This window comes from Pontitalea aquivivens (assembly GCF_046507575.1).
Classification (GTDB): Bacteria; Pseudomonadota; Alphaproteobacteria; order Rhodobacterales; family Rhodobacteraceae; genus Pontitalea; species Pontitalea aquivivens.
Map to the genome: position 1 here is coordinate 557,789 of NZ_JBKFEY010000001.1, position 54,620 is coordinate 612,408.

Consider the following 54,620-nt stretch of genomic DNA (forward strand, 5'->3'; position numbering starts at 1 on the left):
CCCTGGGCCGCCTGGCGGGCCGCGGGGCGTGCCGCCTATGAGACGGGCTTTGATCTGCCCGATCAGCCCTCGCCCGTGGATATGGGCAAGGTCTGCGCCCATCTGCGGCAGGTCCTGCCCGGGGATGTGATCCTGACCAATGGCGCGGGCAATTTCACCGTCTGGCCCAACAAGTTCTTCCGGTTCGGGCCGAAGGCGCGGCTGCTGGCGCCGCAGGCGGGGGCGATGGGTTATGGCCTGTGTGCGGCCATCGCGGCCAAGGTGGCCGAGCCCGGCCGCACCGTGGTCTGTTTCGCGGGTGATGGCGATTTCCAGATGAACTGCACCGAACTTGCCACCGCCTTGCAGGCCGGTGCGCAGCCGATCGTTCTGATCCTGAACAACGGCATCTACGGTACGATCCGTGCGCATCAGGAACGCAACTATCCCGCCCGCGTATCCGGCACGACGATGGCGCAGAACCCCGATTTCGTGATGCTGGCACGGGCCTACGGCTTTCACGCCGAGCGGGTCGAGACCACCGGCGCCTTCGCCGCCGCCTTTGACCGGGCGCTGGCGTCACCGACCGGCGCGGTGCTGGATCTGGTGATCGCGCCCGAGGCGATCACCCCGCGCCAGACCCTGAGCCATATGCGTGAAACCGCGCTGAAAAGGGGCTGATCCGGGATCACCGAGCGGGGAAAGGCAGTGCGTTTTGCCATGTCTTCCCTTGCCGGGGGCATCCCGGGCCCGGCCATCGCCGCAGATCCCTGATTGATTGGCAAATCAATGATCTTGCCAAAAGTTTTGGCGGTAATCGTCAGCGGTCAAGCTTTGGGTGATGGCCATGCCCGGAACGGTCGATCAGGTTATGCCCTGAAAACCGGTGGCTGCACGCCGCGGTCGTCGCGATCTTGCAGGTGACACGTTTCAAGGCGGATATTGGTGAACGTTCTGGCAAAATCCCGACCGCGGCTGAGTGAAAACCCGCCGAAGAGGTCATGTGTGGATGCCTTGACCCAGGCGACGGCTTTCGCGTTGCCATTTTTGTTCTCCGTCGCAAAAGTGCCGAATTTCGTCATGGTTGCGACCCTCTCGTCCTTGAGGATATGGGCGTAAGGGTCTTGGCTGGGTTGCAGGTCGGCTCAGGCCGCGCGGCTTGACGCGAATATCGCCACATCCGGCCCGGTCACTTCAGGGTTTTCCAGTTTGAAGATCGCGACGGCGTCGGCAAGGATTTCGGCTTCGCCCTGCAGCGCACGGGCAGCGGCGTTGGCTTGTTGAAAAATGGCTGCATTGCGCTGTGTCGTGCGGTCGAGTTCATTGGTGGCGTTGGAGATTTCGGCAATTCCGGTGGCGGTTTCGGTTGCAGCTGTCACGATTTCGCGGATCTTGTGGGCAACATCCTCGACCCCGGCGACGATTCCCTTCAGCGCGGTGCCGGAATCATGCACAAGGGCGACGCCGCGTTGCACATTGCCCCTTGATGTGTCGATGAGGGCCGAGATTTCGCGGGCTGCCTCGGATGAACGCTGCGCCAGCAACCGCACCTCGCTTGCGACGACAGCGAAGCCGCGACCGGCTTCGCCGGCGCGCGCGGCCTCGACGCCCGCGTTCAGCGCCAGCAGGTTGGTCTGGAACGCGATTTCGTCGATGACCTGCAAGATCCCGCCGATGGAATCGGACGAGGCCTTGATCTCATCCATCGCGTGGACCGCTTTGCTGACCACATCCCGACCCGTGATCGCCTCGGTTGCGATCCGTTCGACCGCGATGCGGGCAATTTCTGCCGAGGTGGCGGCGGATTTGACAGAGGCGGACATCTCTTCGATGGCTGAAGCGGTTTCTTCCAGCATCGCTGCATTGGTTTCGCTGCGCTGCGCCAGATCGTCAGCGGCCCCCGAGATTTCGCGGGCCGAACTGTCGACCGTGGTGGAGGAAAGTGAAATATTGCCCAGAATCCGCGACAGGGTGTCCGTGGTCGCGTTCATCCGCGTGCCGATTTCGGCAAAGACCCCCTGAAAATGATCGGGCATGCGATGTGTCAGATCGCCCTGCGCAAGATGATCAAGCGCGGTGCGCACAGCGCCAAGTCCGTCGTTTGCGGCCTCGCCGATCCGGTTCATGCCGTCGCAGAGATCGGCGAAGATGCCGGTCTTGTCGTCAATCCGAAGCTGGCGCGAAAAATCGCCCGCCGCGCAGGCCTCGACGACCGCCGCGATTTCTTCGGCGGCGCGGCGTTCGCGGTCACGTTGCGCCCCGGCCTCGCGGGCGGCTTCCGACAGGCGTTCGGCTTCGGCGGCGCGGCGTTCGGCCTCGGCGCGGGCCTGGGCCTCCAGCACCGTCGCCTGGCTGGCGATTTCCTGTGATTGCTGTTCGGCGCGGCGGGTTTCCTCGGCCAGCGCCTCGGCCTGGCGCAGGAAGACATCCATCGCGCTGCCCAGGTCAGCAATTTCGCGCGCGGCCCGGGGCGCGGCACGCCGTGCGGGTGTTTCCCCGCGTGACACGGCCAGCAGGGCCTGCGTGATGTCCTTCAATGGACGCATCTGGCCGCGCAGCCAGACCAGCATTGCCACAAGCAGGATCAGCGCCGTCCCGGTCATGGCCGCCAGCGCGGTGCGGATCGCGGCGGACCTGGCGGCATTCTGATCGGTGAAATCTGTCAGCAGTATCAGTTGGATATCGCGGTTTGTCGCGCCTGGGCCAAGGGGGGTGCCCGTTGCGACAAAGGATCGGCCACCAGCCTGGATCACCGCCGAAGGTTCGGCCCCGATGACGGACAGGGGTCGTGCCTTCCGGGCCAGGTCTTCGGGGGTCGGGCCTGGGGCGGACGGCTGGGCTGCAGTGGTTTGCGTGCCGTCGGCATCCATCACGGGCTGGGCCGCGGCGATCAGCTGGACCGCGCCCGTGGCATCGACCGAGGTCAGCAGGGCGGTGCCGGCAATCGCACCGGCAATCTCGGGCAGGGTGGCGGCCACATCCAGCGACAGCAGCGCCACGCCGATCCGTTCGCGACCGTTCAGCAGCGGAAAGGCATAGGCGGCGGCATAGGTTTCGGCCTCGATCAGGGCAATATCGAAGGACCGCTGTCCGCTGGACAGAACCTTCTGCACCGGCACCGGCACCGGCACAGGATCCGGGGGGACGGGGCTGTCCGAGGCGGGGAAGGCCACCGCAAGCTGGCCCGCCACATCATAGATGCGAAGGCCAGACACCTCGCCCGAAGCCGCGATGCGGTTGAAGGTCGAGGCCAACAAGTCCGCCGCGGTCCTGGTATCGCCGCGCGCCAGCGCCGCGATGGTTTCCTGATCGCGGGCGAGGGTCAGGCCATGGGTGGCCAGTGTCCTTTCGCCGCGCCGGATCACGGCCAGCGCCGCAGCGCCAAGGCTTGCCCCGTTCTGACGCAGCAAGGCGCCTTCGACCCGGTTCAGGATCAATGTCCCGCTGCCGCCGAATCCTGCCAGAAGCAGGATCGCAAGAAGACAGACCCCGATGACTATCCGGTTCGAAAGCGTCATGGCCACGTCCTTTCTGGTCAGGTTTTCGTGCGTCCGATCATTCGATCGGGAAACCGGCGGCTTCCCAGGCGGGGTAGCCATCGCGCAAATAGTTGACGGCGCTGTAGCCCCAGCCGACGGCAAGCGTGCTGGCCTCGGACGAACGCAGGCAGGAATGGCCGTTGCAATAGATGACGACAGGGTCGGTCTTGCCCACGACGGCGCCAAGGCTTTCCCCGGTGAAGTTGCTGGGGGCCGTGTTGCCGGGGTGGTCCAGGTGCACGGCCCCCGGGATGCGTCCCGCGGCGAAGTCGGATGCCTTGCGCACGTCGATGAAGGCTACGCCCTGTTCGAACAGCGCGAAGGCCTCTTGGGCCGTGACGGTGGTGGCCCCGGGAACGACCGTGGGCGATTCCGCGGCCAGCGCGGCCAGCGGGACCAGCGTCAGGCCGATTGCGGTGGCGAGGGAGGGGAAAAGGCGTGTCATGATACTCTCCAAAAATGGCGGGGTGCGGGGCGGGTGCAAAGACCCGCCGCCATGCCCGGGGCGCCAGACTGGATCAAGACCGCTTAAGGGATGGTGAAGGGACGCCGATGGCTTTGGCGTTTTCCGACTTGCGGTTAACGCAGCCTTTATGCGGCCCGTGCCGGTGGCTGGCGCGCCGATCATCGCGGTCGCGCGCGCGCCCGGACCTTATGGCAGGGGAGTGGTGGGGTATCGGCCCCGCGGCGCCAATTGCCCTGCGAGAGGGCCGGTCAGGGCTTGTCCCTGTCGGCGGCGTCGGCGGCGGGTTGGTCCGCGCAGGCCCGGGCCCCGGCAGCCGCCTTCATCCGGGCCAGCAGCTCGGATTTGCGGGACTGATCGCCAAAGGGGTTCCTGGTGCTGCCCTTGGCATTGTGTTCGGCATGGCGCGGCGCATCCTTGCGCTGTTTCGGCGAGCCTGATTTCCCGTAATCCATGGTGATCCCTCTGCCGATATCGTCGGGGCTGGTCTAGCGCGCCCAGACGCCCGGCACAAGTGCGCTGCGTCGGGGGGGCGCCCGGGGATAACTGCCGGGGGCGGTCAGGCCTTCTTCACGAATTCGGTCAGGATGACGATGCGCTGGCCTTCGACCCGGCCTTCGATCTGGCCCGCGTTGTCAGGGACCGGCGCGATGTTGCGCACCGCGGTGCCGCGCTTGGCGGTAAAGCCGGCGCCCTTGACCGGAAGATCCTTGATCAGCGTCACTGTGTCGCCCTGTTGCAGCACCGCGCCGTTGCAATCGCGGTGGACCACCGCAGGGGCATCGGTGATGGCGGCCTCGGCCCAGGCCTGCAGGTCCGGGTCCAGATAGGCCATGTCCAGCAGGTCGCGCGCCCAGGGCGCACCCGGCAGTGCCTTCAAAAGCCGCCAGGCCAGCACCTTGACGGCGGGATCCTCGGACCAGATCGCATCGTTCAGGCAGCGCCAGTGGGGCGTATCCTCGGGGCCGGATTCGGCGCCGGCGCGGCAGGTTGCGCAAAGCTGGACCGAATCGGTGCGCGGCGCCACCGCGACGGGGCTTGCGTCCTTGGCATGGCACAGGCTGCAGGTGGGCATGGCAGGGTCCTTTCCGCTTGGGTCGGGTCCAGCGGTTACACCCCGGCGGGGGTCTTGTCCACGCCGCGGGTAAGGCGCGCGCAAATGCGGTGGCGCGCGGATCGGGGTGCGCATAAGCTGGCGTGCAGGTACCCGATCAGCGAGTTTGAAAGTATGGTAAAATCTTCAACCAAATCCGCCACGAAATCCGCGCCCAGGACCACCGCGGCGCGCAAGGCGGCATCCGCACCCCAGCCGGCCGCCGAACCCATCCCCGAATCCATCCCCGCCACCACGGTCGCTGACAAGCCGGCTGCCCCGGTGCTGCGCAAGAAGGATTTTCTGGACCGCGTGATCGCCGAAAGCGGCGCGCGCAAGCCCGATGCCCGCAGCATTGCCGAGGCCACGCTGAAGGTTCTGGGCGAGGCGCTGGCGCGCGGCGAAGCCCTGTCGTTGCCGCCGCTGGGCAAGCTGCGCGTCAGCCGCAGCACGCCCGACGCCGGTGGCGCGCGGATCGTTGTCAAACTGCGCCGTGGCGTCCCCGCGACAGACCTGGCCGAGGTTCCGGCGGGCCGTTCCGAAAAGGCGCAGATTTCTCTGCCGGGGGGGCTTGCAGAGGGCGATGACTGAGTCTAAAAGCCACGCCACCGGGCGATTAGCTCAGCGGTAGAGCGCTTCGTTCACATCGAAGATGTCAGCGGTTCAAATCCGTTATCGCCCACCATCATTTCCGAAAAGCGCGCCAGATCGGCGCGCTTTTCCATTTTCGCGGCGGTTTCAGGGGCTTGCGTGTCACCCGTGACCTGGGCTAGAACGCGGCGTACAGGGTGATTAGCTCAGTTGGTAGAGCGCCTCGTTTACACCGAGGATGTCGGGAGTTCGAGTCTCTCATCACCCACCACCCCTTCAACGCACCGTCCCAAATACCCACCGCCCCAAAACCCCGTCGGGAACGGTGTGATCCCGGCCCCGCAGTCCGGTCAGGGCACCGTGGGACCAAGGGTGGCGGGACCATGGGTGGCGGTCCAGGCGCGGGCCTGCGCGGCATCGTGTTTGGCCAGGATGCGCAGCCAGCCGTTCACCGCCTGGCGCGGCTGTGCGTCGCCATCCCGTGCCAGTTGTGCGCACCAGCCCAGGATCCGGTCGCGGATGGCCAGATCCGCAGGCTTGGGGTGGTTCAGCCGGGCCCAGGGCAGGGTCATGTCCAGCGCGGCGCGGCGTGTCAGCGGGGTGGGGTGGTCCAGCCACGCCGCGACCTGATCCAGCCGGGCGGGATCCGCCACCAGCCGCCGCGCGCCCGCGCGCGCGGCGTGATCGGCAAGCACGGGGTCGTCAAGGCCGGGGACCCAATCCGCGATCAGGGCCCAGGCGGCATCGTCAGGGCGCATCCGGGCCTGGGTCAGCAGCTTGGCCGCGGCAATCGCCGCCTCGTGCACGCCCGTTTCCCACAGGGCGTGCGCCAGGGCCACCCGGCCCGGCACGTCCAGCGCCGCGCGCCATTGGCCGACCAGCGCGTCAAGCTGCGGCGCGGGCACATTCAGCCGGCGGCGCGTGCCCGGGGATCGGGCCGGGGCCGCCGCCGGACCGGCCAGCGCCATCAGCGCATCCAGCGCCTCGGGCCCGGTCATTCGACCGTCACCGATTTGGCCAGGTTGCGCGGCTGATCCACGTCGGTGCCCTTGGCGACCGCGGTGTGATAGGCCAGCAGCTGGGCGGGCAGGGCATACAGGATCGGGGCGAAGGGTTCGGCCACCTCGGGCATCTTCAGCTGCGCCCAGGTGCCCTCGGCCGCCGCCCGCAGGCCGCGCGCATCGGAAACCAGCAGCACCTGGCCGTGGCGGGCCATCACCTCTTGCATGTTGGACACGGTCTTGTCGAACAGCCGGTCATGGGGCGCAAAGACCACCACCGGAACCGATCGGTCGATCAGCGCGATCGGCCCGTGTTTCAGTTCGCCCGATGCATAACCTTCGGCGTGTATATAGCTGATTTCCTTTAGTTTCAGCGCACCTTCCAGCGCCAGGGGATACAGCGGCCCGCGGCCCAGGAACAGCACATCCTGCGCCTCGGCCAGCCGTTCGGCCAGGGCCGCTGTGTCATCGGATGTGGCAAGTGCGGTGTTCATCAGCCCCGGCAGCGCGCGCAGGGTTGCCAGGTGATCGGCCAGGGCCGCATCGTCGATCCGGCCCCGGTCGCGCCCGGCCTTCAGCGCCAGCAGTGCCAGCACCAGCAGCTGGCAGGTGAAGGCCTTGGTCGATGCCACGCCCACCTCGACCCCGGCCAGGATCGGCAGCACCACCCCCGCCTCGCGCGCGATCGAGGATGTGGGGACGTTGACCACCGCCAGCGTCTTTTCCACCCGCCCCGTGCAATAGCGCAGCGCCGCCAGCGTATCGGCGGTTTCGCCCGACTGGCTGACAAAGACCGCCCAGCTTTTCGCCGGGATCGGCGGCTCGCGATAGCGGAATTCGGACGCCACGTCGATTTCGCAGGGCAGGCCGGCCAGGCTTTCGAACCAGTATTTCGCAACCGCGCAGGCGTAATGGGCGGTGCCGCAGGCCACCAGCGTCAGCCGGTCCAGCCCGGAAAAATCCAGCCCCTCGGGCAGGTTCAGGCCTTCGCCGGTGACGTAATGGCGCAGCGCATCGCCCAGTACGGCGGGCTGTTCGGCGATTTCCTTGGCCATGAAATGCTTGTAGCCGGCCTTTTCCACCTGGGCCTGACCGGCCTCGATGCGCACCATCTCGCGGTTGGCACGGCGGCCCTCGGCGTCAAGGATCTCGGCGCCGCGGCGGGTGATGAAGGCATGGTCGCCCTCTTCCAGGTAGGTGATCGTATCGGTCATCGGCGCCAGCGCGATCGCGTCCGAGCCCACGAACATCTCGCCCTGGCCGTGGCCGATCGCCAGCGGGCTGCCCTTGCGCGCGGCGATCATCAGGTCATCCTCGCCCTCGAACAGCCACAGCAGGGCAAAGGCGCCTTCCAGCCGTTTCAGCGTGGCCACCGCCGCCTCACGCGGGGCAAAGCCCAGATCCATGTACATCCGCGTCAGCAGCGCCACGGTTTCGGTGTCGGTTTCCGATTCCGGGGTCAGCCCGGCGCTGGCCAGTTCCGCGCGCAGATCGCGGAAATTTTCAATGATGCCGTTGTGAACCACCGCCACCGGGCCCGACCGGTGCGGATGGGCATTGTCGGTGGTGGCCGCGCCATGGGTGGCCCAGCGGGTGTGCCCGATCCCCGCCTTGCCCGCCAGCGGGTCATGCACCAGCAGGTCCGACAGGTTCACCAGCTTGCCCACCGCGCGCCGCCGGTCCAGCCGGCCGGCGTTCACCGTGGCGATGCCCGCGCTGTCATAGCCGCGATATTCCAGCCGCTTCAGGGCCTCGACCAGAAGGGGGGCGGCTTCATGGCTGCCCAGAACGCCGACAATACCGCACATGGGTTCAATCCTTTTTCGCGCTGCGCCGCGCCTTTTCAGCCCGCAGCTTTTCAAAGAGTTTTCCGGCAAGGCCGGGTTTGACAAGCTGTTTTGCCCGCCCCAGCGCGACGGCGCCCGCGGGCACGTCCTGGGTGATGACCGATCCCGATCCGGTCAGCGCGCCATCGCCCACCGTGACGGGGGCCACCAGCATCGTGTCGGACCCGATGAAGGCATTGGCGCCGATCGTGGTGCGGTGCTTCATCACCCCGTCGTAATTGCAGGTGATCGTGCCTGCGCCGATATTCGTGGCTTCGCCCACATCGGCATCGCCCAGATAGGTCAGGTGACCGACCTTGACGCCCTCGGCCAGCAGGCTGTTCTTGATCTCGACGAAATTGCCGACATGCACATCTTCGGACAGTTCCGCGCCGGGGCGCAGCCGGGCAAAGGGGCCGACGGTGGCCCCGCGCGAGATATGGCAGCCCTCCAGATGGCAGAAGGCCAGGATTTCGGCGCCGCTTTCGATGGTGACGCCGGGGCCAAAGACCACATTCGGCCCGATCACCGCATCGCGCCCGATGAAGGTGTCGAGCGCGAAGAAGACGGTGTCGGGGGCGGTCAGGGTGACGCCGTTGTCCATTGCCTCGGCGCGCATGCGGGCCTGAAACATCGCCTCGGCGCGGGACAGTTCGGCGCGGGTGTTGATGCCCAGCGTCTCGGACTCGGGGCAGGTGACGACGCTGGCCGACAGGCCCTGCGCGCGCGCCGCGGCGACGATGTCGGTCAGGTAGTATTCGCCCGCGGCATTGTCGTTCGACAGGCCATCGACCAGGTTTGCCAGAAGATGCGCATTGCAGGCGATCACGCCGGAATTGCAAAGGGTTACCGCGCGTTCCGCATCGGTTGCATCCTTGAATTCCACGATCCGGTCCAGGTCAGCCCCGCGCGCGATCAGCCGGCCATAGCGGCCCGGATCGGCGGCCTCAAAGCCCAGAACGGTGATATCGGCGGTGCTGGCCTGCAGCTGTTCCAGCGTCTCGGGCCGGATGAAGGGGGTATCGCCGTAAAGCACCAGCACGCGGCCATCGAAACCGGCCAGCGCGGGCAGGGCCTGTGCGACCGCATGGCCGGTGCCCAGCTGTTCGGCCTGGATCACCACCTGCGCCTGCGGGTCAAGCGCGTTGACCGCCCGGGTCACCTGACCGGCACCGTGACCGGCCACCACGATCACGCGTTCGGGGTCCAGCGCGCGGCCAGCCGCCAGCGCATGCGCCACCAGCGGCGCCGCCCCCAGCCGGTGCAGCACCTTGGGCAGGTCCGAATTCATGCGGGTTCCCTGGCCTGCGGCCAGAATGATCAGCGCGATTGCCATGATGATGCCTTTTCTTCTGCTCGTTCCCGTTTTACCCATGCAACCACGGGCCGCAAGGGGAGCCACCTCACGCAACCTTTCGCCCTGTTACGAAAGGGCACCGATGCGGACCGTGATCTTTGACCTTGATGGCACGCTGGCCGATACCTCGGCCGATCTGGTGGCCGCGGCCAATGCCGTCTTTCGCGCGCGGGGCCTGGGCGATCTGCTGGACCCGGTGGCCGATGCGCTGACCGCCTTTCACGGCGGGCGGGCGATGCTGCGGCTGGGCTATGGCCGCGCGGGCCTGCCCGATGAGGTGCCCGAGGCGGATTATCGCACGCTGCTGGATCATTACGGTGCCCATATCGACACCCACACCCGGCTTTACCCCGGCGCGGTGCAGGCGGTTACCGCCCTGCGCGCGGCCGGTTTCGCCACCGGCATCTGCACCAACAAGCCCGAAGGTCTGGCCCGCGAACTGATCCGCCGTCTGGGCGTGACGGATCTGTTTTCCAGCCTGATCGGCGCCGACACCTTGCCGGTGCGCAAGCCCGACCCCGCCCCCTATCGCGCCGCCGTGGCCGGGGCGGGCGGCACGCTGGCCCGCTCGATCCTGATCGGCGACACCCGGACCGACCGCGACACCGCGCGCGCCGCCGGCGTGCCTTGCGCGCTGGTGACCTTCGGTCCCGAGGGGCGCGCGATCGAACGGCTTTCGCCCGAGGCGTTGTTGCATCATTATGACGACCTGCCCGCCCTGGCCCAAAGCCTGACCGGCCCCGCCTGACCCCCCAGTCATACCGCCCTTTCGATCCACGGGATACCAGATGACCCAAGCCCCCAGCCGCCATGCGGTGACCTTCGTGCTGGTCGCGGTCTTTCTGGACATGGTGGGGTTTGGCCTGGTGATCCCGGTGCTGCCGCGGCTGATCGGCGAGGTGGGACAGATGGGGCTGGCGCAGGCCGCGCTGATCGGGGGCTGGATGTTTGCCGCCTTCAGCCTGGCGCAGTTCGCCTGCGCGCCGCTGATGGGCAACCTGTCGGACCGTTTCGGGCGCCGGCCCTTGTTGCTGCTGGCGATTGGCGGGCTGGGGCTGGACTATCTGTTCCACGCCTTTGCGCCGTCAATCGGCTGGCTGTTTGTGGGCCGGGTGATCGCGGGGATCTGCGGGGCCTCGCATGTGATCGCGGCGGCCTTTCTGGCCGACGTGACCCCGCCCGAGGGGCGCGCGCGCGCCTTTGGCCTGATGGGGGCGGCCTTCGGCCTGGGCTTCGTGCTGGGCCCGGCGATCGGCGGCATGCTGGGCGAACTGGGCCCGCGCGTGCCGTTCTATGCGGCGGCGGCGATTTCGGGGCTGAACCTGATCTATGGCCTGATCGTCCTGCCTGAAACGCTGCCGCCGGAAAAGCGCCGCCCCTTCCGGCTGGCCCAGGCCAACCCCTTCGGCGCGCTGCGCGTCTTTCTGCGCTATCGCGGGGTGGTGCCGATGGCGGCGGTGCTGGCGGTCTATTTCTTTGGCTCGGCGGTCTATCCGGCGATCTGGGCCTTTTGGGGGATGGCCAAGTTCGGCTGGTCCGAGCTGGTGGTGGGTGTCACGCTTGCCGGCTTCGGGCTGGTGATGGCGGGGTTTCAGGGGGTGCTGACGGGGCCTGCGGTGCGGCTGTGGGGGGAATGGCGGGTGGCGCTGGCGGGGCTGGTCATCGCGGCGCTGGCGGCGGTGGGCTATGGGCTGGCGGGTGGCCTTTGGGCGGTGCTGGTGCTGCTGGTGATCCACGGCCCCGAGGGATTCGTGCACCCGATGCTGACCGCGCTGATGTCGCGCGCCGTGCCCGAGGATGCGCAGGGCGCGTTGCAGGGCGGGCTGGCGGCCGCGACCAATCTGGCGCTGCTGGCGGGCACGGTTTTCTTTGCGCAGGTTTTCGGCTATTTCCTGTCGCCCGAGGCGCCGGTGACCTCGCCCGACATCGCCTTTTTCATTGCCGCCGTGGTGCTGGCGGGGGCGCTTGCGCTGTTCGCGATCGCGGTGCCGCGCGACATCGCCAAGGAGTGATCCCGTGACCGAGCGTTTCACCGGCAGCTTTACCCAGCAGGAACCGATCCCCGATGATGCGGTCGCGGCCGCGCTGGCGGTGCTGCGCCACGGCCGGCTGCACCGCTACAACCTGGCCCCGGACGAGGCGGGCGAGGCCGCGGCTTTGGAGGAAGACTTTGCCGCGTTCACCGGCGCGCGCTATTGCCTTGCCGTGGCCTCGGGCGGCTATGCGCTGGCAACCGCGTTGCGCGCGGTGGGCGTGGGGCCGGGGGATGCGGTGCTGACCAATGCCTTCACGCTGGCCCCGGTGCCCGGCGCGATCGCCAGCCTTGGCGCCACGCCGCTGTTCGTGGAAACGACCGGCGCGCTGACCATCGACCTTGACGATCTGGCGGCCAGGGCGGGGCAGGCGCGGGTGTTGCTGCTGTCGCACATGCGCGGCCATATCTGCGACATGGACGCGCTGATGGAAATTGCCCGCGCCCATGGCCTGACGGTGATCGAGGATTGCGCGCACACGATGGGCGCGGCCTGGGCGGGCACCCCGTCAGGCCGGCACGGGGTGATCGGCTGCTATTCCACCCAGACCTACAAGCACATGAATTCCGGCGAGGGTGGGCTGATCGTCAGCGACGATGCCGACCTGATGGCGCGGATGATCCTGATGTCGGGCAGCTACATGCTGTATTCCCGCCACCGCGCCGCCCCGCCGCCCGAGGCGTTCGAGACGCTGAAATGGACGACCCCCAACATATCCGGGCGGATGGACAACCTGCGCGCGGCGATCCTGCGCCCGCAGCTGGCGCGCCTGCCCGGGCAGATCGCGCGCTGGACCACCCTTTACCGCGCGATCGAGGCGGGGCTGGCCACGACGCCGGGCCTGACGCCGATCCCCCGCCCGCAGGCCGAGGCGTTCGTGGGTTCGTCCTTTCAGTTTCGCCTGCCCGGCTGGGCGCCCGCGCGGATCACCGGTTTCATCGCGCGCTGCGCGGCCCGCGGGGTGGAACTGAAATGGTTCGGCGCGGCGGATCCCGTGGCCTTCACCTCGCGCCATGACAGCTGGCGCTATGCCCCCGCGCAAGCCCTGCCGAAAACCGATGCCGTGCTGGCCGGGCTGATCGACCTGCGCCTGCCGCTGACCTTTGCGCCCCGGGATTGTGCCCTGATCGCCCGCATCATCGACGCCGAGGCGCGTCAGGGTTCGTAAAGCGGCACCGTGGAAATCGCCATCTTGGCCGAACCTTCGGCGACCTCATTGGCATGGGTCAGGTAGATCAGCGTCCGGTTCGCCGCGTCATAGATCCGCGTCACGCGCAGCGACTTGAAGATCAGCGAGCGGCTTTCGGAAAAGACCGTCTCGCCATCGCGGCCCCGGTCGATGTCGCCCAGCACGATCGGCCCGGTCTGGCGGCAGGAAATGGCGGCGTTGGACGGATCCTCGAACCAGTTGCCCTGCCGCAGCCTGTCGATCACCGATCGGTCGAAATAGGCGACATGGCAGGTAACGCCCGCGACCTTGGGGTCGGGGATCGATTCGACCACCACATCATTGCCCACCCAATCCACCCCGACGCGGCCCACGACCTCGGCCGTGACGGGCAGGGGGGCAAGCAACAGTGCGGCAAGGATGGGCAGGGCGGGGCGCATCGCGGTTCCTTCGGTTGATGCGCCAAGGATGACAGATGGACGGGCTTTCGCAAGACTTGACGCGACTCAGGCATCATGCCCATAAATGAACAAGCGTTCAATAATGGGGAGGAAACCGATGTTCACCGCTTCCATGAGCTTCGATCTGGGCGAGGATGTGAACAGCCTGCGCGACATGGTGCATCGCTGGGCGCAGGATCGCATCAGGCCGATCGCGGCCGAAGTCGACCGTGCCAATGCCTTCCCCAACGACCTGTGGCGGGAAATGGGCGATCTGGGCCTGCTGGGCATCACGGTGCCCGAGGAATATGGCGGCGCCGGCATGAGCTATCTGGCCCATGTCATCGCCACCGAGGAAATCGCCCGCGCCTCGGCCTCGGTCAGCCTGTCCTATGGCGCGCATTCCAACCTGTGCGTCAACCAGATCAAGCTGAACGGAACCGATGCGCAGAAACGCAAATACCTGCCCGGGCTGATTTCCGGGGCGCAGATCGGCGCCCTGGCCATGAGCGAGACGGGCGCGGGATCGGACGTCGTGGGCATGGGCCTGCGTGCCGAAAAGCGCGGCGATCATTATGTGCTCAACGGTCACAAATACTGGATCACCAATGGGCCCGATGCCGACACGCTGGTGGTCTATGCCAAGACCGACCCGGCGGCGGGCAGCAAGGGCATCACCGCCTTCATCGTGGAACGCGGCTTCAAGGGCTTTTCCACCAGCCCGCATTTCGACAAGCTGGGCATGCGCGGATCGAACACGGCGCAGCTTTTCTTCGACAATTGCGAGGTGCCTGCCGAAAACGTGCTGGGCGCGGAAGGCCGTGGCGTGCGGGTGCTGATGTCGGGGCTGGATTACGAACGCGTGGTGCTGTCGGGCATCGGCACCGGCATCATGGCCGCCTGCCTGGATGAGGTCGTGCCCTATGCGCAAAGCCGCGAACAATTCGGCCAGCCGATCGGGAATTTCCAGCTGATGCAGGGCAAGGTCGCCGACATGTATGTGGCGATGAACACCGCCCGCGCCTATGTCTATGAAGTCGCCCGCGCCTGCGACCGTGGCCAGGTGACCCGACAGGATGCGGCGGGCGCGGTGCTTTACGCCAGCGAACAGGCGATGGTGCAGGCCCATCAGGCGGTGCAGGCGCTGGGCGGCGCGGGGTTCCTGAACGATTCGGTCGTCAGCCGCCTGTTCCGCGATGCCAAGCTGATGGAAATCGGCGCGGGCACCAGCGAAATCCGCCGGATGCTGATCGGGCGCGAGCTGCTGGCGCAATGATCGCCCGGCGCGCCCCGGCCCATGATGAAAAAGGGTGCGGCCTGACGCCGCGCCCCCAGGGGCTTGCCGCGATGCGATCAGAACGTCACGACATGGGCGACATTCGCCACCAGCGGGTCGATCGCGGCGGCGCCAATATCGGCGCCGATGGTCGGGGCGGCGGTCTACAGCAGAAGGGCAGAGAGGATCTGTCTTGTTTCCCCACGCATACGGTTGAAACCGCGCAGACCATCTGCGCGAACTGCGGCTGTGACCTGGATCAAGAACCACGCCTTTCGCACCGCGCGTCACGAAATGGACACAGTGCCCCCCACGGCAAGGAGATATTGCGATGAAACTCAGCTCCTCGGCCCTCGTCGGCTCGGAAACCTTCCGCGCCAACCGCGCCGCGCATCTGGCGATGCTCGATACCGTGGCCCAGGCCGCCGCCGCCGCCAGCGCGGGTGGCGGATCCGATGCGACCGCCCGCCATGTCGCGCGCGGCAAGATGGCGCCCCGCGACCGGGTGGCGGGGCTGCTGGACCCGGGATCGCCCTTCCTGGAAATCGGCGTGACGGCAGCGCATGACATGTATGGCGGCGCGGCCCCCGGTGCGGGCCTGATCGCGGGCATCGGCCGCGTGATGGGGCAAGAGGTGATGGTGCTGGCCAATGACGCCACGGTGAAGGGCGGCACCTATTTTCCGATGACCGTCAAGAAACATCTGCGCGCGCAGGAAATCGCCGAGGAATGCGCGCTGCCCTGCGTCTATCTGGTGGACAGCGGCGGCGCCAACCTGCCCAACCAGGACGAGGTCTTTCCCGATCGCGACCATTTCGGCCGCATCTTCTACAACCAGGCAAGGATGAGCGCGAAGGGCATCCCCCAGATCGCCGTGGTGATGGGGTCTTGTACCGCGGGCGGGGCCTATGTGCCGGCAATGTCGGATGTGACGGTCATCGTCAGGGAACAGGGCACGATTTTCCTGGCGGGCCCGCCGCTGGTGCGGGCGGCAACGGGTGAGATCGTCTCGGCCGAGGATCTGGGCGGGGGCGATGTGCACACGCGCCTGTCGGGTGTGGCCGACTACCTGGCCGAGGATGACGCCCATGCGCTGGCACTGGCGCGGCGCGCGGTCGAACACCTCAACCGGCGCAAGCCGCAGACGGTGGTCTGGCAAAGCCCCGAAGACCCCGCCTATGACCCCGAAGAGATCCTCGGCGTCGTTCCGGCGGATCTTCGCACCCCCTATGACATCCGCGAGGTGATCGCACGTCTTGTCGACGGCTCGCGCTTCGATGAATTCAAACCCCGCTTCGGCGAAACGCTGGTCACGGGCTTTGCCCATGTGAAGGGCTGCCCGGTGGGCCTTGTCGCCAACAACGGTGTGCTGTTTTCCGAGGCCGCGCAAAAGGCCGCGCATTTCATCGAGCTTTGCTCGCAGCGGTTGATCCCGCTGGTCTTCCTGCAAAACATCACCGGTTTCATGGTCGGGCGCAAATATGAAAACGAAGGCATCGCCCGTCACGGCGCCAAGATGGTGACGGCGGTGGCCACGACGAATGTGCCGAAAGTCACCATGCTGGTCGGCGGCTCTTTCGGCGCGGGCAACTATGGCATGGCGGGCCGGGCCTATTCGCCCCGCTTCCTGTGGACCTGGCCCAATTCGCGCATTTCGGTCATGGGCGGCGAACAGGCCGCGGGCGTTCTGGCCACCGTCCGCCGCGACGGGATCGAGCGCAAGGGCGGCACCTGGTCGCCCGAGGACGAGGCCGAATTCAAGCGCCCCACGATCGAGATGTTCGACCGCCAAAGCCACCCGCTCTACGCCTCGGCGCGGCTGTGGGACGACGGCATCATCGATCCGCGCAAATCGCGCGAGGTGCTGGCCCTGTCGCTGTCCGCCGCCCTTTGCGCGCCGATCGAACCCACGCGCTTCGGTGTGTTCCGGATGTAAACTTTTCGCCTCCGGCGGAGGTATTTGGGGCAAGATGAAACCCCCTTCACCTTGCCGGAAATACCTCGGGGGCACGGGGGCGGCGCCCCCGCCGCAATCAAAGGGAGACCGAGATGTTCCGCAAGATCCTGATTGCCAACCGCGGCGAAATTGCGGCCCGCGTGATCGCCACCGCCCGCCGCATGGGGGTGGGCACGGTGGCGGTCTATTCCGACGCCGATGCGGGCGCGCGCCATGTCGCGCTGGCCGATGAGGCGGTGCATATCGGCGGCCCGGCGCCAAAGGACAGCTATCTGCGCGGTGATGCGATCATCGCGGCGGCGCGGGCCACGGGCGCGCAGGCGATCCACCCGGGCTATGGCTTCCTGTCGGAAAACCCCGATTTCGTCGATGCGGTGCAGGCGGCGGGGCTGGTGTTCATCGGGCCTTCGGGCGATTCGATCCGGGCGATGGGGCTCAAGGATGCGGCCAAGGCGCTGATGGCCGAGGCCGGTGTTCCGGTCGTGCCGGGCTATCACGGTGACAATCAGGACCCGGAACATCTGGCGGGCGCGGCCGATGCGATCGGCTATCCGGTGCTGATCAAGGCGGTGGCGGGCGGTGGCGGCAAGGGGATGCGCCGGGTCGATCATCCGCGCGATTTTGCCGACGCCCTGCAAGGCGCACAGGGCGAGGCGCGCACCGGCTTTGGCAACCCTGCCGTATTGATCGAGAAATATGTCGAAAAGCCCCGCCATATCGAGGTGCAGGTCTTTGGTGACGGCAGCCGCGCGCTGCATCTGTTCGAGCGCGACTGTTCGCTGCAGCGCCGCCACCAGAAGGTGATCGAGGAGGCCCCGGCGCCGGGCATGACCGATGCGATGCGCACGGCGATGGGGCAGGCCGCCGTGCGCGCGGCCGAGGCCATTGGCTACAGCGGGGCGGGCACGGTGGAATTCATCGTCGATGCCAGCGAAGGCCTGCGTCCCGACCGCTTCTGGTTCATGGAGATGAACACCCGCCTGCAGGTCGAACACCCGGTGACCGAGGCGATCACCGGCGTCGACCTGGTCGAATGGCAGCTGCGCGTCGCGGCTGGCGAACCCTTGCCCGCCCGGCAGGAGGATCTGTCGATCCGCGGTCATGCCTTCGAGGCCCGTCTTTATGCCGAGGATGTTCCCGCAGGTTTCCTGCCCGCCACCGGCACGCTGTCGCATCTGCGCTTTCCCGATGGCATTCGCGCCGATACCGGCGTGCGTGCGGGCGATACGATCAGCCCCTGGTATGACCCGATGATCGCCAAGGTCATCACCCACGGCCCCACCCGTGCGGTGGCGCTGGCCCGGCTGGCGCGCGCGCTGGAGGAAACCGAGGTGGCCGGATCGGTCACCAATCTGGATTTCCTGGGTGCGCTGGCGCGTCATCCGGGCTTTGCGGCGGGCGATGTCGATACCGGGCTGATCGCGCGCGATCTGGAGGCGCTGGCGGGCGCGGGCGGTCCGCCGCCCGCCGCGGTGGCGCTGGGCGTGCTGGCGGCGGCGGGCCTGCATGAGGGGCAGGGGGCGGCGGGCTTCACGCTTTGGTCGGCACTGCGCCGCGAAGTGTCCTTTGACCGCCCTGCGGCGGTGCGGGTCCATGCCCCGGGCCGGATCACGGTTGAACTGGAGGGCGCCAGCCATGATTGTCTGCTGCGGCCCGATGGCTGGTGGGTGGATGGGGTCAAGACCGGCGCGCGCTTTGCGCTGCGCGGCCCGGAGATCACGGTGTTCCTGCGCGGCGCGCACCGCTTCACGCGTCCTGATCCGTTGGCCCGGCAGGCCGGGATGGCCGGTGGTGGCCTGACGCTTGCGCCGATGCCGGGGCTGGTCAAGGCGGTCTTCGTGGCCGCGGGCCAGGCTGTGGCGGCGGGCGACCGGCTGGCCATTCTTGAGGCCATGAAGATGGAACATACGATGACCGCCGCGCGCGATGGCGTGGTGGCCGAGGTGCTGGTCGAAGCCGGATCGCAGGTCGAGGCGGGGGCCGCGCTGATCCGGCTGGAGGAAGAGCCATGATCCGTCTGCATCACGTCCCCCAGGCCCGCAGCTTTCGCATCCTGTGGCTTCTGGAAGAACTTGGCCTGCCTTTCGAGGTTGCCGAACATTCCTTTTTTGACAAAAGCTTGCGTGATCAAGCTTATGCAACGCTTTCACCGGCTGGCCGGGTTCCCGCGCTGGAAACCGAGGGCCGGGCGATCTTTGAATCCGGTGCGATCACGCAGTGGCTGTGCGAACGCGAAGGCGCGCTTCTGGGCGCCCCGGATGAGCGGGTGGATTGGCTGCAATGGCTGCATTTCGCCGAGACCATCGCCGCCCATGTCGCCAACCTGACCCAGCAGCACATCGCCCTGCGCGAGGACTGGATGCGCAGCCCCACCGTGATGCGGCTGGAGGCGGCGCGGCTGGCCCGCACGCTGGCGGTGGCCGAACGCGGGCTGGCGGGGGATTATCTGCTGCCCTCGGGCTTTTCGGCGGTGGATATCGCGGTCAGCTATGGCGCGATGATCGGCCAGCGTTTCACGCCGCTTGACCCCTTCCCGCGTCTGCGTGACTGGCTGGGCCGGCTGGGCGACCGCCCCGCATTTCAGCGCGCGCTGGCCCGTGACGGGGCGGCGCAGATCTATACCCGCCCGTTTTATCCCACGCCGGAGGCCTGATGCAGATTGAAATCTTTGAGGTCGCCCCGCGCGACGGCCTGCAGAATGAAAAGCGCCCGATCGCCACGGCGGACAAGATCGCCCTGGTCGATTGCCTGTCGCGGGCGGGGTTCCGGCGGATCGAGGCGGGGTCGTTCGTCAGCCCGAAATGGGTGCCGCAAATGGCCGATTCCGCCGAAGTATTCGCCGGCATCACCCGCAGGCCGGGGGTGTCCTATGCCGCGCTGACGCCGAACCTGCAGGGCTATCACGCGGCGCGCGCGGCGCAGGTGGATGAGGTGGCGATCTTTGCCGCCGCCTCGGAAGGGTTCAGCCGGGCGAACCTGAACTGTTCCATCGCCGAAAGCCTGGACCGTTTTGCCCCGCTGATCGCGGCGGCGCGGGCCGACGGGATGCCGGTGCGGGGCTATGTCTCGGTCGTCACCGATTGCCCCTACGAAGGGGCGGTGGCGCCATCGGCGGTGGCGCGGGTGGCGGCGGCGCTGCGCGATCTGGGCTGTTATGAGATCAGCCTGGGCGAGACGCTGGGCCAGGGCCGGCCCGAAACCATCGCCGCGATGCTGCGCGCGGTGCTGGACGAGGTTCCGGCCGACCGTTTGTCGGGGCATTACCACGACACGTCCGGCCGCGCGCTGGTCAATATCGAGGCCTCGATCGAAATGGGGCTGCGGGTCTTTGATGCGGCGGTCGGGGGCTTGGGCGGCTGTCCCTATGCGCCGGGGGCGGCGGGCAATGTGGCCACCGAAAAGGTCGTCGCGCGGCTGGTGGACCTGGGCCACGACACCGGGCTGGACCGGGGCGTTCTGGCCGAGGCGGCGGCGCTGGCGCAGGCGATCCGGCAGGGGACAACAAAGGGGCAGGGCGATGGACTTTGAAACGATCCGGATTGAAACCGATGCGCGCGGCGTGGCGCGGCTGATCCTGGCGCGGGCGGCCAAGCACAATGCGCTGAGCGCGCAGATGATTGCGGAACTGACCCGGGCGGCGGGCGTTCTGGGCGCCGACACGGCGGTGCGCGTGGTCGTGCTGGCGGCCGAGGGCGACAGCTTTTGCGCGGGCGGCGATCTGGACTGGATGCGCGCGCAGATGGCCGCCGATTCGGCCACCCGCGCGGCCGAGGCGCGCAAGCTGGCGATGATGCTGAACGCCTTGAACCTGTTGCCAAAACCGCTGATCGGGCAGGTTCATGGCAATGCCTTCGGCGGCGGCATCGGCATGATGAGCATCTGTGACGTGGCGATCGGTGCCGATACCGCGCGCTTTGGCCTGACCGAAACCCGGCTGGGCCTGATACCCGCCACCATTGGCCCCTATGTGCTGGCCCGGATGGGCGAGGCGCGGGCGCGGCGGGTGTTCATGTCGGCGCGGCTGTTCGGCGCCGAGGAGGCGGTGGGCCTGGACCTTCTGGCCCGCGCCGTGCCGCCCGCCGACCTGGCCGCCGCGGTCGAGGCCGAGGTCGTCCCCTATCTGTCCTGCGCCCCCGGTGCCGTGGCCGCCGCCAAGGCGCTGGCCCGCCGTCTGGGCCCGCCGATCGGCGAGGCCGAGATCAGCGATTCCATCGCCGCCCTTGTCGCCTGCTGGGAAGGCACCGAGGCACCCGAGGGAATCGCGGCCTTTTTCGACCGCCGCAAACCCGGTTGGGCGCAATAAACTTTCGCGGTTGCAGCATCGGGCGGTGTTTTTGGTGCACAAAGGTATACGAAACGGCGGGTCGCCCCCGGATTTCGCGGCAAACCCCGCCACCTTCGGTTGACCCGGGACGGGCGCAGGTCTAAACCACGCTCAGCCGGAACCTGCGCGGCCCGTGTCGCGTAACGAGGGAGCCAAACGTGCACGATCTCTTGCGTGAATACCTTCCCATTCTCATTTTCCTTGCCATGGCGGTCGCACTTGGGCTTGTCCTGATCCTCGCCGCGGTCGTGCTTGCGGTGCGCAACCCCGACCCGGAAAAGGTCTCGGCCTATGAATGCGGGTTCAACGCCTTTGACGATGCGCGGATGAAGTTCGACGTTCGCTTCTACCTTGTGTCGATCCTGTTCATCATCTTCGACCTGGAAGTGGCCTTCCTGTTCCCCTGGGCGGTGGCCTTCGGGCAACTGAGCGATGTGGCCTTCTGGTCGATGATGGTCTTCCTGGGCGTGCTGACCGTGGGCTTTGCCTATGAATGGAAGAAGGGGGCGCTGGAATGGGCGTGATGACGGGGGCGAACACCGCCGCGGCCGATATGGACGTGGCGACTGCGGCGCTGAACCGCGACCTGCAGGACAAGGGATTTATCCTGACCTCGGCCGAGGATATCATCAACTGGGCGCGCAACGGCTCGCTGCACTGGATGACCTTCGGCCTGGCTTGCTGCGCGGTCGAGATGATGCACACCGCGATGCCGCGCTATGACGTGGAACGCTACGGCTTTGCGCCGCGCGCCAGCCCGCGCCAGTCGGATGTGATGATCGTAGCCGGTACGCTGACCAACAAGATGGCGCCCGCGCTGCGCAAGGTCTATGACCAGATGCCGGAACCGCGCTACGTGATCAGCATGGGCTCCTGCGCGAATGGCGGGGGCTATTATCACTACAGCTATTCGGTGGTGCGCGGCTGTGACCGGATCGTTCCGGTCGATATCTATGTGCCGGGCTGCCCCCCCAGCGCCGAGGCGCTGATGTATGGCATCCTGCAGTTGCAGCGCAAGATCCGCCGCACCGGCACCCTTGTGCGCTGAGGAGAGGGGACAATGTCCGAAGCCCTGAAAGAACTTGCCGCCCATATCGAGCTGAAGCGCGCCGCCGATGTCGTCTCGACCCAGGTGGCCTTTGGCGAATTGACCGTGACGGTGACCGCCAGCTCGATCGTGGAATTCGTGGAATTCCTTAAAGACGATCCCAGCTGTCGGTTCTCGACCCTGGTCGACATCACCGCGATCGACTGGCCGCAGCGCCCGGCGCGGTTCGACATGGTCTGGCAGTTCCTGTCGATGTATCGCAACCAGCGCATCCGCGTGAAGGCCGCCGTGCGCGAGGAGGACATGGTCCCCTCGATCACCGGGCCGTTTCCCGCCGCCAACTGGTTTGAGCGCGAGGTGTTCGACATGTTCGGCATCCTGTTCTCGGGGCATCCGGACCTGCGCCGCATACTGACCGACTATGGCTTCCGCGGCCATCCGCTGCGCAAGGATTTCCCGACCACGGGCTATGTCGAACTGCGCTATGACGAGGCGCAGAAGCGCGTTGTCTATGAGCCGGTCAAGTTGACGCAGGAATACCGGCAGTTCGACTTCCTCAGCCCCTGGGAAGGCGCGCAATACATTCTGCCCGGCGACGAAAAGCAGGGTTGAGCCAGCCGGGCCCCCGGGCCCGCTTTCTTGGCAATACGGAAGGTGACACGATGGACGGCAGCCTTGACGACGTTCTGACCGGCGAGCAGAAGATCCGCAATTTCAACATCAACTTCGGGCCCCAGCACCCGGCGGCGCATGGCGTGCTGCGGATGGTGCTGGAACTGGACGGCGAGATCGTGGAACGCGCCGACCCGCATATCGGGCTTTTGCATCGCGGTACCGAAAAGCTGATGGAAAGCCGGACCTATCTGCAGAACCTGCCCTATTTCGACCGGCTGGATTATGTGGCGCCGATGAACCAGGAACATGCCTGGTGTCTGGCGATCGAGCGTCTGGCCGGCACCGTCGTGCCGCGCCGCGCCAGCCTGATCCGGGTGCTGTATTCCGAAATCGGCCGCGTGCTGAACCACCTGCTGAACGTCACCACGCAGGCGATGGACGTAGGCGCGCTGACCCCGCCGCTGTGGGGGTTCGAAGAGCGTGAAAAGCTGATGATCTTCTACGAACGCGCCTGCGGGGCGCGTCTGCACGCCAACTATTTCCGCCCCGGCGGCGTGCATCAGGATCTGCCGCCCGCGCTGATTGAAGATATCGACGCCTGGGCCGTCGAATTTCCCAGGGTGCTGGACGATATCGAAGGCCTGCTGACCGAAAACCGCATCTTCAAGCAGCGCAATGCCGACATCGGCATCATCACCGAACAGGACATTCTGGATTGGGGCTATTCCGGGGTCATGGTGCGCGGTTCGGGCCTGGCCTGGGACCTGCGCCGCAGCCAGCCCTATGAATGCTACGACGAATTCGACTTCAAGATCCCCGTGGGCAAGAACGGCGACTGTTACGACCGCTATCTTGTGCGGGTTGCTGAAATGCGGGAATCGACCAGCATCATCCGGCAGGCCTGTGCCAAGCTGCGGCTGGAAAAGGGCGACGTGCTGGCGCGCGGCAAGATGACCCCGCCCAGGCGCGGCGAGATGAAGACCTCGATGGAGGCGCTCATCCACCACTTCAAGCTGTACACCGAAGGCTTTCACGTCCCCGCTGGTGAGGTTTATGCCGCGGTTGAGGCGCCCAAGGGCGAATTCGGCGTCTATCTGGTGTCGGACGGCACCAACAAACCCTATCGCGCCAAGATCCGCGCGCCGGGCTATCTGCACCTGCAAAGCATGGATTATGTGGCGAAAGGCCACCAACTGGCCGACGTGTCGGCCATCATCGGCACGATGGATGTCGTGTTCGGGGAGATTGACCGCTGATGCTGCGCCGCCTTCACCATACCCAGCCCGAAGCCTTTGCCTTCACGCCCGCCAACCTGGAATGGGCCAGGGGGCAGATCACCAAATATCCGGTGGGCCGCCAGGCCAGCGCGATCATCCCGCTGCTGTGGCGCGCGCAGGAACAGGAAGGCTGGCTGACCCGCCCGGCGATCGAACATGTCGCCGACATGCTGGACATGCCCTATATCCGCGCGCTTGAGGTGGCGACCTTCTACTTCATGTTCCAGCTGGCCCCGGTCGGGGCGGTCGCGCATTTCCAGATCTGCGGCACCACGTCGTGCATGATCTGCGGTGCCGAGGATCTGATGAAGGTCTGCCGCGAAAAGATCGCGCCCGAACCGCACCAGCTGTCGGCGGACGGCAAGTTTTCCTGGGAAGAGGTGGAATGCCTTGGCGCCTGCGCCAATGCGCCCATGGCCCAGATCGGCAAGGATTATTACGAAGACCTTACCGCCGAGAATTTCGCCCGTCTGATCGATGAGATGGCCGCGGGCAAGACGCCGCGTCCGGGGTCGCAGATCGGGCGTTTTGCCTCGGAACCGGCGTCGGGGCTGACCTCGCTCAAGGATATGCCGGGGGAAAAGCACCCCGGCAACGGTTCGGTCCAGCGCGCGGTGGAAATTGGTGACACGCTCAAGCGCATCGATGGCACCGAGGTGCCGCTGCGCATGCCCTGGCAGATGTCGGGCCAGCACGGGCCGATCGGCACGATGGGCGCGGGCCAGCGCCCGATGTCCGCGGTGCGGCAGGCCGCCGCCAAGGCCGCGCCCGCGGCGCCCAGGGCCGAAGCCACGCCCGCGGGGGCCCGGCCTGCGGCTCTGGAGGCGCCGCGCGGCGACAGGGCCGATGATCTGAAGCTGATCAAGGGCGTGGGCCCCAAGCTGGAATCGCTGCTGCATTCCATGGGGTTCTATCACTTTGATCAGATCGCGGCCTGGACCGAGGCCGAGCTGGCCTGGGTCGATGCCAATCTGGAAGGCTTCAAGGGCCGCGCCAGCCGCGACGGATGGATCGGTCAGGCCAAGGTTCTGGCGACGGGGCAAGAGACCGAATTCTCGGCCCATGCGAAGAAGGACGGGATTTACGAAGACTAAGGTGCAGCAGGCCCGCGGGCAAAGGAGAGTGGGATGACAGAACTGGACAATGGATGCCGGGGCAAATCCTGGGCGGCAGGCGCGATAGCGGGCCTTGTCGTCTTTGGATTCGTGCTGGCCAGCCATGCCGGATTTGTCGCGGCGCTTTTCCTTGGCCTTGTCACCGCGGGCCTGTTCGGCAGCGTTCTGGTCTGGGGTTTTTGCCAGGGCCGTCTGGCGGCACCGCTGCCCGCCGCACCTGTGCCTGCTGCGGCTGTAGCCGCCGCGCCGGTGTCGCCGACCCCGGTGTCCGCGGCGCCGCAACCCGTGGCAGAGGTCACGCCCCCGGCCCCCGCACCGGCCCCCGCACCGGCCCGGATGGCCGCCGCTGCGACACCGGTGCCTGCCAAAGTCGCGGGCCAGGACCAGACGCCTGCCAAAACCAGGGTAACCGCCAGGCCCAAGGCGCAGCCGGTGGTCGGGGGCGGCAAGAAGCCCCGCGCAATGAAGGCGCCGCGCAAGGCGGGCGCGGACGATCTGAAAAAGATCGAAGGCATCGGCCCCGTGCTGGAAAAGGCCTGCAACGCGCTTGGCATCTGGCATTATGACCAGATCGCGAAATGGGGCGAGGCCGAGGTGGCGTGGATGGATGCCAACCTGAAGGGCTTTCGCGGGCGGGTCAGCCGCGACAAATGGGTGGCGCAGGCGAAGATCATCGTCGAGGAGGGGCTTGACCGCTTTCTCGAACGGGCAAAGACGAACGATTACTGAGGGTTGAATGGCGCAGCAGGGCGGACAGAACGGGTTGAACGCACGCGAGGGTCGGCTGGCCGCCCTTGTGATCGCGGCTGCGACCGTGCTGTGGCTGGCCGCGCAATGGCTGGGAAAGCGGCTGGGGCTGGACCCGGGCTTCGCCTTCCTGATCGATCTTGCGGCGATCGCCGCGTATGTTTTTGCGCTGGTCGTGACCTGGCGCATCTGGCGCCGGGGTTCCGGCTGTTCGGGGAACTAGGTCAGGGCAATTGAGGGACTTCACATGCTGAAAGATCAGGATCGGATCTTTACCAACCTCTACGGGATGCACGACCGTTCGCTGAAAGGCGCGATGGCGCGTGGCCATTGGGACGGCACGGCCGGTATCCTGGCCAATGGCCGCGACTGGATCGTAGAGCAGGTGAAAGCCTCGGGCCTGCGGGGCCGGGGTGGCGCGGGCTTTCCCACCGGCCTGAAATGGTCGTTCATGCCGAAAGCCTCGGACGGGCGCCCGGCCTATCTGGTGGTGAACGCCGACGAATCCGAACCCGGCACCTGCAAGGACCGCGAAATCATGCGCCATGACCCGCATACGCTGGTCGAGGGGTGCCTGATCGCGGGCTTCGCGATGGGGGCGGTTGCGGGCTATATCTACATCCGCGGCGAATACATCCGCGAGCGTGAGGCGCTTCAGGCCGCGATCGATGAGGCCTATGAGGCGGGGCTGATCGGCAAGAATGCCTGCAAGTCGGGCTATGATTTCGATCTGTATCTGGCCCACGGCGCGGGCGCCTATATCTGCGGCGAGGAAACCGCGCTGCTGGAATCCCTGGAAGGCAAGAAGGGCATGCCCCGGATGAAGCCGCCGTTCCCGGCGGGTTCGGGCCTTTATGGCTGCCCGACCACGGTGAACAACGTCGAATCCATCGCCGTCGTGCCCACCATCCTGCGTCGTGGTGCGTCGTGGTTCGCGGGCTTTGGCCGGCCGAACAACGCGGGCACCAAGCTGTTCGGCATCTCGGGTCATGTGAACAACCCCTGCGTCGTCGAAGAGGAAATGTCGATTTCCCTGCGCGAATTGCTGGATCGGCACTGCGGCGGCGTGCGCGGCGGCTGGAAGAACCTCAAGGCGGTGATCCCCGGCGGTTCTTCGGTGCCGATGCTGAACGCGGCGCAATGCGATGATGCGATCATGGATTTCGACTGGCTGCGCGAACAGCGTTCGGGCCTGGGAACGGCGGCGGTGATCGTGATGGATCAGTCCACCGATGTGATCAAGGCGATCTGGCGGCTGTCGAAATTCTACAAGCACGAAAGCTGCGGCCAGTGCACCCCCTGCCGCGAAGGCACCGGCTGGATGATGCGCGTGATGGACCGTCTGGTCCGCGGCGAGGCCGAGATCGAGGAAATCGACATGCTGTTGTCGGTCACCAAGCAGGTCGAGGGCCACACGATCTGCGCGCTTGGCGATGCGGCCGCCTGGCCGATCCAGGGGCTTGTGCGTCAGTTCCGCGAGGAAATCGAAGACCGGATCAAGGCGCGCAAGACCGGACGCACGGGCGCGATGGCGGCGGAGTGAAGCAGATGCAATCCGCCTTTCCCCTGATGCTTGGCACGCTGGCGCTGGCCGCCTGCGCCGCCCCCGTGGCCGAACCGGCGCTGCGGGCGGTGCCGGGCTATGCGGCGGTCGCGGGGCCGGCGGGGGAATTGCGGGTCACGCGCCCGGGCCAGCCCTTCGGCTATGCCGAGGGGGCCGGGGCGCGGCGCGCGGCGGATGCGATCTGTGGGCCGGGCGGGGTGGACAGTTCCATCCGCGACCATTTCCACGAAGGCGCCTGGATCTACCCGGAGGGCTGTGCATGAGCCCTGCAACCCAATTCCGCGCGGGCACCCGCCGCGGCACCATTTGACGGACAGGATCGGAACCATGTCGAACCTCAGAACGATCATCATCGACGGCCACGAAGTCGAAGTCGATCCGAACCTCACGCTGATCCAGGCCTGCGAACAGGCCGGGATCGAGGTGCCGCGTTTCTGCTATCACGAACGGCTGTCGATCGCCGGCAACTGCCGGATGTGTCTGGTCGAGGTGGTGGGCGGCCCGCCCAAGCCCGCCGCAAGCTGCGCGATGCAGGTGAAGGACCTGCGCCCCGGCCCGAACGGCGAGCCGAGCGTGATCAAGACCAACAGCCCCATGGTCAAGAAGGCCCGCGAGGGCGTGATGGAATTCCTGCTGATCAACCACCCGCTGGATTGCCCGATCTGCGACCAGGGCGGCGAATGCGACCTGCAGGATCAGGCGATGGCCTATGGCGTCGATTTCAGTCGCTATCGTGAACCCAAGCGCGCGTCGGAAAACCTGAACCTTGGCCCGCTGGTGTCCACCGCCATGACGCGCTGCATTTCCTGCACCCGTTGCGTGCGCTTCACCACCGAGGTGGCGGGCATCACCCAGATGGGCCAGACCGGCCGGGGCGAGGACAGCGAGATCACCAGCTATCTGAACATGACGCTGGACAGCAACCTGCAGGGCAACATCATCGACCTGTGCCCGGTCGGCGCGCTGACCTCAAGGCCCTATGCCTTCACGGCCCGTCCGTGGGAACTGACCAAGACGGAATCCATCGATGTGATGGATGCGCTGGGGTCCAACATCCGCGTCGATACCAAGGGCCGCGAAGTGATGCGCATCCTGCCGCGCAACCATGACGGCGTGAACGAGGAATGGATTTCCGACAAGACCCGTTTCGTCTGGGACGGCCTGCGCCGCCAGCGGCTGGACACGCCCTATGTCCGCGAAAACGGCAAGCTGCGCAAAGCCACCTGGCCCGAGGCGCTGGGGGCGGCGGCCGCCGCGATGAAGGGCGGCAAGGTCCTGGGTCTGGTCGGCGATCTGGCCCCGGTCGAGGCGGCCTTTGCGCTGAAACAGCTTGTCGAAGGGCTGGGCGGCACGGTGGAATGCCGCACCGATGGCGCGCGCCTGCCGATCGGCAACCGATCCGCCTATGTCGGCAATGCGGCGATCGCCGATATCGACACGGCCCGCTCGATCGTGCTGATCGGCACCAACCCGCGCAATGAGGCGCCGGTGCTGAACGCGCGCATCCGCAAGGTCTGGTCGCAGGGGGCCGAGGTTTCGGTGATCGGTCCGGCGGCGGATCTGACCTATGGCTATACCCATCTGGGCGAGGATCGCGCGGCGCTGGCCCGCGCCGTGGCTTCGGCCGCGCCGGCCGATGGCGCGCTGGTCATCGTGGGGCAGGGCGCCCTGTCCGAGGCCGATGGCGAGGCGGTTCTGGCCCATGCCATGGCGCTGGCCGAAAAGATGGGCGGCAAGATGCTGGTGCTGCACACCGCCGCGGCGCGTGTGGGGGCGATGGATGTGGGCGCGGTCACCGAAGGCGGCCTGCTGGCCGCGATCGACGGTGTGCAGGTGATCTACAACCTGGGCGCGGATGAGGTGGAAATCACCCCGCGTACCGAAGGCGGGCCGTTCGTGATCTATCAGGGCAGCCACGGCGACCGCGGCGCGAACCGTGCCGATGTGATCCTGCCGGCTGCGGCCTATACGGAAGAAAACGGCCTGTTCGTGAATACCGAAGGGCGCCCGCAGCTGGCCTTCCGCGCGGGCTTTGCCCCCGGTCAGGCCAAGGAAAACTGGGCGATCCTGCGCGCGCTGTCGGCGGAACTGGGGGCGACCCAGCCCTGGAACGATATGGCCGGGCTGCGCCGGGCGCTGGTCGCTGCCGTGCCGCATCTGGCACAGGTGGACACGGTGCCCGAAAACGCCTGGCAGCCGGTTGGCCTGCGCGACATGGGCGCGGCCAGCTTGCGCCATGCGGTGCGCGACTTCTACCTGACCAACCCGGTCGCGCGGGCCTCGACGCTGATGGCGGAACTGTCGGCGATGGCCAGGGCGCGCCGCGAAGCGCCGCTGGCGGCGGAATAAGCCGATGCGCCAGTCCCCGTCCCCCGCGCGCCTTGCCCCCGGCCTTCTGGCCGGGCTGGCGGCTTGCGCGCCGGGGGCAGGGGCCGCGCCCGAGGCCGTGGCGGCCGAGCCGCCCCGCTATCAGGGCGTGCGCGCCGAGGTGCTGGATGACGGGCTGGTGCGCATCCACGTCGCGCTGTCCGGGGCCGGCACGCCGCAGGCGGTGACGGATTACGCCGATTGTGCCGTGGCGGGCCATGCGATCGGCAATGGATACGGGTTCGCGCGCCATCTGCGCACGATCCTTGATGAATCGGGTGGCGTCTGGCGGGCGGATGCGGTCTACACCCTCTCGCCCGTGCTACCCCGCGGTCTGCGCACGATCGACACCGAAGTGACGGTTGCCGATTGCGCGGAACAGGGAATACCGACGGTTTGAACGACAAGGCGGTCTGAGGGACAAAATGGCTGAGTTTCTGGCAACACCACTGGGCACCGCGCTTTTGATCGCGGTGCAGGGTCTGGGGATCATCGCATTCGTGATGATTTCGCTTCTGTTCCTCGTCTATGGCGACCGCAAGATCTGGGCCGCGGTCCAGATGCGGCGGGGTCCCAACGTGGTGGGGGCGTTCGGTCTGCTGCAATCGGTGGCGGATGCGTTGAAATATGTCGTCAAGGAAATCGTCGTGCCGGCGGGGGCGGACAAGTTCGTCTTCTTCCTGGCCCCGATGCTCAGCCTTGTTCTGGCGATCCTGGCCTGGGCGGTGATCCCGTTCAACGAAGGCTGGGTGCTGGCCGATATCAACGTGGCGATCCTGTTCGTCTTCGCGGTCTCCTCGCTGGAAGTTTACGGCGTGATCATGGGGGGCTGGGCCTCGAACTCGAAATATCCGTTCCTGGGCTCGCTGCGGTCCGCCGCGCAGATGATCTCGTACGAGGTGTCGCTGGGCCTGATCATCATCGGGGTCATCATTTCGACCGGGTCGATGAACCTGTCGGCCATCGTCGAGGCGCAGCGGGGCGATTACGGCCTGTTCAACTGGTACTGGCTGCCGCACCTGCCGATGGTGGTTCTGTTCTTCATCTCGGCGCTGGCCGAAACCAACCGCCCGCCCTTCGATCTGCCCGAGGCGGAATCCGAACTGGTTGCGGGCTTCATGGTGGAATATTCCTCGACGCCGTATCTTCTGTTCATGGCCGGCGAATACATCGCCATCTTCCTGATGTGCGCGCTGATCAGCCTGCTGTTCTTTGGTGGCTGGCTGTCGCCGATCCCGGGCATTCCGGATGGGGTGCTGTGGATGGTGGCGAAGATGTGGGTGTTCTTCTTCATGTTCGCCATGGTCAAGGCGATCGTGCCGCGCTACCGCTACGACCAGCTGATGCGGATCGGCTGGAAGGTGTTCCTGCCGCTGTCGCTGGGCTGGGTGGTGATCGTGGCGTTCCTTGCGAAATTCGAAGTTCTGGGCGGCTTCTGGGCCCGCTGGACGATGGGGGGCTGATATGGCGTTCGATTACACCCGTGCAGCGAAATATTTCCTGCTGGTCGATTTCATCAAGGGGTTCGGCCTGGGGATGCGGTATTTCTTCGCGCCCAAGCCCACGCTGAACTATCCGCATGAAAAGGGCCCGCTGTCGCCGCGCTTCCGGGGCGAACACGCCCTGCGCCGCTATCCCAACGGCGAGGAACGCTGTATCGCCTGCAAGCTGTGCGAGGCGATCTGCCCCGCACAGGCGATCACCATCGATGCCGAACCGCGCGAGGATGGCAGCCGCCGCACCACGCGCTATGACATCGACATGACCAAATGCATCTATTGTGGCCTGTGCCAGGAAGCCTGCCCGGTGGATGCGATCGTCGAAGGGCCGAATTTCGAATTCGCGACCGAAACCCGCGAAGAGCTGTTCTACAACAAGGAAAAGCTTCTTGAGAACGGCGCGCGCTGGGAAGCGGAAATCGCCCGCAACATCGAGCTGGACGCGCCCTACAGATGACCGAGGAATTTCAGAAACTTTTCAAGACCATGATGGAGCAGGGCCAGGAAATGGCCCGCGCCTTCAACCCGGCACTGGAAAGTTTCAATCCCGCCGCAATGGAAAAGCTGTTCCCCACCATGTCCAAGGACATGATGGAGATGTGGTTCGGCAAGACCTTCAACCGCGAGGGGCTGGATGCGCGCACGCGCCTTCTGGTCACGATCGCGGCGCTGACGGTGCTGGGCGCGCAGGCCGATGCGCAGCTGCGCCTGACGATCCGCCACGCGCTGGAAGCGGGGGCCACGCAACGCGAGATCGCCGAGGTGATCTTTCAGATGAGCATGTTCGGCGGTGTGCCCGCCATGACCCGCGCGCTGGAAATCGCGCAGACGGTCTTTGACGAAAAATCGGGGGAAAACACATGACGGTGTTTGCGTTCGCCTTTTACCTCTTTGCCATTTCGGCGGTGGTCGCGGGCTTCATGGTGGTCGTGTCGAAGAACCCGGTCCACTCGGTCCTGTGGCTGATCCTGGCCTTCCTGTCGGCGGCGGGCCTGTTCGTCCTGCTGGGCGCGGAATTCGTGGCGATGCTGCTGATCATCGTCTATGTCGGCGCGGTCGCGGTGCTGTTCCTGTTCGTCGTCATGATGCTGGACATCGACTTTGCCGAGCTGAAGGGCGAACTGGCGCGCTACATGCCGCTGGGCCTGTTGATCGGCGTGGTGATGCTGCTGCAGCTGGGCATCGCCTTTGGTGCCTGGCAGGCCGCCGAGGGGGCGCAGGACCTGCGTCTGGCGCCGGCGCCGGACGGGGTGGAAAACACCGCCGCCCTGGGCCTGCTGATCTATGACAAATACCTTTACCTGTTCCAGGCCGCGGGTCTGATCCTGCTGGTTGCGATGATCGGCGCGATCCTGCTGACGCTGCGGCATCGCAAGGATGTCAAGCGTCAGGATGTGCTGGCGCAGATGCACCGCGATCCGGCCAAGGCGATGGAACTGGTGGATGTCAAACCGGGGCAGGGCCTGTGAATGGCGCGCATCGGAACGAATGAAAGAAGGGGCCAGACCCCGGAGGGACAGCGATGATCGGACTTGAACATTACCTGAGCGTGGCGGCCGCCCTGTTCGTCACCGGCATCTTCGGCATCTTCGTGAACCGCAAGAACGTCATCGTCATCCTGATGTCGATCGAACTGATCCTGCTGTCGGTGAACATCAACCTGGTGGCCTTTTCGGCGCATCTGGGCGATCTGGCGGGGCAGGTGTTCACCATGTTCGTGCTGACCGTCGCCGCCGCCGAGGCCGCGATCGGGCTTGCGATCCTGGTGACCTTCTTCCGCAACCGCGGCTCGATCGACGTCGAAGACGTCAACGTGATGAAAGGGTAAGGGCAGATGGAAACGATCATTCTTTTTGCCCCGCTGGTGGGGGCGATCATCGCCGGCTTCGGCTGGCGGCTGATCGGCGAAAAGGGCGCGATGGCGGTGACCACGGGCCTGCTGTTCCTGGCCGCCGCGCTCAGCTGGATCGTGTTCCTGGGCTTTGACGGGGTGACCCGGCAGATCCATATCCTGGACTGGGTGCAATCGGGTACGCTGGATACCGCATGGTCGATCCGGCTGGACCGGCTGACGGCGATCATGCTGATCGTTGTCAACACGGTCTCGGCGCTGGTGCATCTGTATTCCTGGGGCTACATGGCCCATGACGACAACTGGACCCATCACGAACACTACAAGGCGCGCTTCTTCGCCTATCTGTCCTTCTTCACCTTCGCGATGCTGATGCTGGTGACGTCGGACAACCTGGTGCAGATGTTCTTTGGCTGGGAAGGCGTGGGCGTGGCGTCCTACCTTCTGATCGGGTTCTACTACAAGAAACCCTCGGCCAATGCCGCGGCGATGAAGGCCTTTGTGGTCAACCGCGTGGGCGATTTCGGCTTCATGCTGGGGATCGTCGGGCTGTTCATGCTGGTCGATTCCATCGCGATGGACGACATCTTTGCCGCCGCATCGACCTTGGCGGAAACGCAGATCACCTTCTTGTGGACGGAATGGAATGCGGCGGTGTTGCTGACCTTCCTGCTGTTTGTCGGCGCGATGGGCAAATCGGCGCAGCTTTTCCTGCACACCTGGCTGCCCGACGCGATGGAAGGCCCGACCCCGGTGTCGGCGCTGATCCACGCCGCGACCATGGTTACCGCCGGTGTCTTCCTGGTGTCGCGCATGTCGCCGCTGTATGAAGTTGCGCCCGAAACCAAGACCTTCATCGTCTACATGGGGGCGGCGACCGCCTTTGTCGCGGCGACGATCGGCCTTGTGCAGAACGACATCAAGCGCGTGATCGCCTATTCGACCATGTCGCAGCTGGGCTATATGTTCGTGGCGGCGGGTGTCGGCGTCTATTCGGTGGCGATGTTCCACCTGCTGACGCATGCCTTCTTCAAGGCCATGCTGTTCCTGGGCGCGGGGTCTGTCATCCATGCGATGCACCACGAACAGGACATGCGCAATTACGGCGGCCTGCGCAAAAAGATCCCGCTGACCTTCTATGCCATGCTGATCGGCACGCTGGCGATCACCGGCGTGGGTATTCCGCTGACGCATTTTGGCTTTGCCGGTTTCCTGTCCAAGGATGCGATCATCGAAAGCGCCTTTGCCGGCACCCATGGCGGCATTGCCTTCTGGGCGCTGGTGGTGGCGGCGCTGTTCACCTCGTTCTACAGCTGGCGTCTGATGTTCCTGACCTTCTGGGGCAAGCCGCGGGGCGATCATCATGCGCATGACCACGCCCATGAAAGCCCGATGGTGATGGTGGTTCCGCTGGGTGTTCTGGCGCTTGGCGCGATCTTTGCCGGGATGGTCTGGTACGGGCCCTTCTTCGGGTCCACCGAACAGGTGAACGAATGGTTCGCCGGTGCCGTCTTCATGGCCGAAAGCAACCATGTCCTGCATGAGGCGCATGACGTGCCCGCCTGGGTCAAGGTATCGCCCTTCGTGGCCATGCTGATCGGTCTGCTGACGGCCTGGGTGTTCTATATCCGCGCGCCCGAAACCCCGAAGAAACTGGCCGAGGCGCAGCCCGCGCTGTATCAGTTCCTGCTCAACAAGTGGTATTTCGACGAGCTTTATGACTGGATCTTCGTCCGTCCCGCCAAGTGGATTGGCGCCTTCCTGTGGAAGAAGGGCGACGGGGCCGTCATCGACGGCGCGATCAACGGGGTGGCGCTGGGTCTGATCCCGCGGCTGACGCGGCTCGCGGGTCGGGTGCAGTCGGGCTATCTGTTCCACTATGCTTTCGCCATGGTCATCGGCATCGTGGTGCTTATGTTCTGGGTCGTTCTGGCCGGGGGGTCCAACTAATGGAAAACCTGCTTTCCATCATCACTTTCGTCCCCCTGGTCGCGGCCGCGATCCTGGCGCTGGTGCAGCGCGGCGGCGGTGCCGCGGCGGATCGCAATGCCAGGTGGTTTGCGCTGACCGCGACCACGGCGACCTTCCTTGTGTCGTTGTTCCTGCTGACGGGGTTTGATCCGGCCAACACCGGTTTCCAGTTCGTTGAAGAACGCGACTGGATCATGGGCTTTACCTACAAGGTGGGCGTGGACGGGATTTCCGTCCTGTTCGTGATGCTGACCACCTTCCTGATGCCGCTGACCATCGCGGCCTGCTGGAACGTGGAAACCCGCGTCAAGGAATACATGATCGCCTTTCTGGTGCTGGAAGGGCTGATGATCGGCGTCTTCGTGGCGCTGGATCTGGTGCTGTTCTACCTGTTCTTCGAGGCCGGCCTGATCCCGATGTTCCTGATCATCGGCATCTGGGGCGGCAAGGACCGGATCTATGCGGCGTTCAAGTTCTTTCTTTACACCTTCCTCGGCTCGGTTCTGATGCTGGTGGCGATGATCGCCATGTATCAGGATGCGGGCACCACCGACATGGTCAAGCTGCTGGCGCATGAATTCGCGTCCGACAGCTTCCCGGTCCTGGGGGTGCATGTCGTGGGCGGGCTGCAGACGCTGCTGTTCCTGGCCTTCTTTGCCAGCTTCGCGGTCAAGATGCCGATGTGGCCGGTGCATACCTGGCTGCCCGATGCGCACGTTCAGGCGCCGACCGCGGGGTCGGTGGTTCTGGCGGCGGTGCTGCTGAAGATGGGGGGCTATGGCTTCCTGCGCTTCAGCCTGCCGATGTTCCCGGTGGGGTCCGAGGTGCTGGGCGGTGTCGTTCTGTGGATGTCGGCGATTGCCATCGTCTATACCAGCCTTGTGGCGCTGGCGCAGTCCGACATGAAGAAGCTGATCGCCTATTCCTCGGTCGCGCATATGGGCTATGTGACCATGGGCATCTTCTCGGTCAACCAGCAGGGTATCGACGGCGCGATCTTCCAGATGCTGAGCCACGGCTTCATCTCGGGTGCGCTGTTCCTGTGCGTGGGCGTCATCTATGACCGGATGCACACGCGGGAAATCGACGCCTATGGCGGCCTGGTGAACCGGATGCCGGCCTATGCGCTGATCTTCATGTTCTTCACCATGGCCAATGTGGGCCTGCCGGGCACCAGCGGCTTTGTCGGCGAATTCCTGACGCTGATGGGTGTGTTCCAGGCCAATACCTGGGTGGCGGCGGTGGCGGCCACGGGGGTGATCCTGTCGGCGGCCTATGCGCTGTGGCTGTATCGCCGCGTGGTCTTTGGCGACCTGATCAAGGAAAGCCTGAAGGCCATCACCGATATGGACCGCCGTGAAAAGGCGATCTTTGCCCCGCTGGTGGTGATGACGCTGCTGCTGGGTGTCTATCCCAGCCTTGTGACCGACATCATCGGGCCTTCGGTCGGCCAGCTGATCCAAGACTATCATGCAAGCCTGCCCGCCACCGAAGTGGCGCTGGCCGGACAGTGAGGGAGAAACAACCATGACTTCTGCGGATTTCTCCACGGTCCTGCCGGAATTCCTGCTGGCGGTCTTTGCGATGGCGGCGCTTCTGGGCGGTGTCTGGACCGGCAAGGACAAGGTGGCAGGCGCGATCCTGTGGGCCACCGTCGCGGTGTTCCTGGCGCTGGGGGCCTGGATCGGGCTGAATGCCGGGCCTGCGCGCGTGGCCTTTGGCGGCATGTTCCTGGATGACGCCTTTGCGCGGTTTTCCAAGGTGGCGGTGCTGTTGTCGGGTGCCGCCGTCCTGGCGATGAGCGCGGATTACATGACCCGCCGGGGGCTGATGCGCTTTGAATATCCCATTCTTGTCGCGCTGGCGGTTGTCGGCATGATGATGATGGTGTCGGCAGGCGACCTGATCGCGCTTTACATGGGGCTGGAACTGCAGTCGCTGGCGCTTTATGTCGTGGCCTCGCTGCGCCGCGACAGCGCCAAATCGTCCGAGGCGGGGCTGAAATATTTCGTGCTGGGCTCGCTGTCCTCGGGGCTGCTGCTTTATGGCGCCTCGCTGGTCTATGGTTTTGCGGGGACAACCTCGTTCGCGGGGATCATCACCGTGGTCGAGGCCGGGCATTTGCCGCTGGGCGTGCTGTTCGGTCTGGTGTTCCTGCTGACGGGGTTGGCGTTCAAGGTGTCGGCGGTGCCGTTCCACATGTGGACGCCCGATGTCTACGAAGGTTCGCCCACGCCGGTCACCGCCTTTTTCGCCACCGCCCCCAAGGTGGCGGCGATGGCGCTGCTGGCACGCCTGGTCCACGACGCCTTTGGCCAGGTGCCGGGCGAGTGGGGGCAGATCGTGGGGCTGATGGCGGTGGCGTCGATGTTCCTGGGCGCGGTCGCCGCGATCGGCCAGCGCAACATCAAGCGCCTGATGGCCTATTCCTCGATCGCGCATATGGGCTTTGCGCTGCTGGGCCTGGCCGCGGGCACCGAGGCGGGCGTGCAGGCGATGCTGATCTACATGGCGATCTATGTGGCGATGAACATCGGCACCTTCGCCTTCATCCTGTCGATGGAACGCGATGGCCAGCCGGTGACCGATATCGCCGCGCTGAACCTGTATTCCCGGCGCGAGCCGCTGAAGGCGATGGCGATGCTGGTGCTGCTGTTCAGCCTGGCGGGCGTGCCGCCGATGCTGGGCTTCTTCGCCAAGTTCGCCGTGCTGAAGGCGGCGCTGGATGCCGGCTATGTCTGGCTGGTGGTGTTGGGGGTGATCGCGTCGGTGATCGGTGCCTTCTATTACCTGCGCATCGTCTTCTTCATGTATTTCGGGTCTGAAACCGAGGCGCTGGATACCCGGATGCCGGCGGTGCAATGGGTGCTTTTGATGGCATCCGCGCTGGTGATGATCGTGGGCGTGGTCAACCTGTTCGGGGTCGAAGGTGCCGCGGCGGCGGCGGCCAGCGCGCTTGTCCGCTGATCCCGGCGACTGGCCCGAGGGCGTGGCGCGCCACGTCCTGGGCCGGGTCGACAGCACCATGGCCGAGGCCGCCCGCCTGGCCCCGCATCTGTCGGGGCCGGCCTGGGTTTTCGCGCAGGAACAAACCGCTGCGCGCGGTCGGCGCGGCCGCGACTGGCACATGCCGGCGGGCAATTTCGCGGCCACGCTGATCCTGCGCCCCCGGGGGGGGCTGCCGCAGGCGGCGCTTTATTCCTTTGTCGCGGCCCTTGCGCTGGATGAGGCGCTGGCGCGCGTTGCGGGGCCTTCGGCGGGGCTGGCGATCAAATGGCCCAATGACGTGCTGCTGAACGGCGGCAAGGTCGCGGGCATCCTGCTGGAAAGCATCGGGTCAGGCGCCAGCCTGTCGCATCTGGCGATCGGCATTGGCGTGAACCTGGCCGAGGCGCCCGATCCGGGGCTGCTGGAACCCGGCGCCGTGCCCCCGGTCAGCCTGCGTGGCGAAACCGGCCTGTCGATCGCGCCCGGGGATTTCCTGCCGATCCTGGCGCAGGCCTTTGCGCGCTGGCAGGCGCAGCTGGACACCTGGGGCTTCGGCCCGATCCGCACCGCCTGGCTGTCGCGCGCCGCGCGCATCGGTCAGCGCATCGTGGCGCGCACCGGCCGCGAAACCCATGAAGGCATCTTTGAAACCATCGATGACAGCGGCGCGATGATCCTGCGGACGGCGAAAGGCCGCCTGCCGATCGCCGCCGGCGATATCTTTTTCTGAAGGGGGCGGGACATGCTGCTGTGCATCGACTGCGGAAACACCAACACGGTCTTTTCGATCTGGGACGGGTCCGATTTCATCGCCACCTGGCGCATCTCGACCGATCACCGGCGCACGGCGGATGAATATTTCGTCTGGCTGTCCACGCTGAAGGCACTGAACCGGATTGAGGCCGATGTGACCGAGGCGATCATTTCCTCGACCGTGCCGCGGGTGGTGTTCAACCTGCGTGTGCTGTGCGACCGCTATTTCAACTGTCGCCCGCTGGTGGTGGGCAAGCCGGAATGCGCGCTTCCCGTGGCCCCGCGCGTCGATCTGGGCACGACGGTGGGGCCCGACCGGCTGGTGAACACGGTGGCGGGCTTTGACCGGCATGGCGGCGACATCATCGTGGTCGATTTCGGCACCGCCACCACCTTTGACGTGGTTGCCCCCGATGGCGCCTATATCGGCGGGGTGATCGCGCCGGGCGTCAACCTGAGCCTTGAGGCCCTGCACATGGCCGCCGCCGCCCTGCCGCATGTGGATGTGACCCATCCCACGCAGGTGGTGGGTACGAATACGGTGGCCTGTATTCAATCCGGCGTCTATTGGGGCTATATCGGGCTGGTGGAAGGCATCGTCCGCCAGATCCGCCGCGAACGCGACCGCCCGATGAAGGTAATCGCCACCGGCGGGCTGGCGCGGTTGTTCGAACAGGGATTTGACCTGTTCGACCGCGTCGAGGATGACCTGACCATGCACGGGCTGCGGCTTATCAACGACTACAACAAGGAACTGAGCGCGTGAAAGAGCGTCTGATCTATCTTCCGCTCGGCGGGGCCGGCGAAATTGGCATGAATGCCTATGTCTATGGCTATGGCCCCGAGGGCAAGGAACGGCTGATCGTGGTCGATCTGGGCGTGACCTTTCCCGACATGGACGGTTCGCCCGGGGTGGACCTGATCATGGCCGACATCGCCTGGCTGGCCGGGAATGCCGACCGGATCGAGGCGATCTTCATCACCCACGCGCATGAGGACCATATCGGCGCGCTGCCACATTACTGGCCGCGGCTGAAAAAGGACGTCTACGCCCGCCGCTTCACCGCCCGCATCGGCGAAATGAAGCTGGAAGAGGCGGGCCTGCCCACCGACGCGATCCGCGTGGTGGAACCGCGCCCGCAGGTGATCGAGGCCGGTCCCTTCAGGGTGCAGTTCGTGCCGGTGTCGCATTCCATCCCCGAAAGCTCGGCGCTGGTGATCGACACGCCGGCGGGGCGTATCGTCCATTCCGGCGATTTCAAGCTGGATGGCAATCCGGTGGTGGGCGAACCCTTCGACCCGGTCCTGTGGCATGACATTGCCAGGGAAGGCCAGGGGGTCAAGGTGCTGACCTGCGATTCCACCAATGTCTTCACCCCCCATCCCGGCCGGTCCGAGGCGACGCTGGCCACGCCGCTGGCCGAACTGATCGCGGCGCAGGACGGCATGGTGGTGGCGACCACCTTTGCGTCCAACGTGGCGCGGCTGAAAACCCTGGCCGAGGCGGGGAAGGCGGCGGGCCGCTCGATCTGTCTGTTGGGGCGGGCGATGAAAAAGATGGTCACGGCGGCCCAGGAAACCGGCGTTCTGACCGGCTTTCCGGGGACCGTGACGCCCGAACAGGCGGCTGAAATCCCGCGTGAAAACCTGATGCTGATCGTCACCGGCAGCCAGGGCGAACGCCGCGCGGCCTCGGCCCAGCTGAGCCGGGGCAAGTATCTGGGCCTTGAAATGCGCGAGGGCGATACCTTCCTGTTTTCTTCCAAGACGATCCCGGGCAATGAACGCGGCGTGATCCGCATCATGAACGCGTTTTCGGAAATGGGGGTCGAGGTGATCGACGACCGTGGCGGGCTGTATCATGTGTCCGGCCATGCCAACCGCCCCGATCTTGAGGCGGTGCAGGATCTGCTGCGCCCCCGGATCCTGATCCCGATGCATGGCGAACATCGCCACCTGCGCGAACATGTCAAGATCGCCCAGTCCAAGGGCATCGCCGCCGAAGTGGCGACCAATGGCACGATGATCGACCTGACCGGCGCCGCGCCCAAGGTGGTGGAATATATCGAGGCCGGGCGCACCTATCTGGATGGCAATGTGCTGATCGGCGCGATGGATGGCGTGGTGCGCGACCGGATTCGCATGGCGCTGAACGGACATGTCCTGGTCACCGTCATCATCGACGAAGAGGATATGCCGCTGGGCGATGCCTGGGTCGAGATGATGGGCCTGCCGCCCAGGGGCCGCAACGGCGCCGATGTGGCCGGTGTGATCGAAGAGGAACTGGCCACCTTCCTGGAACGCGCCAGTGCCAAGGTCATCGCGAATGACGCCAAGATGGACGAGGCGATCCGCCGCATCGTCCGCCAGGTGACGATGGAGGAAATCGGCAAGAAGCCCGAGGTGACGGTGGTGGTCTCGCGCCTGATCGCGGACTAGCCGGGGCAGGGGCAGGGGCTTTGCGGCCCCGCCGTTCCGCGCCGTACGAAACACAAAGGCCCGGACCTGATGGTCCGGGCCTTTTGTCCTGTTGGTGTGCCGGGGCCGTGGCGCGATCAGCTGTCGCTGGTTTCCTCGGCCTCGGTATCCTCGGTGGTGCGCGCAAGGGTTGCGGGGCGGAAGCTGCGCAGGATGAAATCGGGCACATGATCGCCCATGCCGACCACGGCAGGCCCGCTGTCGCGGTCGCGGCGCCGGTCGCGCCGGTCGTCGCGCCGGTCGTCGCGGCGATCTTCACGGCGCGGTTCGGGGGCGGCTTCGGGCTGCGGGGCGGCGATGACCGGGGTTTCGGCCACGGCGGCCTCAACCACGGTTTCACGGGTGTCGCGCGGGGCGCGTTCGGCTCTGTCGCGTCCGCCACGGCTGCGGCTGCGTCCGCCCCGGCCCCCCCGGTCGGTGGCCCCGCGCTCGCCATCCTCGCGCGGGCGGGCGGGGCGTTGGGCGGCCTCGGACAGGGCAAAGCCTTCGGGGGCATCGACACGCGGGATCGGCTGTTTTACCAGACTTTCGATCGCGGCCAGGTATTTTTCATCCGCCGGGGTGGCGATGGTATAGGCGGTGCCAAGACGGCCCGCGCGCCCGGTGCGGCCGATGCGGTGAACGTAATCCTCGGCATGGCTGGGCACGTCAAAGTTGAACACATGGCTGACCGCCGGAATGTCCAGCCCCCGCGCCGCCACGTCGGACGCCACAAGGAAGCGCAGCGACCCGTCGCGGAACCCGTCCAGCGTGCGCATCCGCTGGCTCTGGTCCAGGTCGCCGTGGATCGGGGCGGCGTCAAAGCCATGCGCCTTCAGCGACTTGGCGACGATGTCCACCTCGGTCTTGCGGTTGCAGAAGATGATCGCGTTGGTGCAGGTCACGCCTTCCGCGGTGATGATGGCGCGCAGCAGTTCGCGTTTCTGCTTGGCGGCCTGATCGCGCCGCGTCGGCGTCAGTTCGACCAGCCGCTGGGTGATCGTTTCCGATGTGGTGGCCTGGCGCGCGACCTCGATCCGGGCGGGGGCGTGCAGGAAGGTGTTGGTGATCCGCTCGATTTCCGGCGCCATGGTGGCGCTGAAGAACAGCGTCTGGCGGGTAAAGGGCGTCAGCTGGAAGATCCGCTCGATATCCGGGATGAAGCCCATGTCGAGCATCCGGTCCGCCTCATCCACGACCATGATCTGCACGCCGGTCAGCAACAGCTTGCCGCGTTCGAAATGGTCCAGCAGGCGGCCGGGGGTGGCGATCAGCACGTCGACGCCACGGTCGATCAGCTTGTCCTGTTCGCCAAAGCTGACCCCGCCGATCAGCAGCGCCTTGGTCAGCTTGGTGTTCCTGGCATAGATGTCGAAGTTTTCGGCCACCTGCGCGGCCAGTTCGCGCGTCGGGCACAGCACCAGGCTGCGCGGCATCCGCGCCCGTGCCCGGCCCTTGGCCAGAAGCGTGATCATCGGCAGCGTGAACGAGGCGGTCTTGCCGGTGCCGGTCTGGGCGATGCCCAGCACATCCTTGCCTTCCAGCGCGGGCGGAATGGCGCCGGCCTGGATCGGGGTCGGGGTTTCATAGCCCGCATCGGCAATGGCGGAAAGGACCTTGGGGTCCAGTTTCAGATCAGAGAACTTGGTCATCAGCGTCCTAATGTGCGGTATCGGACCGCAGGGTGAAGGGACGCGGGTATCGGGCGCCCCGTGGCATCCCGCCAGATGCGGGTGCAGGTCCCCTACTGCATCGCGCGAAAAAGGTCAATCTTCGTGGATGTGGCCCGGCATTGACGGCAGGGCCGCGCTCTGGCAGGGGAAGGGCAGGAATAGGATGGACCCATGAACCTCTTTGCCGATATCCGCGCGGCGGTGATTTCCGCGCTTGAAGACATGGTGGCGGCGGGCGACCTGCCGCCCGGTCTTGACATGTCCAATGTCGCGGTCGAGCCGCCGCGCGATGCGCTGCATGGCGATATGGCGACCAATGCCGCGATGGTGCTGGCCAAACCCGCCGGCAAGGCGCCGCGCGCCATCGCCGAGGCGCTGGCCGTCCGGCTGGCCGCCGATCACCGCATCGACAGCGCCGAAGTGGCGGGACCGGGCTTTCTGAACCTGCGCCTGTCGGCCCTGGTCTGGGACGGGGTGTGCCGCGCGGCGCTGTTGCAGGGGCGCGCCTTCGGGCGTTCGGCCATGGGGCAGGGCGGCAAGGTCAATGTCGAATTCGTCTCGGCCAACCCGACGGGGCCGATGCATGTGGGCCATACCCGCGGCGCGGTCTTTGGCGACGCGCTGGCCAGCCTGCTGGATTTCGCGGGCTATGACGTGACGCGCGAATATTACATCAACGACGGCGGCGCGCAGGTCGATGTGCTGGCGCGGTCGGCCTATGAACGCTACCGCGAGGCCAATGGCCTGGAACCGGAAATCCGCGAAGGCCTGTATCCCGGCGATTACCTGATCCCGGTGGGCGAGGCGCTGAAGGCGAAATATGGCGCAAGCCTGCTGGACAAGCCCGAATCCGAATGGCTGGCCGATCTGCGCGCCTTCGCCACCGCGCGCATGATGGACATGATCCGCGAGGATCTGGCCTGTCTGGGTGTGACGATGGATGTCTATTCCAGCGAAAAGGCGCTTTATGGCACCGGCCAGATCGAGGCCGCGCTGGAAGAATTGCGCGCCCAGGGCCTGATCTATGAAGGCGTGCTGGAACCGCCCAAGGGCAAGCTGCCCGAGGATTGGGAAGAACGCGAACAGACGCTGTTCCGGTCCACCGCCTTTGGCGACGATGTGGACCGCCCGGTGATGAAATCGGACGGCAGCTGGACCTATTTCGCCCCCGACATCGCCTATCACTATGACAAGGTGAAGCGTGGCTTTGACATGCTGATCGACGTGCTGGGCGCGGATCATGGCGGCTATGTCAAGCGGATGAAGGCGGCGGTGGCGGCGTTGTCGGGCGGGCGCGTGCCGCTGGACATCAAGCTGATCCAGCTGGTCAAGCTGTTCAAGAACGGCGAGCCCTTCAAGATGTCCAAGCGCGCGGGCACCTTCGTGACGCTGCGCGATGTGGTGGAACAGGCCGGCGCCGGTGTCACCCGCTTTGTCATGCTGACGCGCAAGAATGATGCGGCCCTGGATTTCGACTTTGCCAAGGTTCTGGAACAGTCCAGGGACAATCCGGTCTTTTACGTCCAGTATGCCCATGCGCGGGTCTGTTCGGTGCTGCGCAAGGCGGCCGATATGGGGGTGGATGTGTCCGACGCGGCGCTGTCGCAGGCCGATCTGACGCGCAACCGCCACGAGGCCGAGGTGGCCCTGGCCAGGAAGATCGCCGAGTGGCCGCGGCTGGTGGAAATCGCCGCGCGCGCGAACGAACCGCATCGCGTGGCCTTCTACCTGTATGAACTGGCGTCCGATCTGCATTCGCTGTGGAACCGTGGCAATGACGATCCGTCGCTGCGCTTCGTGCAGGATGGCGATCTGGCCGCCACATCGGCGAAAATCGCGCTGGCCCGGGCCGCGGGCGTTGTTATTTCCGCGGGTCTTGGTATTCTTGGCGTGACCCCCGCGGAAGAGATGCGCTGAGAACGCACCGCCCGGGGCCAGACAGGCAGGGCGGGGCGACCCGCCCCTCAACGGCAGACCGGGTCCACCCGGCGATGAGGCGAGCATGGCAAGCATCCATTACCGTGACAGCGGGCCCTGGCGGCATGAACCGGCGCCCGACCCCGTGCCGATGACGGCCGAGGGGATGCGCGGCGACGGGATCCGGGGCGGCGGGATACAGGGTGTTGTGGCCCCGGTGTCGCGCTGGGTTCACTATGCCGGCGCGCTGACCAGTGTCGCGCTGGTCGCGGGGCTGGGGATCTGGGGTTACAAGCTGGCGGTGCGCGATCTGGCCGGGGTGCCGGTGATCCGCGCGCTGGACGGGCCCGCCCGCATTGCCCCCGACGATCCGGGCGGCGATCTGGCGCGCCATGTCGGCCTGTCGGTCAATGCGGTGGCCGCCCATGGCACCGCGGCACCCGCGCCCGATCAGGTGGTTCTGGCGCCAGGCCCGGGCGCGCTGGCGCCCGATGATGCGCCGATGGCCGCGCTGGTCCCGCCGGACGCGCCGGTTGCCTCGGGGGCTGCCGATGCGCCGGCGGAAACCCTGACCACCGCCGCGATGCCGGTGCCCGACAACCTGGCCGCCCCGGCCCCCGGCGCCAGCGCCCAGGGCTTCACCGCCGAGGCCGCCGCCGCGCAGGCCCCGGCCGGCACCCCCGCCGCAGACAGCCCCGCCGCAGACAGCCTTGAACAGGCGCCCGATGAATCCCCGGACCTGGCCGCGACCGAAACGGTCGCGCCGCAGGCGATCCCCGACAGCGTGCCGGGCGTGGCCCGCTCGCCCCGGCCGCTGGTCCGGCCCGCCCGCGACATGATCGCCGAGGCCGCCGCGCGCGCCGTGGCCGAAGCCCTGGCCGAGCCCGCCGCGCTGGATGTCGACCCCGACAGCCTGCCCGCCGGCACCCGTCTGGTGCAGCTGGGCGCCTTTGACGCGCCCGCGGATGCGCGTGGCGAATGGGACCGGGTCGCTGGCCGTTTTGCCAGCCTGATCGCCGGCAAGCGCCGCGTGATCCAGGAGGCAAGCTCGGGCGGGCGCACCTTCTACCGGCTGCGGGTCGAGGGCTTTGCCGATGTGGCCGATGCCCGCCGCTTCTGCGCCGCCCTGCTGGCCGAACAGGTCAACTGCATCCCCGCGCAGGTGCGCTGATGGCGCCTGCCGCCCCGCGCCAGGGTGCCGCTATCCTGGGTTGTGCGGGGCTGACCCTTGGCCCCGATGAGGTCGCCTTTTTCCGCGAGGCGGACCCGTGGGGGTTCATCCTGTTCGCCCGCAATGTCGACACGCCCGATCAGCTGCGCCGCCTGACAGGCGATCTGCGCGATGCCGTGGGGCGGCAGGCGCCGATCCTGATCGATCAGGAAGGCGGGCGCGTGCAGCGGCTGCGCGCGCCGCATTGGCGCGAATGGCTGGCGCCCCTGGATCAGGCCGTTCGCAGCGGGGCGGGGGGCGCGCGGAGCTTTTGGCTGCGCGCCCGGATCATGGCGGCGGAACTGCGCGCGGTGGGGATCGATGCCAATTGCGCCCCCACCTGCGACATTGCGGGGCCCGACACCCACCCCTTCCTGCGCAACCGCTGCCTTGGGACGGATGCGGCCAGCGTCGCCGCCCATGCGCGCGCCACGGCGGCGGGGTTTCTGGCGGGCGGCGTTCTGCCGGTGATCAAGCATATCCCCGGCCACGGCCGCGCCACCGCCGACAGCCACCTGGACCTGCCCACTGTCACCGCGCCGCTGGAGGTGCTGGATCAGACCGATTTCGCCCCCTTCCGCGCGCTGGCCGATCTGCCCATGGGCATGACCGCGCATATCCGTTTTGCCGCGCTGGACCCGGCGCCGGCCACGCAATCGGCGCGTGTGATCGGGCTGATCCGGGACCGGATCGGCTTTGACGGTCTGTTGATGACCGATGACATCGGCATGCAGGCGCTGTCCGGCCCTGTGACGGATCGTGCGGCAAAATCCATCGCGGCGGGCTGTGATGTGGTGCTGCACTGCAATGGCGATCTGGCCGAGATGCAGGCCGTGGTGGCCGCGGCCGGGCGGCTGACGCCTGCGGCCCATGCCCGCGCCTCCGCGGCCCTGGCCCGCCGGATCGCGCCCGAGGCCGTTGACATCGCGGGCCTTGAGGCCGAACTTGGGGCGGTCCTGAACGGCGCGCCGAGCCCCAAGCCCAAGGCCTGACCCCCGCATGCCCGACACATCCGAGACGAACCTTTTTGAGGCGCAATCCGTCGCCGACCGGCTGCAGGCCGAGGCGCTGATCGTCGATGTCGAGGGCTTCGAAGGCCCGCTGGACCTGTTGCTGACGCTGTCGCGCACGCAAAAGGTCGATCTGCGGCGGATTTCGGTGCTGGAACTGGCGGAACAATACCTGGCCTTCGTCGACCGCGCCAAGGCGCTGCGCATCGAACTGGCCGCCGATTATCTGGTGATGGCGGCTTGGCTTGCGTTCCTTAAATCCCGCCTGCTGCTGCCGCCCGACCCCGCCGCCGAGGGCCCCTCGGCCGAGGATATGGCCGCCCATCTGGCCTTCCAGCTGGAACGCCTGCAGGCCATGCGCGAGGCGGCGGCGCAGTTGATGGCGCGCGACCGGCTGGGCCGCGATAACTTTGCCCGCGGCCTGTCCGAAGAGGTCGCCCGCGTGCGCAAGGTGGTCTATACCGCCTCGCTGCTGGATCTGATGCAGGCCTATGCGCGCATCCGCACCCGCGACGAATTTCGCCCCTATGCCTTTGACCGGCGCGATGTGTTCACGATGGAACAGGCGCTGGACCGGCTGCGCGGCCTGATCGGCTTTGCCGGCGACTGGACCGAACTGGCCAGTTATCTGCCCGATGGCTGGGGCGGCGATCCCAAGCGGCGCCGATCCGCCACCGCTGCCACCTTTGCCGCCAGTCTGGAACTGGCCAAGCAGGGCCAGATCGAGATCCGCCAGTCCGAAACCTTCGCCCCCATTTCCATCCGACGGAAGACGCCGTGACCGACGCCCCCGAAAAAACGCTGTTCGACGCCCCGCCGATCGCGGAACAGGAACGCATGGTCGAGGCGATCCTGTTTGCCTCGGCCGCGCCGGTTTCGGTGGCCGAGATGGCCGAACGGATGCCACACGGCGCCGACCCGGCCGAGGCGCTGGCCTATCTGCGCAAACGCTATGAGGGGCGGGGCGTGCGGCTGGTGCGGGTGGGTGATGCCTGGGCCTTCCGCACCGCGCCTGACCTTGGGTTCCTGATGCAGAAGGAAACGGTGGAACAGCGCAAACTGTCGCGCGCGGCCATCGAGACGCTGGCGATCATCGCCTATCACCAGCCCGTCACCCGCGCCGAGATCGAGGAAATCCGCGGCGTGGCCGTGTCGCGCGGCACCATCGACCAGCTTCTTGAAATGGAATGGATCCGCTTTGGCCGTCGCCGGATGACGCCGGGGCGCCCGGTGACCTTTGTGGTCACGCAAGGCTTCCTGGATCATTTCAACCTGGAATCCGCCCGTGACCTGCCCGGCCTGAAAGAGCTGCGCGCGGCGGGTCTTCTGGATAACCGCCCGCTGCCCGGGGCGGATGCGGCGCCTGACGATGAGGCCGAGGAGATCAACGGCCAGACAGAACTTTTTGAAGATTGAAAGGGTTAAGCGGTGAACCTGAACCAGATTGTGAACATGGTGATCAAGGCCGTCACGCGGCGGCTGGTCAATTGGGGCGTGAACAAGGGCATGGATCTGGCCACGCGCCGGGGCACGGGCGGCACGGGCGACCCTGCGGCGCAGGGCAAGGCCACGCCCGCGCAGCAACGGCAGGCCAATGCCGCGCGCGAGGCCGCCAGGCGCGCCCGTCAGGCGGCCAGGATCACGCGCCGTCTGCGCTAAGGGGGCCTGCGCCGATCGGCTGCAGCAGGCCTGCCTCGGCCAGCGCGGCCAGATGGCGGCGCATGTCGTCACGCAGCTGCGCGGGCGGGGTGTCGGGAAAGACCTCGGCCAGAACCTCGGCGCAATCGGCGGCGCTGCCGGGGATTTCCAGCATCTGCCAGATCGCGGTGCCGACCGGGTTCAGTTCCCACAACATCGGCTCGCCGGCCTGCCACAGGAAAGTGGCCTGGCCGTGCTGGCGCAGCGCCACGGCGGGGCTGCGCTGCCAGATCTGATCCAGCGGCACGGGGGCGGCCTCGGGGGCGGCATCGATGGCGGTGTCAAAGGGCAGGTCCGGGCCGATGTCCAGATCCGCGGGCAGGTCCGGCCCGGCAAAGGCGCGCATCAGCAACGCGGCGGCCTGATCCAGATCGGAATAGACCAGGCGCAGCACCGGCAGGCCATCGGTCAGGCTTTCGGCGCGGTCAAAGGCCGCTTCGGCCGAGGGCAGGTCGGTGATCGTCTGCACCAGCAGCAGGCGCAGCGCCTGGCCCGGATCAAGCCGGTGCAGCCGCGCCGGTCCCGATGCGCGGCGATCCAGCATCACCAGCGCGCCCAGCGGCGCCAGGCTGCCATGCGGGGCAAGGTTGGGCAGCATCAGATAGCCATAGCGGTCATCGGCGGGGCCGGGGTGGGCCTCGACATGGGCGCGCAGGACCGGGCCTGCGGTATCGGGCAGCGGCAGGCGCAGCCGCGGCGCCACGCCCAGCCCCAGCGCGCGGCCATCGGCCAGCACCGGCAGGACATCGTCGCAAAACAGCCGCACGCCCGGTTCGGCGGTCATCCGGGCGGTCAGGGTGCTTTTGCCCGCCCGGCGCGGCCCGGTCAGCACGACGATCCGGCCCGCCAGTTCCAGCGCGCCGCAATGCAGCCCCAGTGCCCCGGGCTGGGCGGCGCTGTAGGCCTGGGTCATGTCGGCCAGGGTGGCGCAGACCGCGGCGGTGGCGCTCAGCCCGTCCAGAGGCTCGGGCAGGAAGGGCGAGGTGACGCGGTAACGTCCCGGCCCCGCAGGCTCGATCCACGAGACCGGCGCGGGGCCGTCGGCGCGGGGGGGCGTCGGTTCGGGCAGCCAGCCGGTCAGACAGCGCATCAATTGCGTGGCAAGGCCCGCATCATCGGGCAGCCGCACCGGCCCGGGAAGGCCGGGAAAATCCAGGTTCAGCACAGGCGTACGGCGCCCCCCGAAGGGGGCGCCGCGGCGCTGGATCAGATCACGCTGCGACATGCCTTAGCGGGTGCCGGGCTGGTCGCGCATCCAGCGGGGCGTTCCGGCCTCGGGTGCGCGGCCCTCGCGGTGCCAGTCCCCGCCCTGCGACCGCCCCGAACCGTGGCCCTCGCGCGGCCAGTCCCCGCCTTGCGACGGGCGCGAGTTGCGGCCCCGCGACGGACCCGAATTCCGGCCCCGCGACGGGCCCGAATTGTGGCCCCGCGACGGGCCCGAATTGCGGCCCCGCGACGGGCCCGAATTGCCGCCGCGCGAATTGCCGCCGCGCGAGGCACCGCTGGCATGAGCCGCGTTCAGCCCCACCAGCGTGGGTGCCACATAGGCCGCGCCCGCCAGAAGGCCCACACGCGCCAGAAGCGCACGGCGGTTGAGGGTGGTGTCTTTTGCCTTGGTCATCTTTGCCTCCGTCTGCGCCGCCAGCGGCGCGTTCCAGGTTCCAGTTGCGACCGGATCTTTCCCCGGTGCCTGGGGATAACGCCGCAGGGCGAAAAACATTCCCCGGGCAGGCGAAGAAAAATTGAAAAAATTGGAACGACTTGAAAAGACGAAGGAAATCAGCCGGCACGGAAATGTTTGGCCAGTTTCAATCCCTGGCCCTGATAGTTCGATGCGATGCCCGCGCCATAAAGCCGATCGGGCCGGGCGGCCATGCGTTCATAGACAAGCCGGCCCACGACCTGCCCGTGTTCCAGGACAAAAGGCGCCTCGTGGCAGCGCACCTCAAGCACGCCGCGCGATCCCGCACCCCCTGCCGCGCCATGGCCGAAGCCCGGATCGAAGAAGCCCGCGTAATGCACACGGAATTCGCCCACCATCGCCAGATAGGGCGCCATTTCGGCGGCATGATCGGGCGGGATCGTCACCGCCTCACGCGAGACGAGGATGTAGAAGGCGCCCGGGTCCAGGATGATGCGCCCGTCGCGGGTGCGGATTTCTTCCCAGAAATCCGAGGCGGGGTAATGCGCGATCCGGTCCAGATCGATCACGCCGGTATGCGGCTTGGCGCGATAGCCCACCAGATCGCCCGCTTCGGGGCGCAGATCGACGGAAAAGCCAAGGCCCCCGTCAATCACCGCCTCGCCGCTGACCAGCGGTTCTTCGGCATGCAGGCGGATCAGCTCGGCATCGGTCAGCGCGGCCTGACCCGCGCGGAAGCGGATCTGGTTCAGCCGCATCCCGGGCCGCACCAGCACCGAAAAGGACCGCGGGCAGATTTCGGCGTAAAGCGGACCGGCATAGCCTTCGGGGATGCGGTCGAATTCGGTGCCGCCATCGGTGATGACCCGGGTCAGCAGATCCAGCCGCCCGGTCGAGGATTTGGCATTGGCCACCGCCGTCACGCCCGCGGGCAGGGCAAGCCGTTCCATCAGCGGCACCAGGTAGACACAGCCCTTTTCCAGCACCGCGCCCTCGCGCAGGTCCATGCGGTGCATTTCAAATTCGTCCAGCCGGGCATCGACGCGGCGGGTCTTGCCGGCCAGGAATGACGCGCGGATGCGATAGGCGACATGGCCCAGCCGCAGGTCCAGGCTGGCGGGTTGGATCTGTTCGGGGATCACGGGGATGTCGGCGGCAATTTCGCCGCGGGCGATCATCGCCTTCAGATGGCTGTCCGGCAGCACGCCCGTGGTCATTTGGCTTCCCCCCGATAGGCGAACGCCCACCCCGGGACGGGATGGGCGTTTCGGTTTTGGTCGGGCCGGCGAGATTCGAACTCGCGACCTTCCGCCCCCCAGACGGACGCGCTAACCAGGCTGCGCCACGGCCCGACGAGGCGCATATAGAGCGATTGTTGCGCCGGGGGCAAGCGGCAAAACCAACTTTTTTCGCCTGCCTGCAAAACACATCAGACTTGCCCCCGGGCAGCGGGCCAGCGGCCTGACCCGGGGGCGTGATTCAGGGCCGGGCCGGGGGGGCGGCAAGCCGGTCGCGTAACGCCACCAGACGCCGGGCCGCGTCGCCAAGGGCTGCGCGCGCGCCCGGGGCCTGCAGGGCGGCCGCCGGGCCAAGCGCGCGCAGGCGCGCGGCCAGGGGGCGCCCCAAGGGCAGGGCAGGGGCTGGCAGGGGCTGCGATTCGGGGACCTCGGGGACCGGCTGTGGTTCGCCGGGGAAGGGCCGCACCACGGCGGGCGCGGGCGCATCCGGTGCGACATCCAGCGCGATCGGGGCCCCGGCATCAGGTTCGGAATCAGGTTCGGGTTCGGGTGATGGCGGCGGCGTCAGGCCTGCAAACAGCGTATCCTGCGGCCAGCCGTCCGGGGCCCGTCCGGGCGCGTGGTCTGCGGGCGCGTGGTCCGCGGGCGGTTGTGCCCAGGATGCCGGCAGCACGGGGTCATCGGGATCGGGCTGCAACATCGTGCCCGCCGCAGCCGGATCGGGGCTGTCACCGGGGACCCAAAGACCGGCGGCCCAAAGACCGGCGGCGCGGGGCGGTTCGGGCCGGTCCTGTTCGGCCGCAGCCGGATCAGGGCTGTCGGGCATGGCCGCTTCGGCCCCCATCGCCCGCTGCGGCGCCGTGGCCGGGCTTGTCCGCACCGGATCGGCGGGGGGGGCATCCTCATCCCAGCCAAGACCCGCGACATGGCGCACGCCCTGTTCCTTCAGGATTTTCTGCACCCCGCGGATCGTCATCCCCTCATCATGCAGCAGCCGCCGGATGCCGCCCAGCAGCGCCACATCTGCGGGGCGGTAATACCGCCGCCCGCCTGCGCGCTTGACCGGGCGCACCTGCGGAAAGCGGCTTTCCCAGAAGCGCAGCACATGCGCGGGCGTACCCAGAAGCTCGGCCACCTCGCTGATCGTGCGGAATGCCCCGGCTGACTTTTCCATAAGCCGCCTCCCCTGACAGTCTGATCGCGCGAACGCGTCTTAGCGGGCGTTGCCCTCGGCCACGCGATCCTTCATCAGATGCGAAGGCCGGAACGACAGCACCCGGCGGGGCGAGATCGGCACCTCTTCCCCGGTTTTCGGATTGCGCCCCATGCGCGAGGATTTGGCGCGCACCGAAAACGTCCCGAAGGACGAAATCTTTACCGTCTCACCGCGCACCAGCGCATCCGAGACATGTTGCAGAACGCTTTCCACCAGCTGCGCGGATTCGTTGCGCGACAGGCCCACCTCGCGGAATACCGCTTCGCTAAGGTCCATGCGCGTCAGGGTCTTTTCACTCATGCCATCCCCCGGATTGTTCGCCCCACGATGGGCGCATTGATTTCCCGAGTCAATATCAATGGCTTGGACCGTGGCCTTCAGACGCCCCGGCGCGCGGGCCGCAGGCCGGCTTACCAGCGCAGCACCACCGCGCCCCAGGCCAGACCGCCGCCGATCGCCTCGGTCACGATCAGGTCGCCCGGCTTGATCTGGCCGCGCGCCTTGCCCACCGACAGCGCCAGCGGGATCGAGGCGGCCGAGGTGTTGCCATGGTCCTGCACGGTCACGACAACGCGGTCCATCGGTACCTGCATCCGTTCGGCCGTGGCGGTGATGATGCGCAGATTGGCCTGATGCGGCACGATCCAGTCGACATCGCCGCCCGTCAGCCCCGCCTTGTCCAGCGCGGCATGGGCGGTATCGGCCAGTTTCTGCACCGCGTGGCGAAACACCTGATTGCCCTGCATCCGCAGATGGCCCGACTGCCCGTTCGAGGATACGCCGCCATCGACATAAAGCAGATCGCGGTGGCGGCCGTCGGAATGCAGGTCGGTGGACAGGATGCCGTGGTCGGCGGTGGTGCCGGTGCCGGGTGTGGCCTCAAGCACCAGGGCGCCCGCGCCATCGCCGAACAACACGCAGGTGCCGCGGTCCTTCCAGTCCATGATCCGGCTGAAGGTTTCCGCCCCGATCACCAGAACCCGTTCCGCCTGACCCGACAGGATCAGCGCATTGGCATTGGTCAGCGCATAGACAAAGCCCGCGCAGACCGCCTGCAGGTCATAGGCAAAGCCGCGCGTCGTGCCCAGGCCCGCCTGCACCATGGTGGCCACCGACGGGAAGGTCAGGTCGGGGGTCGAGGTCGCCACGATGATCGCATCGATCCGATCGGGGGCCATGCCCGCATCGTCCAGCGCGGCGCGCGCGGCGCGGATCGCCATCTGCGATGTGGTTTCGCCCTCGGCGGCGAAATGGCGCCGCTCGATCCCCGAACGGGTGCGGATCCATTCATCCGTCGTGTCGACGATCGCCTCGAATTCGGCGTTCTCGACCACGCGTTCGGGCAGGTAATGCCCGACGCCCCGAACCACGGCGCGGAGTGTCATCTGGAGGATCCGTTTCTTGTATCTTGCAGGGCATCCTGACCCGGAACCGCCGCAGAGGCAACCCGGGCCGCAAGCTTGGCGCCAAAGCCTGACTGGGCCAGCTGGACGGCCAGGCCGATGGCGGCGGCCACGCCGGTGGCATCGGCCGATCCGTGGGATTTGACGACCGTGCCGTTCAGCCCCAGGAAAACGCCGCCATTGACGCGCCGCGGGTCCAGCCGTGCCTGCAGCCGCCGCAGCGACCCCAGCGCCAGAAGCGCGCCCAGCCGCGACAACAGCGTGCCGCCCAGGGCTTCGCGCAGGAATTCGCTGGCCAGTTTCGCCGTGCCCT

At 66.8% G+C, this 54,620-nt stretch carries 57 protein-coding genes and 3 tRNA genes (2 of these 60 running past the window's edge); 42 read left to right on the plus strand and 18 right to left on the minus strand.

Translation table 11 applies throughout. From position 1 onward, the window contains the following. A protein-coding gene (locus ACK8OU_RS02715; protein ID WP_410301817.1) for a thiamine pyrophosphate-dependent enzyme crosses the window boundary here: on the plus strand, window positions 1-660 show its final stretch. It extends 1,008 nt beyond the left edge of the window; 660 of the gene's 1,668 nt are visible here — the last part of the coding sequence; the start codon falls outside the window, past its left edge; the stop codon is at window positions 658-660. Window positions 661-848: 188 nt separating this feature from the next. Here the strand turns inward: ACK8OU_RS02715 and ACK8OU_RS02720 are convergent, their stop codons facing one another. The 5 genes from ACK8OU_RS02720 to ACK8OU_RS02740 all read right to left on the minus strand — a co-directional run bounded on the left by ACK8OU_RS02720 (window position 849) and on the right by ACK8OU_RS02740 (window position 5,056). Further along, window positions 849-1,061, minus strand: a complete 213-nt coding sequence (locus ACK8OU_RS02720) for a hypothetical protein (protein ID WP_410301818.1) — start codon at window positions 1,059-1,061, stop codon at window positions 849-851. 63 nt (window positions 1,062-1,124) lie between these two features. Continuing rightward, a complete protein-coding gene (locus ACK8OU_RS02725; protein WP_410301819.1) occupies window positions 1,125-3,497 on the minus strand; it encodes a methyl-accepting chemotaxis protein in 2,373 nt (790 codons plus the stop codon). A gap of 37 nt (window positions 3,498-3,534) precedes the next feature. Then, window positions 3,535-3,963 (minus strand): rhodanese-like domain-containing protein, encoded by a 429-nt coding sequence (locus ACK8OU_RS02730; RefSeq protein ID WP_410301820.1) that lies wholly within the window; start codon window positions 3,961-3,963, stop codon window positions 3,535-3,537. Window positions 3,964-4,232: 269 nt separating this feature from the next. Then, window positions 4,233-4,436, minus strand: coding sequence for a hypothetical protein (locus ACK8OU_RS02735; protein ID WP_410301821.1), 204 nt, complete (start codon window positions 4,434-4,436; stop codon window positions 4,233-4,235). Between the two features lie 104 nt (window positions 4,437-4,540). Further along, a complete protein-coding gene (locus ACK8OU_RS02740; RefSeq protein WP_410301822.1) occupies window positions 4,541-5,056 on the minus strand; it encodes an alkylphosphonate utilization protein in 516 nt (171 codons plus the stop codon). Between the two features lie 153 nt (window positions 5,057-5,209). Here ACK8OU_RS02740 and ACK8OU_RS02745 point away from each other — a divergent pair, with 153 nt between their 5' ends. The 3 genes from ACK8OU_RS02745 (at window position 5,210) to ACK8OU_RS02755 (ending at window position 5,936) form a co-directional block, all read left to right on the plus strand. Beyond that, on the plus strand, window positions 5,210-5,665 hold the full coding sequence (locus ACK8OU_RS02745; RefSeq protein ID WP_410301823.1) for an HU family DNA-binding protein: 456 nt from the start codon (window positions 5,210-5,212) through the stop codon (window positions 5,663-5,665). Between the two features lie 19 nt (window positions 5,666-5,684). After that, a tRNA-Val gene (locus ACK8OU_RS02750) sits at window positions 5,685-5,759 on the plus strand. A gap of 101 nt (window positions 5,760-5,860) precedes the next feature. After that, window positions 5,861-5,936, plus strand: a tRNA-Val gene (locus ACK8OU_RS02755). 79 nt (window positions 5,937-6,015) lie between these two features. Here the strand turns inward: ACK8OU_RS02755 and ACK8OU_RS02760 are convergent. Genes ACK8OU_RS02760 through glmU form a run of 3 tightly spaced genes read right to left on the minus strand, consistent with a single transcriptional unit; the run spans window position 6,016 to window position 9,828 of the window. Further along, window positions 6,016-6,663: a DNA alkylation repair protein gene (locus tag ACK8OU_RS02760; RefSeq protein ID WP_410301824.1), complete on the minus strand. Its 648-nt coding sequence runs from the start codon at window positions 6,661-6,663 to the stop codon at window positions 6,016-6,018. Then, on the minus strand, window positions 6,660-8,474 hold the full coding sequence (glmS, locus tag ACK8OU_RS02765) for a glutamine--fructose-6-phosphate transaminase (isomerizing) (protein WP_410301825.1): 1,815 nt from the start codon (window positions 8,472-8,474) through the stop codon (window positions 6,660-6,662). Before glmS ends, ACK8OU_RS02760 begins: the two co-directional genes overlap by 4 nt. Window positions 8,475-8,478: 4 nt before the next feature. Continuing rightward, window positions 8,479-9,828 (minus strand): bifunctional UDP-N-acetylglucosamine diphosphorylase/glucosamine-1-phosphate N-acetyltransferase GlmU, encoded by a 1,350-nt coding sequence (glmU, locus tag ACK8OU_RS02770; protein ID WP_410301827.1) that lies wholly within the window; start codon window positions 9,826-9,828, stop codon window positions 8,479-8,481. Between the two features lie 103 nt (window positions 9,829-9,931). Here glmU and ACK8OU_RS02775 point away from each other — a divergent pair, with 103 nt between their 5' ends. The 3 genes from ACK8OU_RS02775 to ACK8OU_RS02785 are packed head-to-tail and all read left to right on the plus strand — an operon-like array spanning window position 9,932 to window position 13,050. Beyond that, window positions 9,932-10,597, plus strand: coding sequence for an HAD family hydrolase (locus ACK8OU_RS02775; protein WP_410301828.1), 666 nt, complete (start codon window positions 9,932-9,934; stop codon window positions 10,595-10,597). A 40-nt stretch (window positions 10,598-10,637) separates the two neighbouring features. Then, window positions 10,638-11,861, plus strand: coding sequence for an MFS transporter (locus tag ACK8OU_RS02780; protein WP_410301829.1), 1,224 nt, complete (start codon window positions 10,638-10,640; stop codon window positions 11,859-11,861). 4 nt (window positions 11,862-11,865) lie between these two features. Further along, window positions 11,866-13,050, plus strand: a complete 1,185-nt coding sequence (locus tag ACK8OU_RS02785; protein ID WP_410301830.1) for a DegT/DnrJ/EryC1/StrS family aminotransferase — start codon at window positions 11,866-11,868, stop codon at window positions 13,048-13,050. Here ACK8OU_RS02785 and ACK8OU_RS02790 read toward each other — a convergent pair. Further along, a complete protein-coding gene (locus ACK8OU_RS02790) occupies window positions 13,038-13,490 on the minus strand; it encodes a CreA family protein (protein ID WP_410301831.1) in 453 nt (150 codons plus the stop codon). The genes ACK8OU_RS02785 and ACK8OU_RS02790 overlap by 13 nt on opposite strands. Window positions 13,491-13,608: 118 nt before the next feature. Here ACK8OU_RS02790 and ACK8OU_RS02795 point away from each other — a divergent pair, with 118 nt between their 5' ends. The 29 genes from ACK8OU_RS02795 to ACK8OU_RS02935 all read left to right on the plus strand — a co-directional run bounded on the left by ACK8OU_RS02795 (window position 13,609) and on the right by ACK8OU_RS02935 (window position 41,282). Then, complete coding sequence (locus tag ACK8OU_RS02795) at window positions 13,609-14,766, plus strand: isovaleryl-CoA dehydrogenase (RefSeq protein ID WP_410301832.1); 1,158 nt, start codon at window positions 13,609-13,611, stop codon at window positions 14,764-14,766. Next, window positions 14,763-15,101, plus strand: a complete 339-nt coding sequence (locus ACK8OU_RS02800) for a hypothetical protein (RefSeq protein WP_410301833.1) — start codon at window positions 14,763-14,765, stop codon at window positions 15,099-15,101. Before ACK8OU_RS02795 ends, ACK8OU_RS02800 begins: the two co-directional genes overlap by 4 nt. Then, entirely contained in the window at window positions 15,098-16,702 is a 1,605-nt protein-coding gene (locus ACK8OU_RS02805; protein ID WP_410301834.1) for a carboxyl transferase domain-containing protein, read from the plus strand. The genes ACK8OU_RS02800 and ACK8OU_RS02805 overlap by 4 nt, the downstream gene beginning before the upstream one ends. 113 nt (window positions 16,703-16,815) lie before the next feature. After that, window positions 16,816-18,735 carry an ATP-binding protein gene (locus tag ACK8OU_RS02810; protein ID WP_410301835.1) on the plus strand — a complete coding sequence of 640 codons (1,920 nt, stop codon included), beginning with the start codon at window positions 16,816-16,818 and terminating at the stop codon, window positions 18,733-18,735. Next, complete coding sequence (locus ACK8OU_RS02815; RefSeq protein ID WP_410301836.1) at window positions 18,732-19,376, plus strand: glutathione S-transferase family protein; 645 nt, start codon at window positions 18,732-18,734, stop codon at window positions 19,374-19,376. The genes ACK8OU_RS02810 and ACK8OU_RS02815 overlap by 4 nt, the downstream gene beginning before the upstream one ends. Further along, a complete protein-coding gene (locus tag ACK8OU_RS02820; RefSeq protein WP_410301837.1) occupies window positions 19,376-20,251 on the plus strand; it encodes a hydroxymethylglutaryl-CoA lyase in 876 nt (291 codons plus the stop codon). The genes ACK8OU_RS02815 and ACK8OU_RS02820 overlap by 1 nt, the downstream gene beginning before the upstream one ends. Next, window positions 20,241-21,026, plus strand: coding sequence for a crotonase/enoyl-CoA hydratase family protein (locus ACK8OU_RS02825; RefSeq protein WP_410301838.1), 786 nt, complete (start codon window positions 20,241-20,243; stop codon window positions 21,024-21,026). Before ACK8OU_RS02820 ends, ACK8OU_RS02825 begins: the two co-directional genes overlap by 11 nt. 179 nt (window positions 21,027-21,205) lie before the next feature. Further along, window positions 21,206-21,571, plus strand: coding sequence for an NADH-quinone oxidoreductase subunit A (locus ACK8OU_RS02830; RefSeq protein WP_410301839.1), 366 nt, complete (start codon window positions 21,206-21,208; stop codon window positions 21,569-21,571). After that, a complete protein-coding gene (locus ACK8OU_RS02835; RefSeq protein WP_250044162.1) occupies window positions 21,562-22,095 on the plus strand; it encodes a NuoB/complex I 20 kDa subunit family protein in 534 nt (177 codons plus the stop codon). Before ACK8OU_RS02830 ends, ACK8OU_RS02835 begins: the two co-directional genes overlap by 10 nt. A 12-nt stretch (window positions 22,096-22,107) precedes the next feature. Further along, window positions 22,108-22,707, plus strand: coding sequence for an NADH-quinone oxidoreductase subunit C (locus tag ACK8OU_RS02840; RefSeq protein WP_410301840.1), 600 nt, complete (start codon window positions 22,108-22,110; stop codon window positions 22,705-22,707). Between the two features lie 50 nt (window positions 22,708-22,757). Then, window positions 22,758-23,966, plus strand: coding sequence for an NADH-quinone oxidoreductase subunit D (locus tag ACK8OU_RS02845; RefSeq protein WP_410301841.1), 1,209 nt, complete (start codon window positions 22,758-22,760; stop codon window positions 23,964-23,966). Next, window positions 23,966-25,081, plus strand: coding sequence for an NADH-quinone oxidoreductase subunit NuoE (gene nuoE, locus ACK8OU_RS02850; protein WP_410301842.1), 1,116 nt, complete (start codon window positions 23,966-23,968; stop codon window positions 25,079-25,081). The genes ACK8OU_RS02845 and nuoE overlap by 1 nt, the downstream gene beginning before the upstream one ends. A 33-nt stretch (window positions 25,082-25,114) precedes the next feature. Continuing rightward, on the plus strand, window positions 25,115-25,831 hold the full coding sequence (locus ACK8OU_RS02855; RefSeq protein WP_410301843.1) for an endonuclease: 717 nt from the start codon (window positions 25,115-25,117) through the stop codon (window positions 25,829-25,831). 7 nt (window positions 25,832-25,838) lie between these two features. Next, complete coding sequence (locus tag ACK8OU_RS02860; protein WP_410301844.1) at window positions 25,839-26,072, plus strand: DUF5337 domain-containing protein; 234 nt, start codon at window positions 25,839-25,841, stop codon at window positions 26,070-26,072. A gap of 24 nt (window positions 26,073-26,096) precedes the next feature. After that, complete coding sequence (gene nuoF, locus ACK8OU_RS02865; protein ID WP_410301845.1) at window positions 26,097-27,392, plus strand: NADH-quinone oxidoreductase subunit NuoF; 1,296 nt, start codon at window positions 26,097-26,099, stop codon at window positions 27,390-27,392. Between the two features lie 5 nt (window positions 27,393-27,397). Then, a complete protein-coding gene (locus ACK8OU_RS02870) occupies window positions 27,398-27,676 on the plus strand; it encodes a hypothetical protein (protein ID WP_410301846.1) in 279 nt (92 codons plus the stop codon). A gap of 64 nt (window positions 27,677-27,740) precedes the next feature. Then, window positions 27,741-29,762: an NADH-quinone oxidoreductase subunit NuoG gene (gene nuoG / locus ACK8OU_RS02875; RefSeq protein ID WP_410301848.1), complete on the plus strand. Its 2,022-nt coding sequence runs from the start codon at window positions 27,741-27,743 to the stop codon at window positions 29,760-29,762. Between the two features lie 4 nt (window positions 29,763-29,766). Next, window positions 29,767-30,180 (plus strand): hypothetical protein, encoded by a 414-nt coding sequence (locus ACK8OU_RS02880; protein WP_410301849.1) that lies wholly within the window; start codon window positions 29,767-29,769, stop codon window positions 30,178-30,180. Window positions 30,181-30,205: 25 nt separating this feature from the next. Then, a complete protein-coding gene (nuoH, locus tag ACK8OU_RS02885) occupies window positions 30,206-31,243 on the plus strand; it encodes an NADH-quinone oxidoreductase subunit NuoH (protein WP_410301850.1) in 1,038 nt (345 codons plus the stop codon). Between the two features lies 1 nt (window position 31,244). After that, window positions 31,245-31,736, plus strand: coding sequence for an NADH-quinone oxidoreductase subunit NuoI (nuoI, locus tag ACK8OU_RS02890; protein ID WP_410301851.1), 492 nt, complete (start codon window positions 31,245-31,247; stop codon window positions 31,734-31,736). Further along, the gene (locus ACK8OU_RS02895) at window positions 31,733-32,143 is read left to right on the plus strand and encodes a carboxymuconolactone decarboxylase family protein (protein ID WP_250044184.1); all 411 of its coding nucleotides are present in this window, start codon (window positions 31,733-31,735) and stop codon (window positions 32,141-32,143) included. Before nuoI ends, ACK8OU_RS02895 begins: the two co-directional genes overlap by 4 nt. Further along, window positions 32,140-32,748: an NADH-quinone oxidoreductase subunit J gene (locus tag ACK8OU_RS02900; protein ID WP_410301852.1), complete on the plus strand. Its 609-nt coding sequence runs from the start codon at window positions 32,140-32,142 to the stop codon at window positions 32,746-32,748. The genes ACK8OU_RS02895 and ACK8OU_RS02900 overlap by 4 nt, the downstream gene beginning before the upstream one ends. Window positions 32,749-32,801: 53 nt before the next feature. Next, window positions 32,802-33,107 (plus strand): NADH-quinone oxidoreductase subunit NuoK, encoded by a 306-nt coding sequence (gene nuoK / locus ACK8OU_RS02905; protein WP_410301853.1) that lies wholly within the window; start codon window positions 32,802-32,804, stop codon window positions 33,105-33,107. A gap of 6 nt (window positions 33,108-33,113) precedes the next feature. After that, the gene (gene nuoL, locus ACK8OU_RS02910; protein WP_410301855.1) at window positions 33,114-35,081 is read left to right on the plus strand and encodes an NADH-quinone oxidoreductase subunit L; all 1,968 of its coding nucleotides are present in this window, start codon (window positions 33,114-33,116) and stop codon (window positions 35,079-35,081) included. Then, window positions 35,081-36,616 carry an NADH-quinone oxidoreductase subunit M gene (locus ACK8OU_RS02915; protein WP_410301856.1) on the plus strand — a complete coding sequence of 512 codons (1,536 nt, stop codon included), beginning with the start codon at window positions 35,081-35,083 and terminating at the stop codon, window positions 36,614-36,616. The genes nuoL and ACK8OU_RS02915 overlap by 1 nt, the downstream gene beginning before the upstream one ends. 13 nt (window positions 36,617-36,629) lie before the next feature. Beyond that, window positions 36,630-38,069, plus strand: a complete 1,440-nt coding sequence (nuoN, locus tag ACK8OU_RS02920; protein ID WP_410301857.1) for an NADH-quinone oxidoreductase subunit NuoN — start codon at window positions 36,630-36,632, stop codon at window positions 38,067-38,069. Continuing rightward, the gene (locus ACK8OU_RS02925; protein ID WP_410301858.1) at window positions 38,059-38,820 is read left to right on the plus strand and encodes a biotin--[acetyl-CoA-carboxylase] ligase; all 762 of its coding nucleotides are present in this window, start codon (window positions 38,059-38,061) and stop codon (window positions 38,818-38,820) included. Before nuoN ends, ACK8OU_RS02925 begins: the two co-directional genes overlap by 11 nt. 12 nt (window positions 38,821-38,832) lie before the next feature. Next, window positions 38,833-39,609, plus strand: a complete 777-nt coding sequence (locus tag ACK8OU_RS02930; RefSeq protein ID WP_410301859.1) for a type III pantothenate kinase — start codon at window positions 38,833-38,835, stop codon at window positions 39,607-39,609. Window positions 39,610-39,656: 47 nt separating this feature from the next. Next, window positions 39,657-41,282, plus strand: a complete 1,626-nt coding sequence (locus ACK8OU_RS02935; RefSeq protein WP_410302007.1) for a ribonuclease J — start codon at window positions 39,657-39,659, stop codon at window positions 41,280-41,282. 116 nt (window positions 41,283-41,398) lie between these two features. Here the strand turns inward: ACK8OU_RS02935 and ACK8OU_RS02940 are convergent, their stop codons facing one another. Next, window positions 41,399-42,952 (minus strand): DEAD/DEAH box helicase, encoded by a 1,554-nt coding sequence (locus ACK8OU_RS02940; protein ID WP_410301860.1) that lies wholly within the window; start codon window positions 42,950-42,952, stop codon window positions 41,399-41,401. A gap of 192 nt (window positions 42,953-43,144) precedes the next feature. Between ACK8OU_RS02940 and argS the strand changes: the two genes are divergently transcribed. The 6 genes from argS to ACK8OU_RS02970 all read left to right on the plus strand — a co-directional run bounded on the left by argS (window position 43,145) and on the right by ACK8OU_RS02970 (window position 48,769). Further along, window positions 43,145-44,890, plus strand: coding sequence for an arginine--tRNA ligase (gene argS, locus ACK8OU_RS02945; RefSeq protein ID WP_410301861.1), 1,746 nt, complete (start codon window positions 43,145-43,147; stop codon window positions 44,888-44,890). An 85-nt stretch (window positions 44,891-44,975) separates the two neighbouring features. Next, complete coding sequence (locus tag ACK8OU_RS02950) at window positions 44,976-46,061, plus strand: SPOR domain-containing protein (protein ID WP_410301862.1); 1,086 nt, start codon at window positions 44,976-44,978, stop codon at window positions 46,059-46,061. Beyond that, window positions 46,061-47,092 (plus strand): glycoside hydrolase family 3 N-terminal domain-containing protein, encoded by a 1,032-nt coding sequence (locus tag ACK8OU_RS02955; protein ID WP_410301863.1) that lies wholly within the window; start codon window positions 46,061-46,063, stop codon window positions 47,090-47,092. Before ACK8OU_RS02950 ends, ACK8OU_RS02955 begins: the two co-directional genes overlap by 1 nt. A gap of 7 nt (window positions 47,093-47,099) precedes the next feature. Continuing rightward, window positions 47,100-47,891 (plus strand): segregation and condensation protein A, encoded by a 792-nt coding sequence (locus ACK8OU_RS02960; RefSeq protein ID WP_410301864.1) that lies wholly within the window; start codon window positions 47,100-47,102, stop codon window positions 47,889-47,891. After that, window positions 47,888-48,526, plus strand: coding sequence for an SMC-Scp complex subunit ScpB (gene scpB, locus ACK8OU_RS02965; RefSeq protein WP_410301865.1), 639 nt, complete (start codon window positions 47,888-47,890; stop codon window positions 48,524-48,526). Before ACK8OU_RS02960 ends, scpB begins: the two co-directional genes overlap by 4 nt. A 12-nt stretch (window positions 48,527-48,538) precedes the next feature. After that, on the plus strand, window positions 48,539-48,769 hold the full coding sequence (locus tag ACK8OU_RS02970; protein WP_410301866.1) for a hypothetical protein: 231 nt from the start codon (window positions 48,539-48,541) through the stop codon (window positions 48,767-48,769). Here the strand turns inward: ACK8OU_RS02970 and ACK8OU_RS02975 are convergent. The 8 genes from ACK8OU_RS02975 to plsX all read right to left on the minus strand — a co-directional run. Beyond that, window positions 48,750-50,033, minus strand: coding sequence for a PqqD family peptide modification chaperone (locus tag ACK8OU_RS02975; protein ID WP_410301867.1), 1,284 nt, complete (start codon window positions 50,031-50,033; stop codon window positions 48,750-48,752). The genes ACK8OU_RS02970 and ACK8OU_RS02975 overlap by 20 nt on opposite strands. A gap of 3 nt (window positions 50,034-50,036) precedes the next feature. After that, window positions 50,037-50,429 (minus strand): hypothetical protein, encoded by a 393-nt coding sequence (locus ACK8OU_RS02980; protein WP_410301868.1) that lies wholly within the window; start codon window positions 50,427-50,429, stop codon window positions 50,037-50,039. 158 nt (window positions 50,430-50,587) lie between these two features. Further along, a complete protein-coding gene (locus ACK8OU_RS02985; RefSeq protein WP_410301869.1) occupies window positions 50,588-51,667 on the minus strand; it encodes a 2'-deoxycytidine 5'-triphosphate deaminase in 1,080 nt (359 codons plus the stop codon). Window positions 51,668-51,724: 57 nt separating this feature from the next. Next, a tRNA-Pro gene (locus tag ACK8OU_RS02990) sits at window positions 51,725-51,802 on the minus strand. A gap of 127 nt (window positions 51,803-51,929) precedes the next feature. Further along, complete coding sequence (locus ACK8OU_RS02995) at window positions 51,930-52,862, minus strand: MerR family transcriptional regulator (protein WP_410301870.1); 933 nt, start codon at window positions 52,860-52,862, stop codon at window positions 51,930-51,932. 39 nt (window positions 52,863-52,901) lie between these two features. Further along, complete coding sequence (ihfA, locus tag ACK8OU_RS03000) at window positions 52,902-53,204, minus strand: integration host factor subunit alpha (protein ID WP_250044222.1); 303 nt, start codon at window positions 53,202-53,204, stop codon at window positions 52,902-52,904. Between the two features lie 110 nt (window positions 53,205-53,314). Continuing rightward, window positions 53,315-54,289 (minus strand): beta-ketoacyl-ACP synthase III, encoded by a 975-nt coding sequence (locus ACK8OU_RS03005; RefSeq protein WP_410301871.1) that lies wholly within the window; start codon window positions 54,287-54,289, stop codon window positions 53,315-53,317. Continuing rightward, window positions 54,286-54,620, minus strand: partial view of a phosphate acyltransferase PlsX gene (gene plsX / locus ACK8OU_RS03010; protein ID WP_410301873.1) — the 3' end only. 724 nt of this gene lie beyond the right edge of the window; 335 of the gene's 1,059 nt are visible here — the last part of the coding sequence; the start codon falls outside the window, past its right edge; the stop codon is at window positions 54,286-54,288. Before plsX ends, ACK8OU_RS03005 begins: the two co-directional genes overlap by 4 nt.

Coding starts and splice junctions, on each gene's coding strand:
- ACK8OU_RS02720 (WP_410301818.1), bottom strand. CDS start 1,061: ATGACGAAATTCGGCACTTTTGCGACGGAGAACAAAAATGGCAACGCG.
- ACK8OU_RS02725 (WP_410301819.1), bottom strand. CDS start 3,497: ATGACGCTTTCGAACCGGATAGTCATCGGGGTCTGTCTTCTTGCGATC.
- ACK8OU_RS02730 (WP_410301820.1), bottom strand. CDS start 3,963: ATGACACGCCTTTTCCCCTCCCTCGCCACCGCAATCGGCCTGACGCTG.
- ACK8OU_RS02735 (WP_410301821.1), bottom strand. CDS start 4,436: ATGGATTACGGGAAATCAGGCTCGCCGAAACAGCGCAAGGATGCGCCG.
- ACK8OU_RS02740 (WP_410301822.1), bottom strand. CDS start 5,056: ATGCCCACCTGCAGCCTGTGCCATGCCAAGGACGCAAGCCCCGTCGCG.
- ACK8OU_RS02745 (WP_410301823.1), top strand. CDS start 5,210: ATGGTAAAATCTTCAACCAAATCCGCCACGAAATCCGCGCCCAGGACC.
- ACK8OU_RS02760 (WP_410301824.1), bottom strand. CDS start 6,663: ATGACCGGGCCCGAGGCGCTGGATGCGCTGATGGCGCTGGCCGGTCCG.
- glmS (WP_410301825.1), bottom strand. CDS start 8,474: ATGTGCGGTATTGTCGGCGTTCTGGGCAGCCATGAAGCCGCCCCCCTT.
- glmU (WP_410301827.1), bottom strand. CDS start 9,828: ATGGCAATCGCGCTGATCATTCTGGCCGCAGGCCAGGGAACCCGCATG.
- ACK8OU_RS02775 (WP_410301828.1), top strand. CDS start 9,932: ATGCGGACCGTGATCTTTGACCTTGATGGCACGCTGGCCGATACCTCG.
- ACK8OU_RS02780 (WP_410301829.1), top strand. CDS start 10,638: ATGACCCAAGCCCCCAGCCGCCATGCGGTGACCTTCGTGCTGGTCGCG.
- ACK8OU_RS02790 (WP_410301831.1), bottom strand. CDS start 13,490: ATGCGCCCCGCCCTGCCCATCCTTGCCGCACTGTTGCTTGCCCCCCTG.
- ACK8OU_RS02795 (WP_410301832.1), top strand. CDS start 13,609: ATGTTCACCGCTTCCATGAGCTTCGATCTGGGCGAGGATGTGAACAGC.
- ACK8OU_RS02800 (WP_410301833.1), top strand. CDS start 14,763: ATGATCGCCCGGCGCGCCCCGGCCCATGATGAAAAAGGGTGCGGCCTG.
- ACK8OU_RS02805 (WP_410301834.1), top strand. CDS start 15,098: ATGAAACTCAGCTCCTCGGCCCTCGTCGGCTCGGAAACCTTCCGCGCC.
- ACK8OU_RS02810 (WP_410301835.1), top strand. CDS start 16,816: ATGTTCCGCAAGATCCTGATTGCCAACCGCGGCGAAATTGCGGCCCGC.
- ACK8OU_RS02815 (WP_410301836.1), top strand. CDS start 18,732: ATGATCCGTCTGCATCACGTCCCCCAGGCCCGCAGCTTTCGCATCCTG.
- ACK8OU_RS02820 (WP_410301837.1), top strand. CDS start 19,376: ATGCAGATTGAAATCTTTGAGGTCGCCCCGCGCGACGGCCTGCAGAAT.
- ACK8OU_RS02825 (WP_410301838.1), top strand. CDS start 20,241: ATGGACTTTGAAACGATCCGGATTGAAACCGATGCGCGCGGCGTGGCG.
- ACK8OU_RS02835 (WP_250044162.1), top strand. CDS start 21,562: ATGGGCGTGATGACGGGGGCGAACACCGCCGCGGCCGATATGGACGTG.
- ACK8OU_RS02840 (WP_410301840.1), top strand. CDS start 22,108: ATGTCCGAAGCCCTGAAAGAACTTGCCGCCCATATCGAGCTGAAGCGC.
- ACK8OU_RS02845 (WP_410301841.1), top strand. CDS start 22,758: ATGGACGGCAGCCTTGACGACGTTCTGACCGGCGAGCAGAAGATCCGC.
- nuoE (WP_410301842.1), top strand. CDS start 23,966: ATGCTGCGCCGCCTTCACCATACCCAGCCCGAAGCCTTTGCCTTCACG.
- ACK8OU_RS02855 (WP_410301843.1), top strand. CDS start 25,115: ATGACAGAACTGGACAATGGATGCCGGGGCAAATCCTGGGCGGCAGGC.
- ACK8OU_RS02860 (WP_410301844.1), top strand. CDS start 25,839: ATGGCGCAGCAGGGCGGACAGAACGGGTTGAACGCACGCGAGGGTCGG.
- nuoF (WP_410301845.1), top strand. CDS start 26,097: ATGCTGAAAGATCAGGATCGGATCTTTACCAACCTCTACGGGATGCAC.
- ACK8OU_RS02870 (WP_410301846.1), top strand. CDS start 27,398: ATGCAATCCGCCTTTCCCCTGATGCTTGGCACGCTGGCGCTGGCCGCC.
- nuoG (WP_410301848.1), top strand. CDS start 27,741: ATGTCGAACCTCAGAACGATCATCATCGACGGCCACGAAGTCGAAGTC.
- ACK8OU_RS02880 (WP_410301849.1), top strand. CDS start 29,767: ATGCGCCAGTCCCCGTCCCCCGCGCGCCTTGCCCCCGGCCTTCTGGCC.
- nuoH (WP_410301850.1), top strand. CDS start 30,206: ATGGCTGAGTTTCTGGCAACACCACTGGGCACCGCGCTTTTGATCGCG.
- nuoI (WP_410301851.1), top strand. CDS start 31,245: ATGGCGTTCGATTACACCCGTGCAGCGAAATATTTCCTGCTGGTCGAT.
- ACK8OU_RS02895 (WP_250044184.1), top strand. CDS start 31,733: ATGACCGAGGAATTTCAGAAACTTTTCAAGACCATGATGGAGCAGGGC.
- ACK8OU_RS02900 (WP_410301852.1), top strand. CDS start 32,140: ATGACGGTGTTTGCGTTCGCCTTTTACCTCTTTGCCATTTCGGCGGTG.
- nuoK (WP_410301853.1), top strand. CDS start 32,802: ATGATCGGACTTGAACATTACCTGAGCGTGGCGGCCGCCCTGTTCGTC.
- nuoL (WP_410301855.1), top strand. CDS start 33,114: ATGGAAACGATCATTCTTTTTGCCCCGCTGGTGGGGGCGATCATCGCC.
- ACK8OU_RS02915 (WP_410301856.1), top strand. CDS start 35,081: ATGGAAAACCTGCTTTCCATCATCACTTTCGTCCCCCTGGTCGCGGCC.
- nuoN (WP_410301857.1), top strand. CDS start 36,630: ATGACTTCTGCGGATTTCTCCACGGTCCTGCCGGAATTCCTGCTGGCG.
- ACK8OU_RS02930 (WP_410301859.1), top strand. CDS start 38,833: ATGCTGCTGTGCATCGACTGCGGAAACACCAACACGGTCTTTTCGATC.
- ACK8OU_RS02935 (WP_410302007.1), top strand. CDS start 39,657: ATGAATGCCTATGTCTATGGCTATGGCCCCGAGGGCAAGGAACGGCTG.
- ACK8OU_RS02940 (WP_410301860.1), bottom strand. CDS start 42,952: ATGACCAAGTTCTCTGATCTGAAACTGGACCCCAAGGTCCTTTCCGCC.
- argS (WP_410301861.1), top strand. CDS start 43,145: ATGAACCTCTTTGCCGATATCCGCGCGGCGGTGATTTCCGCGCTTGAA.
- ACK8OU_RS02950 (WP_410301862.1), top strand. CDS start 44,976: ATGGCAAGCATCCATTACCGTGACAGCGGGCCCTGGCGGCATGAACCG.
- ACK8OU_RS02955 (WP_410301863.1), top strand. CDS start 46,061: ATGGCGCCTGCCGCCCCGCGCCAGGGTGCCGCTATCCTGGGTTGTGCG.
- ACK8OU_RS02960 (WP_410301864.1), top strand. CDS start 47,100: ATGCCCGACACATCCGAGACGAACCTTTTTGAGGCGCAATCCGTCGCC.
- ACK8OU_RS02975 (WP_410301867.1), bottom strand. CDS start 50,033: ATGTCGCAGCGTGATCTGATCCAGCGCCGCGGCGCCCCCTTCGGGGGG.
- ACK8OU_RS02980 (WP_410301868.1), bottom strand. CDS start 50,429: ATGACCAAGGCAAAAGACACCACCCTCAACCGCCGTGCGCTTCTGGCG.
- ACK8OU_RS02985 (WP_410301869.1), bottom strand. CDS start 51,667: ATGACCACGGGCGTGCTGCCGGACAGCCATCTGAAGGCGATGATCGCC.
- ACK8OU_RS02995 (WP_410301870.1), bottom strand. CDS start 52,862: ATGGAAAAGTCAGCCGGGGCATTCCGCACGATCAGCGAGGTGGCCGAG.
- ihfA (WP_250044222.1), bottom strand. CDS start 53,204: ATGAGTGAAAAGACCCTGACGCGCATGGACCTTAGCGAAGCGGTATTC.
- ACK8OU_RS03005 (WP_410301871.1), bottom strand. CDS start 54,289: ATGACACTCCGCGCCGTGGTTCGGGGCGTCGGGCATTACCTGCCCGAA.